We start from the raw sequence: 57,671 nt of genomic DNA, 5'->3' as shown, positions 1-57,671 counted from the left end.
CGGATCGCGGGCGTCTCGCACCAGACCGTCTCACGGGTCCTCAACGACCATCCGAACGTGCGGTCCGCCACCCGGGACCGTGTGCTCGCGGCGGTCCGTGAACTCGGCTACCGCCCCAACGCCGCCGCCCGCACCCTGGCGACCCGGCGCACCCGCACCCTGGGTGTGATCAGCTTCAACACCACGTTGTACGGCCCGGCCTGCATGCTCTACGGCATCGAACAGGCGGCCAGACAGCACGAGTACTTCGTCACCGTGGCTGCGATCGGCACGCTGGATCGGCGTTCGCTGCTGGACGCCGTCGACCGGCTTCGGGACCAGGGTGTCGAGGGGATCATCGTCATCGCCCCGCAGACCTCCGCGGTCGGCGCGCTGGCGAACGTGCCGTCGGACGTGCCCCTGGTCGCGGTCGGCTGCGGCACCCACACCACACTGGCCTCGGTCGCCGTGGACAACGAGGCGGGTGCCGAGTTCGCCACCTCCTACCTGCTCGACCTCGGCCATCACACGGTGCACCACCTGGTCGGGCCGCGCTCCTGGCTCGACGCCCAGGAGCGCGAGGCCGGATGGCGCAACGCCCTGGGAAAGCGGGGCGCCGCGGTGGCCGAGCCGTTGGTCGGCGGTGACTGGACGGCCCGCACCGGATACGAACACGGTCAACGGATCGCCGCAGACCCCGATGTCACCGCGGTGTTCTGCGCCAACGACCACATGGCGCTCGGCCTGCTGCGAGCCCTGCAACAGGCCGGGCACCGGGTGCCCGAGGACATCAGCGTCGTCGGTTTCGACGACACGCCGGAGGCCGAGTACTTCGGCCCGTCACTGACCAGCGTCCGCCAGGACTTCGACGAACTCGGCCGACGTGCCCTGCGGGCGCTGATCGAGATCGTCGGTGATCCCGACGCCGGGATCCCGGCGGCCGGCGAGACACCCCACATCGTCATCCCGCCCAGTTTGGTGGTGCGAACCTCGGCGACCCGCCCCAGACACTGACCGACGCGCCCCAGACACTGACCGACGCGCACCGGCCGAACCGCCGTCGGAGTCTCACCCGTCGCCCTTCGCACCACCGGCCTGCCCACAGGAAAGGAACCCGAAATGGGCCGCTCCCCATTACCGTGACCGCCAACGCTCCGGCTGCGGGACCACACCACGTCGTCCAGCTCCCCATCGTCAGGGGCCGCCGTCACAAGTGACGTGCCGTACGCCGAACGACCGCGCCGTCCAGGCCGTTTCGGCCGTGGAACCGGCGAAGCGGTGGCCGGCCGCACGCGATCCGCGCCCGCCGCGACAGCTCCACACCGGCCACCGTCCCGCCCGATGGTCCCACCGGTTCTGACCAGCCATCAGGCGACACGGGCATCGCTGACCTGTCGCTCCTGCCACGGTCACCACGGTCGGCCCCCCCGGCGGCATTCCTCCGCCATCTACCGGTCCAGTCCACCCACGCGATCCGCTGGAACCAGGCCGACCACTCGCCCGCCAACGACTCCCGAGTGGCCCCCAACCGCCCTGCCCGCCCCCGAGTACGGGTGTGCCATCGGCCGGGCCCGGCGGACGGGACCGCGATCCAGTCGTCCCGAGGTGCCCACATCCGTCCCCGGCCGTGGGCTCTCCCCCCCCGACACGCCTAGAAGGGCGCTGATCACCAATGATTCGCACCAGACGAGCTCGCACTGTGGCCGCCGCGACCGCCGTGCTCATCTCGCTCACCGCTGCCGGCTGCTCCAAGAACGCGGGCGGCTCCGACTCCTCCAACTCGGCCGGCTCGAGCGCGGCCCCTGTCGCGCTGGCCGGTTCGGTCACCTTCAACCAGACGAACCTCGCCAAGCTCGACGCGGCGCTGAAGTCGGCGCTGGCCGGCAAGGACCTGTCCAAGGCCGACATCGCGATGGTCGTGAACGTGGCCGCCGACTACTGGAAGGCCGGTCAGGTCGGGTTCCTCAAGGGCTGCTCCGACCTCGGCATCGCGAAGAGCAAGTGCACGTACTTCGCCCCGGCCAATGGCAAGTTGACCGAGCAGAACTCGGAGCTGGAGACCCTGCGCTCGCAGGGCGTCACCGGCTACTCGATCTCGGCGATCGACCCGACGTCAGCTGCGGGGACCATCCACTCCGACGTTCAGAAAGGCATCAGCGTCCTGGCGATCGACTCGCCGCTGCCCGGCACCGACGCCGCCTCGCTCTACCTCGGCACCCCGAACTACACCGCCGGATTCCAGGCGGGCACCGCGATGAAGCAGGTGCTCGGAGGCAAGGGCAAGGTGGCGATCCTGGTCGGCTCGCTCACCGCGTCCAACGCCACCCAGCGCATCGCGGGCTTCGAGGCCGCCCTCAAGGGCACCAAGATCACGGTCGCCCAGAAGGTCAACGACAACCTCCAGGCCAGCACCGCGACCTCCGACGCCGAGACCATCCTGGCCAACAACCCCGACGTCAACGGCCTGTACGGCGTCTTCTCCTACGACGGCCCCGCGCTGGCGCAGGCGGTGACCTCGGCCGGCAAGACGGCTTCGGTGCACATCGTGTCGGACGACTCCGACGCCCAGACCCTGAAGTTCATCAAGTCCGGCGTCATCTCCGGCACCGTCGTGCAGATGCCGTACCAGCAGGGCTACACCGGGGCGTACATCCTGGCCGCGGAGAAGGTGCTGGGCAAGGCCAGGACGATGGCGATCGTCAAGCCGTACCTGGAGAAGGACGGCTCGACCCTGAGTTCCGGCGTGGGCCTGGTCACCAAGTCCGACCTGAGCGCGTACCAGTCCCTCGAGTCGAAGCTCGGGATCGGCTGAGCATGACGGCCACGAAGAACGCCCCGGGCCGCGCGATCACCGCGCGGCTGCGGGGAGTGCACAAGTCCTACGGACCGGTGCGCGTCCTCGACCTGCCGGAACTCGACCTCTACGCCGGCCAGGTGGTCGGCGTGGTCGGCGAGAACGGCGCGGGAAAGTCCACGCTGATGGGCACGCTGGCCGGATCGGTTCACCGGGACGGCGGCGAGATCCTGATCGGCGGCGAGCCGCTCGTCGCCGGGTCCACCGAGGCCGCGGGACAGCTCGGTATCGCCATGGTCTCCCAGGAGTTCCCTCTGGTCGGGCAGCTCTCGGTGGCGGAGAACCTGCTGCTGGGCCGCCGCCCGCGGAAGTCGAAGCGGCGGTTCCTGGTGGACGGTGCCGCACAGCGGGCGGAGGCGAAGGCGATGCTCACGGAGATCGGCCTGTCCGCCGAGACGATCCCGGTGAGCCGGGAGGTGCGCACCCTTCCGGTGCCGACGCGGCAGATGATCGAGATCGCCAAGGCCTGGGGCCGCGAGCCCAAGCTGCTGATCCTGGACGAGCCGACCTCCTCGCTGGGCCCGGTCGAGGCCGAGATGGTGCTGGGCCTGGCCCGGCAACTGGCCGAACGCGGCGGCACGGTGCTGTTCATCGGGCACCGTCTCGACGAGGTGCGGGACATCAGCGACCGCGTCCTGGTGTTGCGCAACGGCAGGCTGGTCGCCGACCTCGAACCGGCTCAGGCCACCGAGGAACGGCTGATCCGCGAGATGGTCGGCGGCGAGGTCACGCAGGGCGAGCCGAAGGCGCCGCCGACGACGAGCCCGGTCCTGCTGCAGGTCGAGGGCCTGACCGCGGACGGTCTCGGTCCCGTGGACCTGGAGGTGCGCGAGGGCGAGATCCTGGGCGTGGCCGGACTGATGGGCTCGGGCCGCAGTCGCCTCGTCCACACGATCGCCGGCGCGCAGCCCTCGACGGGCGGCCGGATGCGGGTGGGCGGCGAGTCCTACCAGCCGCGGGGCGCGGGTGACGGTGTGGCGGCCGGGATCGCGCTGATCCCCGAGGACCGCAAGGAGCAGTCGCTGGTGCTGTTCGCGTCCATCCGGTCGAACGTCGTCGTCTCGGTGCTCAGGCGGATCAGCACCCGGGGCCTGCTCGGCCCGGGCCGGGAACGCGCCGAGGCCCGGAAGATCACCGAGAACGTCAACGTGCGGATGCAGTCGGTGGAGCAGCCGATCGGCTCGCTGTCCGGCGGCAACCAGCAGCGCGCCATCTTCGGCCGCGCCTTCGCCGCCGAACCGCGCCTGCTCCTGCTCGACGAGCCGACGCGCGGCGTGGACGTGGGCGCGAAGGCGGAGATCTACAAGCTGATCGACCGTGCGGCCGAGCAGGGCATGGCGCTGCTGGTGGCCTCCTCCGAACTGGAGGAGCTGCTGTGGATCTGCCATCGCATCGCCGTAATGAACCACGGGCGGGTGATCACGGTCCTCGACCGGGCCGATGCCACCAAGGAACGGATCATGACGGCCGCGGCCGGAACGTCCCCCCTCAACCAGCCGACGCCCGACCAGCCGACGCCCGACCAGCCGACGCCCGACCAGCCAACGCCCGACCAGGAACAGCTGACGAACGGAGCCACAGCATGAGCGCGCAGAGCACGCTCGCACCCGACGAGGTCGCGCCGCGTTCCCGCCCGGCCGTATCGAGCCTCGCCCGCAGACTCGCGGCCTCCCCGGAGGCCGGCGTGATCATCGCCTGCGTGCTGGTGTTCGCCGGGATCGCGGCCAACGCGGACACGTACACCGCGGTGGGCAACCTGCAGGTGATGGGCCGCGACCTGTCGCAGGTCGGCATCCTGGCGATCGGTGAGTCGCTGGTCATCCTGACCGGTGGCATCGACCTCTCGGTGGGCGCGCTGGCCGGTCTGGCCGGCATCCTGGCCGCCTGGATGAACGTGAACGAGGGCCTGCCCGCGCCCCTCGCCATGCTGCTCACGCTCGTGATCTGCGGCGGGGTCGGCCTCTGGCACGGCGTCATGGTCACCCGCCTGAACGTGCCGCCCTTCGTGATCACCCTGGTCACCTACACCGTCGCCCAGGGCCTGGCACTCGCGATCACCAGCGGCTCGCCCATCAACAACCTGGACCCGATGTTCAGCAACCTGAGTCAGTACTACATCGGCCAAGTGCCGGTTCCCGCACTGTTCTTCGTGGGAGCGGCCGCCATCACCTGGTTCGTGCTGGAGCGCACCTACGTGGGCCGCCAGATCTACGCGGTCGGCGGCAACAAGGAGGCCGCCAGGCTGGCCGGCATCCCGACTGCCCGCCGGATCACCTCCACCTACGTCGCCAGCGCCGCGCTGGCCGGTGTGGTCGGCATCATGGTGATCGGCCGGATGAACGTGGCCGACCCCTCGGTCGGCGCCGGCTGGGAACTGACCGCGATCGCCGCAGCGGTGGTCGGCGGCATGTCACTCTCCGGCGGCGAGGGGCGTATCGCCGGCATCGCGGCCGGCGCGATCCTGCTGGAGTTCATCACCAACGGCCTGCTCGCGCTCAAGGTCAGCCCGTACGACCAGCAGGTGGTGCAGGGAGCGGTTCTCGGCGTCGCCATCCTGCTCGACCGGGTGCGCGCCCGCTACTTCGGCAGGAGCCGCAGCTAGCGCGTCCGTCGACTCCGCCGATCCGGTCATAGATGCCGCCTCGGCGCCTTCAGAAGGTCGAACAGTGATCGATATATCGAATACGTGCATGGAGGAGGCTGATGGTGAACGCCGCAGACGAGACAGCCGGGAACCCGGAACCCTGCGTCGTAGGAGTTGACTTCGGGACGCTGTCCGGCCGGGCCGTGGTGGTCCGCGTACGGGACGGCGCGGAGTTGGGGACCGCCGAGCACGGGTATCGGCACGCGGTCCTGGACCGGGAACTGCCGGACGGTACCCGGCTGCCCCCGGACTGGGCCCTCCAGGTGCCGTCGGACTACGTCGACGTACTGCGCCACGCGGTGCCGGCGGCGCTCGCAACCGCCGGTGTGCGGCCGGAGCAGGTCATCGGCATCGGCACGGACTTCACCGCGTGCACAGTACTGCCCGTGCTCGCGGACGGCACGCCGCTGTGCGAGCTTCCCGGCCTCTCCGGCCGCCCGCACGCCTACGTCAAGCTGTGGCGCCACCACGCGGCCCAGGCGCAGGCCGACCGGATCACGGCGGTGGCCGCGGAGCGGAAGGAGGCGTGGCTGGAGCGGTACGGCGGGAAGATCTCCTCGGAGTGGGAGTTCGCCAAGGCCCTGCAGGTGCTGGAGGAGGACCCTGAGATCTACCACCGCATGGAGCGGTGGGTGGAGGCGGCGGACTGGATCGTCTGGCGGCTGTGCGGCACGTACGTGCGCAATGCCTGCACTGCCGGTTACAAGGGCCAGTTCCAGGACGGCGTCTACCCCTCCCCTGCCTACCTGGAATCACTCAACCCCGGCTTCGCCGACTTCGTGACGGAGAAACTGGAGCATTCGATCGGCGCGTTGGGCGCGCAGGCCGGGCGCCTGACGGCCGAGGCGGCGGCGTGGACAGGTCTGCCGGCGGGCATCGCGGTGTGCGTGGGCAACGTCGACGCCCATGTGACGGCGCCCGCGGCGGCGGCCGTGGAGCCGGGGCAGATGGTCGCCATCATGGGCACCTCGACCTGCCATGTCATGAGCTCCGACCAGCAGGCCGAGGTGCCGGGCATGTGCGGGGTCGTGGACGGCGGCATCCTGCCGGGGCTGTGGGGCTACGAGGCCGGTCAGAGCGGCGTCGGCGACATCTTCGGCTGGTTCGTCCGCACCGGGTTCCCCGCGTCGTACGCCCAGGAAGCGGCCGCGCTGGGCCGCGACGCGCACGAGCACCTGACGGCCCTCGCGGCCGAGCAGAAAGTGGGGGAGCACGGGCTGATCGCCCTGGACTGGCACAGCGGCAACCGTTCCGTCCTGGTCGACCACGACCTCAGCGGCGTGTTGGTCGGACTGACGCTGTCCACCCGCCCGGAAGACGTCTACCGAGCACTGCTGGAAGCCACCGCCTTCGGCACCCGCACCATCATCGAGGCCTTCGAGACAGCCGGCGTGCCGGTGACCGAACTCGTCATCGCGGGCGGCCTGACCAAGAACACCCTGCTCATGCAGATCTACGCCGATGTCACCCGCCGTCCGCTCAGCGTCATCGGCTCCGCCCAGGGACCCGCTCTCGGGGCCGCCATGCACGCCGCGGTCGCCGCCGGCGCGTACGGCGACATCGGGGCCGCGGCCGCCGCGATGGGCAAGGTCCACCGCGGCGTCTACCGGCCCGACCCCGAACGGGCCGGGGACTACGACCGCCTGTACGCCGAGTACCGGCTGCTGCACGACTACTTCGGCCGCGGCGCCAACGACGTCATGCACCGGCTGCGCCGCCTCCGCGCCGAAGCGTCCGCCTGAGCGCCACGCACCACCGCCCCCCAGACCCCCCCGCCAGACATGAAAGACAGGCCCCCGTCATGACCACACCAGCCTCGACCAACGACCACCAGGAGATCTGGTTCCTCACCGGAAGCCAGGCTCTGTACGGCGACGAGACCCTGCAGCAGGTCGCCCACCAGTCCCGCCAGATCGCCGAGCGCCTCGACGAGGCGACCGAGGTCCCCCTGCGCATCGTGTGGAAGCCCGTCCTCACCGACGCCGACTCGATCCGCCGCCTGTGCCTGGAGGCCACCACCTCCGACCGGTGCGCGGGCGTCATCCTGTGGATGCACACCTTCTCCCCGGCGAAGATGTGGATCGCCGGACTCAGCGCCCTGGACCGGCCCGTGCTGCACCTGCACACCCAGTACAACCTGTCGCTGCCCTGGCCGAGCATCGACATGAACTTCATGAACCTGAACCAGGCCGCCCACGGCGACCGCGAGTTCGCACACATCGAGCAACGGCTCGGTATCACCCGTAAGGTCGTCGCCGGTCACGCCACCGATCCCCGCGTCGTGGGGCGCGTCGCCGCCTGGGCCCGGGCCGCCGTCGGCCGGCAAGCGGCGCGCACCCTGCGCCTGGCGCGCTTCGGCGACAACATGCGGGACGTCGCCGTCACCGAAGGCGACAAGGTCGAGGCACAGATGCGGTTCGGCTTCTCCGTGAACACCTACGGCGTGAACGACCTGGTCGCCGTCGTCGACACCGTCGAGGACAAGGCCGCCGCCGAACTCGCCGCCGAGTACGTCGAGTCCTACGACGTGGTGCCGGCCCTGCGCCCCGGTGGCATCCGCCACGACTCCCTGCTGTACGCCGCCCGCCTGGAGCTGGGCCTGCGCGCTTTCCTCACCGAGGGCGGATTCACCGCCTTCACGACCAACTTCGAGGACCTCGGCGGCCTGCGGCAGCTGCCCGGCCTGGCCGTGCAACGCCTGATGGCCGACGGGTACGGCTTCGGCGGCGAAGGCGACTGGAAGACCTCCGCCCTGCTGCGCACCATGAAGGCCATGGGCCTCGGCCGACCCGGCGGGACCAGCTTCATGGAGGACTACACCTACCACCTCGGCCCGGGCACCCCGCGCATCCTCGGCGCGCACATGCTGGAGGTCTGCCCGTCCATCGCCGCCGCACGCCCCCGCTGCGAGATCCACTCCCTCTCCATCGGCGGCCGCGAGGACCCGGTCCGTCTGGTCTTCGACGCCGCCCCCGGCCCGGCGGTGGTCGTCGGCCTGTCCGACCTGGGTGACCGCTTCCGCCTCACCGCCAACACCGTCGACGTCGTCGCCCCCAGCGAACCCCTGCGCCGCCTGCCCGTGGCCCACGCCGTGTGGAAGCCCCGCCCCTCCCTGGCCGAGTCCGCCGAGAGCTGGCTGCTCGCCGGCGCCCCGCACCACACCGTCCTCAGCTCCGCCGTGGACGGCGAGACACTCACCGACTTCGCGGAGATGACCGGCGTCGAACTGCTCACCATCGACGAGAACACCACGACCGGACAATTCGCCAGGGAAATCCGGTGGAACGCCGCCTATCACCGTCTCGCCCAAGCCCTGTGACCGCCGGTCAGGTACAAGGAGAACACCGATGACCACGAGTGTCCGCGACGGTCTGCCGCAAGAGGTACTGGACGCCAACCTCGCCATCCCCCAGGTCGGCCTCGCCACCCTGACGTGGGGCAATGTGAGCGGAGTCGACCGGGACGCGGGGGTCTTCGTCATCAAGCCCTCCGGAGTCGCCTACGAGGACCTCACCCTCGACCACCTGGTGACGGTCCGCCTGTCCGACGGCGAGGTCGTCGCGGGCGACCTGCGCCCTTCCACCGACACCGAGACCCACCGCTGCCTCTACCTCGCCTTCCCCTCCATCGGCGGCGTGACCCACACCCACTCCACCCACGCGGTGGCCTTCGCCCAGGCGCGCCGCGAGATACCGGTGCTGGGCACCACCCACGCCGACACCTTCAACGGCCCCGTCCCCTGCACCCCCGACCTCACCGCCGAGCAGTGCGCCAAGGACTACGAGTACAACACCGGCCGCGTCATCGTGGACCTGCTGAAAGAGGACGACCAGAAGGCGGCCGAGGTCCCCGGCGCCCTCGTCGCGGGCCACGGCCCCTTCACCTGGGGCGCCACCGCCCGCAAGTCCCTCGAACACGCCATCATCTGCGAAGCCGTCGCCGACATCGCCCTCCACACGTTCGCACTGACCCCCACCGCCCCGCCGCCACAGCACCTGCTGAATCGCCATTACACCCGCAAACACGGCCCCGACGCTTACTACGGGAACCCATGAAGCCACGCCATACGCAGACTCACCGGCTCCCAGCTACTACCGGGCGGCTCGCCGGTTGCCCGACACCAAATGGCGACTCGACGGCAAGTGCGGCGAACTCAGGCGCAAGGCCGGGAGGGCTCACGCCGTGACGGGTCCTGGCGAACCGGCCTCTTGACTGGGCTGCGGCCCTCGGACGCGCGCGTCACGGACATGCCCGTGGGGACCTGTTGGGGACCAGGCGGTGTCCGTGCACCTGAGCAGCACGCACGGCACCGCACGCTGTGCACTCCGGTTTCCAGCCGTATGTATAGATAGAAGGGATGATGCCTACTCCTGGGGTCAAGGGGTCACATAGGCAGGCCCGCTGGATGCGTTCGGGTGACATGTGATGGCAGCCGATGACCTCCGGCGACCGGCCTCGGGCCGCGCGGGTTTCTGATGCCGGGCCAGCCTGGTTGCCGTGCTTGCGGTCGGCGCTCGCCAGGGCCTTGTCGTTCGCGGTGACGGCGTCTCGGGCGGCGTAGGGCAGCAGGTGGCCGTAGGTTGACAGTCGTGAACAGCGTCGAATGTCGCAGCGTCCTGGAGACCGCGGCCAGCCGGACCTGTGAGCCGGCGGCGAATGCCCACGAGCCGCGCCGGGAAGGGTCCTTGAGCTCCGGGGAGCTGGCGCCGAGCTGTTGTCCGGGTGCCGTCCGATGCGGCATCTTCTCGTGTAGCAGGGTGAATGCGGCGTTGCCGAGCCTTCTGCGAGCGTCGGCGCTGTTGGGCATCAGGACAACGTTGGGATCAGGGACATGCCATCATGGTGCTCATGGGGGACATGGATCTCACCTTTGACGATGGCTCGGTGGTGCGCTTGCACCTCACGTCGCCAAAGACACTGCCGCATCGACTCGGCCGACGCTTGCCAGCAGACCGGCGCGAAGGCACCACTTGAGCTGCTGCCGGACTTCGGAGGGCGCAGCCCCTCAGTGTTCCGGCACGTGCGGCACAAGCACTCACACGAGGGGGAGAAGCGCTCGTGGAAGCACTTCGCCCGTTGGGTGGTGTGCTGGACGCGATCCACCAGTCGTTCGCGGATCCTGTCCAGCGCCCGGACGAGGTGACCGTGGAGTTCGGGGTGACGCTCGGCAGCGATCTGCGTCCGGGGATCTTCTCGGGCAAGGGGGAGGCGAGTTTCACTGCCTCGGCGAGCTTGGCGCCAGCAGAAGCCGAAGGCCACGTCGACCAGCGTCAGTGGCGTTGGATCGCTTGGTCGGAGTAGGCCTGGAAGTCGGCCCAGCCCAGTTCGCGCTTGACGTGTTGGCAATCTTGCTCGGTCCAGCCGTGCGCAGCCCGTACATCTGACGATCCCGGCCATGTCGGCGGGCGGCAGCGGGCAGTTCTCGGGGGCGCGGCATCGCGGTAGCGGCGGGTGACATGGCGTCGGCCCCGACGGGAGGGGGAGGTGCATCAATGCGGAACACCATCTACCGATCACGGCAAACCACCGCAGGCCGACCGGACGCGGTGGGCGTGTGACCGGCCGGCCGGCGCCCGCGGTGCTGCCGCCATTGCTGCGCGCGTGGCTCGGGCTGATCGCGGCCCTCGCCGCGCTGGTGGTCGTCGTGCTCGGGGTCCTGTACGCCGGCCACAGCGAGCCCGGCAGGGTGGACAGGTGGATCGTCCAGCCGACGGCGGACAGTGTGCGGCCGCCGTGGCGGAACGTCGCTCTGGCCACGGATTTTCTGGGGGAGCCCGCCGGAGCGGCGATGCTGGTCGTGGCCGCCGTGACGGGCTGCCTGCTGCTTCGGCGTCCTCGCGCGGTGCTGCTCATCGTTGCCGGTGCCGGCATGACCGTGGGGACGACGACGCTGCTCAAGTCCCTGGTGGGACGCACCATCCACGGCGACGGCAACCTGTCCTATCCGAGCGGGCACACCGCCTTCGTCACCGCGCTCGCCCTCATGGTGGCGCTGCTCGCGACCGGGCGGCTCGGCCTCGGCAGGACGGCCGGCACGTTGCTCGTGCTCGTCGCGGCGCTGGTTGCCGGCGCCGCCATGGCCTGGGCGCAAGTCGCCCTGGGCGCGCACTACCCGACCGACGTCCTCGGCGGCTGGTGCACCGCGCTGGCGGTGGTACCGGCGACCGCGTGGCTGGTCGACCGGATGGCTGACCGGCTGGTCGATCGGATGGCCGACGCCGGTCGGCGGGAGCGTCGCTGACGTCACGTCATGCCAAGCGGCGGAATACGGGCTTCACAGGTCGCCCGGCCAGCCAGGGGTGGGGGTCGGCGGCGTCCAGTGCCTTCCGGTACACCGCACATGCCTGAGCCACCACGTCGACGGTGCGGTCGATGTCGGCGTCGCTGAGCGCGCTGCTCACCACGAACGACGGGGCCAGCACCCCGCCGACGAGGAGTCGGCGCAGGAACAGGGTGCGATACTGCTGCGACGGCTGCCGGTTCTCGTCGAGGGTGGCGAAGACCAGGTTGCTGGCCCGGCCCCGGACGACGATGTGGTCGCCGACGCCCATGGCGGCCGCCGCGTCGCGGACACCGGCGGCCAGCCGCTCGCCGAGGGCGTGCAGCCGCGCGGTGACGCCCTCCTCGACGTAGGTGGTCTGCACGGCCATCGCTGCTGCCAGGGAATGCGTTTCCGCACCGTGCGTGGTGGACAGCAGGAACACCCGGTCGCCGGAGTGACGCAGCCCGCCCCGCTCCATCAGATCGCGGCGCCCGGCCAGGGCGGAGACGGCGAACCCGTTGCCGAGCGCCTTGCCGAACGTGGAGAGGTCGGGCACGACGCCGTACAGGCCCTGGGCGCCCGCCTCGGACCAGCGGAAACCGGTGATCATCTCATCGAAGATCAGTACGCAGCCGTGCCGGTCGGCCAGTTCGCGCAGGCCGGCGAGGTACCCGGGCGGCGGCTCGGTATGGGTGGCGGGTTCGAGGATCAGGCAGGCGACCTCGTCCTGGTACCGGGTCAGCAGCTCCTCCGTGGCGGCCAGGTCCCCGTAAGGGAACGTCACCGTGAGCTCGTTGGTCGCCGCCGGAATGCCGGCGGACATCGGCGTGGTGCCGATGAACCAGTCGTCGACGGAGAAGAACGGATGGTCGCCGCAGATGGCCACCCGCGGGCGCCCGGTGGCGGCGCGGGCGAGGCGCACCGCGGCGGTGGTGGCGTCGGAGCCGTTCTTCGCGAACTTCACCATCTCGGCGGTAGGCACCGTGGCCAGGAAGCGTTCCGCGGCCTCGACCTCCACGATGGACGGCCGGACGAAGTTGCTGCCGCGGTCGAGTTCCCGCCGCACCGCCTCGATCACACGTGGGTGGGCGTGGCCGAGGCTGACCGACCGCAGGCCGGAGCCGTACTCGATGTAGCGGTTGCCGTCGATGTCCCACACATGGGCACCGCGGCCGTGGCTGATCACCGGGGCCAGGTTCTCGGGGTACTGGTCGTCGCCCTTGGCGTAGGTGTGCGCGCCACCGGGGATCATCGCGTGCAACCGCTCGTTCGCCAGCCGCGACCGGGGCAGGAGGAACTCCTCGGTCTCTTCGGTGTGTTCGGTGTCCACGCCGACCTCACTTCTCTCTGTGCTTCAGGACCTCGGCGAGGTTCGGCGCCTCCCGGTCCCGCTGGGACATCGATGTGACCGGCAGCGGCCAGGGAATGGCGAGCTCCGGGTCGTCGAAGGCGATCGTCACGTCCTCGGCCGGATCGTGCGGGCGGTCGATCCGGTACGAGGTGTCAGCGGTATCGGTCAGAGCCTGGAAGCCGTGCGCGCACCCCGCCGGGATGTACAGGGTCACCTGCGTCTCGTCAGACAGCTCGAAGAAGGCCCGGCCCAGGTACGTCGGCGAGTCCGTCCGCAGGTCCACGACGACGTCGAAGATCCTCCCGTACGAGCACCGCACCAGTTTGGCCTCGCCGGCGCCGGAGCGCAGGTGCAGGCCGCGCAGCACGCCCCGGACCGAGCGGGACAGGCTGTCCTGGACGAAGGCGTCCGGGTCGAGGCCCACCGAGCGGACCACGTCGGCGTCGAAGGTGCGGCAGAAGAAGCCGCGCTCGTCGGCGTACGGCGTCGGCTCGAACAGGTACGCGCCGACGATCTCCGGGACTTCGGTCGCTTTCATGGAGCCTTCCGCAGGGTGTGGGTGGGGTCGGTCGCCGGGAACAGGGCCTCGGTCAAGGCGGTGAACTGGTGCTCCAGTTGCCGGGCCGCGGCCAGGTTCCGCCCGGTGAGGGTCTGTCGCAGCTCCGCCGAGCGCTTCTCCAGCTCCCGGAACTGTTCGAGCAGCCGGTCGGCGTCGACCTCGCGCGCCGGGTGGCAGAACGCGCCGAGGCCCATCCTGTCCATGAGCGCGTCGCTCTTCGCCGCATAGCTGAGTGCGAGCACCGGCGTGCCGGTCTTCAGCGCGCAGATCAGGTTGTGGTATCGGATCGCCACCACGGTGTCGGCAGCCGCCATCTCGTTCATCAGGTCGGCCAGTGAGGACGTCTCGGCAGCGGTGACCAGCGATGAGTCCACCGCGTCGAGGATCGCGGCGACCACCGACGCATCGCACTCGTCGCCGGTGAGCAGCCGGACCGCCCTGCCCTCCTCGACCAGCGCGCGGACGAACCGGATCGTCCCGTCGAGGTAGCGCCGGTATATCTCCTCGGCCCGGGCGCGGTCGTCGTTGCCACCGTGGAAGTCCATGACACCGACGCAGACCCGGCCCGGTGAGCCCGAGGGCGCGCTCGCCCGCGGCATCGGCAGGGCGAAAGCGAGGTCCGGGTAGACCTCGTCGCGCGCGGTGTCCACGCCCATCGCCCGCATCGCGTCGCGGGACAGGGTGTCCCGGTACGACCGGTACGTGGCCAGCCGCGCCGACCAGCGCACCAAGGCTCGGGTCGGCCGGTTGCCGATCGCGGCGGCGCCGACGCTGACCAGCGCGACCCGGGTGCCGAACAGCCGGCCGCTCGCGCAGAGCAGGAACAGTGAGTACGGGAAGCCCCACGGCCGCAGCGGCAGCGTGGCCTCCAGGACGCCCATGCCCGGCACGATCACCACGTCGTGCCGGCGCACCCAGGCGGCGGTGCGGACGGCGTCGACGAGTTTGCCCAGACCCTTGCCCGCGATCGCGCCCGCACGTGACGCGGTCCGGTACTCCCCGCGGTACCAGTGCAGCCGCGTCGCGGGGATCCCGTACCGGGACGCGACGACCTCAGGTCCGCCGCACAGCGCGTCCACGACCGCCTCCGGGTGATCGGCGCGGAGGTACCCGAGCACGGCCTCGAGCGACCCGTCGTTGCCGAGGTTGCCGGAGCCGAGCAGGCCGAACACCCCGACGCGCACCGGGGTTTCGTCGGCGGACGTCATGCCTGCCTTCCCTCACGGCCGGCGACGAGGGCGTCGACGGAGACAGTGAGCCGGGCCGGGTCGACCGGGGCGCGGTCCTCGACCCGCTCGCCGGCGCCCGGCCGGACCCGGCTGGTCATCCATGCGGCCAGGTGTCGGTAGCACGCGCGCCGGTCGGTGGGGGACAACGGCGCCCGCCGGATCGCCGTAAAGAAGCCCCAGACGTACTCGGCGAGCAGCCGGGGCGTCGGGTGCAGCGGGCCTGCCCGGCGCGGGTCCAGGTTGACGCACCGGGAGCGCTTGCCCGGGTTCGCCCGCTCGGCGCGGGTGGGGTGGTCGCGGCGGAAGTACAGCAGCTCCGGCACCTGGTGGAAGGGCCCGTGCAGGGCGATCTCGGCGACGAACGTGCGGTCCGCGTGGTGGTAACTGTCGTGCGGCTTCACCCGGCGCAGCACGTCGGCCCGCATCACCCCGTAGAAGTCGTCGCCACCGGGCTCGAACAGCAGACTGCAAAAACGCTCCGGCGGGTGCGGCGAGTCGGTGGCGAGCCCGTACTCGTACGGGACCTTCACCTGGCCGTCGCCGTCGATGACCGCCTGGCCGCTGTGCGCGAGGATCACCTCCGGCCGCTCGTCCAGCGCCTCCACGCAGCGCCGCAGCAGGTCCCGGGCGTACAGGTCGTCGTGCGAGGCCCATTTGAACAACTCGCCGCGGCACTCTGTGAACACGTAGTTGTGGTTCGGTGCGGCGCCGATGTTGCCGGGCAGCCGGAGGTACCGGATGCGTGAGTCCTGCGCGGCGTACTTGCGGCAGATGTCCTCGGTCCCGTCGGTCGAGGCGTTGTCGGAGATGACCAGCTCGAAGTCCTCGTAGGTCTGGCCGAGCAGGGCGTCGAGCGCCTCGGCAAGGTACTCCTCGCCGTTGTACACGGGCAGGCCGATGCTCAGCCTGGGTTGCGCGGTCATGAGGTCCTCACTTCGGGGATGGGATTCTGGTGGCGCTCGCGCAGGGCGGACCGCAGTTGCAGCCACCACACGGCCGAGCCGCAGACGGTCGCGGCGGCGACGCCCCAGGCCGAGCCGACCGTGCCGGCCACGACCGCTCCGCCGAGCCCACCGCTGACATAGCAGGCGGAGGCGAACAGCTGGCAGCGCAGGCTGCGCCGGGCCGCGCCGAGCGCGCGCAGCCCGGCCGCCGCGCCGGTGCCGAGGCCGGCGCCCGCGACGCCGAGGGTGACCGGCACGATGAGCTGTGCGGCGGAGTGCCAGACGTCGCCGAGCACCAACTCGCCGAGCCGGTCCGGCATCAGCAGCAGCGCCCCGCCCCAGAGCAGCGCCGCGGCGGCCTGCCCGCCACCCAGCAGGAGACAGAACGAGCCAAGGCGGTGCGCGGCCCGCCGCAGCACCCGTGCCGCCTCCGGGACGGTGACCAGCGACAGACCCATCAGCACGGCGAGGAACGGGCCGAGCAGGAGCTCGGCGCCCCGCACCGCACCCACCGCGCCGACCCCGACGATCGCGCCGAGCCCGTACGCCCGCAGCTGGCTCGCGCCGCTGAGGCTGACGTTCTCGACCAGGTACCGGTAGCCGAGATCGCGCTGCTCGCGAAGCCACCCGCGCGCCCCGGTCACCCAGGGCAGGATGCCGGACTGGATGTAGCCGTACGCCGCCGCCACCGTGGCGGACGCGCCCCAGGCGAGCACGAAAGCGGCCACGCTGCCCACGCGGGCCGCCACGACCATGGCCGGGATGAGCGCGACGCCCCACACGAGGTCGTTGACGAACGCCTTCCGCCCGGTGCCGGCGGCGAAGAACGAGAACCGCCAGGCGTCCTGCAGCAGCAGCCCCGGCAGCATGACGCCAAGGGCGGCGAACGCGGGCCCCACACGACCACCCAGGGCCAGCCCGATCACCAGACACGCCGCGCCGAGGGCGACGCCGACGCCGAGCGCGGTACCGGACGACCGGGCCACGGCCCCGCGCCAGGACGCGTCCGACACACCGCTGAAGCGCACCACGAGCGGATCGGTCGCCAGCCCGCGGGAGACGTTGAGCACGACGCCGTAGGTCACCCAGGCCAGGCTGAACACGCCGAACGCGGCAAGCCCGAGCGAGCGTGCCACGTAGATCCCCACCGCGAAGTTGGTCATGCTGGAGGCCGCCTGGTCGGCCAGCCCCCAGGACAGCCGGCCGACGAGGGCCCGCCGGGCGGATCCGGCCGGTCGCGCCGTTGTCTGCGGATTCTCCCCCCTGGTGGTCATCGGCGTCATGCCTTGAGCAGCCCGGCGCCGTGCAGGGCGCCGGCCGCGGCGGCGACGGTGCCGAACGGCAGCCCGGACCGCTCGGCGACATCCAGCAGACTGTGCTCGCCGTCGGAGAGGTTGAGCACCCAGAGCATGGCCATCTGAGCCTGCTTGGTGTCGCTGCGGCCGCCGAGCGCGTCGTACAGCCCGCGCCGGCCCAGCTGTGGTTCGCCGTAGGGGCTGAGGTTGAGGTACCGCCGGTTGCGGTCAAGCACGGCGAACGCCTCGCGGCAGACGGCGAGCGTGTCCGCCATCGCCTCTGGGGAGACGAAGTCCAGGTTGTCCGCCGAGGTGTGGTACTCGGGGTAGCCGGCGTACGGGGTCCGGCTGAGCGAGCCCACGCCGAGGTTGAACCCGGGCGAGCAGAACTGCCGCTCGTCGTAGCCGTACGGAGTGAACTCGTTGACGTGGTGCGGGCGTTCGGAGGCGGCCAGCACATGCCGCATCACCCGGTCGATCTCCGCGTCGCCGCGCCTGCTCTGCTTGTACGTCAGCCGGCCCGGGTCGCCGGCGCAGGCCAGCACCAGGCCGTGCTTCACCCGTTCCACCCGCTCCGCGTTGCGGGCCAGCCAGGTGATCGCCCCGATGGTGCCGGGCGCGAACAGGAACCGGTAGGTGTAGTACGGCGTCTGCTGCGCCAGCGCCCGGGCCAGGTACGTCGCCACCGCGATGCCGGCCAGGTTGTCGTTGGCCAGCGACGGGTGGCAGACGTGGCAGGAGACGATCACCTCGTCCTGGACCTGCCCGGGGATCACGTGCTCGGCGTAGGTGAGGTGGCCGTCCGCGAGCGTGGAGTCGATGCGCACCTCGTACTCGCCGTCCGGCATCGCGTCCAAGGTGTCCTGGGCCAGGCAGAACCCCCAGTCCGGCTTGTAGTAGCTGGTGCGGTACGGCACCCAGCTCGGGTGGTCCGGCAGGGTGTGCAGGTGTCCGCGCAGCTCGGCCAGCGGCATCGTCGCCGACACCGGCACGCTGTAGCCGAGCACGTGCAGGCTGGACGCGGCGAAGTCGACGACCCGGTTGCCTGCGGTGTCGGCGATGTACGCGTCCCGGATGTTCCACTCCTGCGGCACCGTCCAGTCGAGCACCTGAGTCCCGGTCGGCACCTCGTGCACCTGCAGCGGGACGTACTCGCCGACGATGTCCAGGGTGGCGCGCACACCGTCGCCGGTGATGCTCCGGCACAGCGGGTACAGCCGCTCCACCAGCGCGTACATCTCTTCGCCGGGCGTGATCATCGGCTGGCCGCCGGCCGCTGTCATCGGCGCCACCGCAGGGTGTCGTCGACGGTGCCGGCGTCGGACGCCGCGCGCAGCACGGCAAGGCGGGTGAAGCGTTGCTCGAAGTCCTCCCGCGTCAGCCCGTGTTTCCGGTAGGCATCGGCGAGTTCGAGCGCACCCTGCTTCACCGTCCAATCGCAGTCGAAGCCGGGTATCGCTGCGCGGAACCGGGAGAAGTCCACCCGGTACGACCGCGGATCGGCACCGGTCTCCCCGGTGATCACCACCTTCGAGCCGGACACCGCCTCGGCGACCTGCTCGGCGATCTCGGCGACCGTGACGTTGTTGATCTCGCTGCCGATGTTGAACGCCCGGTCGTGCACCGCTTCGCGCGGCGCGACCAGCGCGGCCGCGAAGGCCCGTGCGATGTCGGCGGCGTGCACCAGCGGGCGCCAGGGGGTGCCGTCGGAGAGCACCAGCACCTCGCCGGACAGGAGCGCGTGGCCCACCAGGTTGTTCAGCACGATGTCGGCGCGCAGCCGGGGCGAGTAGCCGAAGGCGGTGGCGTTGCGCATGAACACCGGGGTGAAGTCGCCATCGGCCAGCGCGTGCAGGTCGTCCTCCACCCGCACCTTGGACTCCGCGTACGGCGTCACCGGGCGCAGCGGGGCGTCCTCGCCCACCAGGTCGTCACCGCCGGCGGCGCCGTAGACCGAGCAGGTCGACGCGTACAGGAAGCGCCGCACTCCGGCGTCGCGGGCCAGCCGGGCCAGCCGTACGGACGCGTGGTGGTTGATGTCGTAGGTGAGGTCCGGCGCCAGCGATCCCAGCGGGTCGTTGGACAGCGCGGCCAGGTGGATCACGGCGTCCACCCCGGCCGCGTGTTCGGCCCTGACGTCGCGCAGGTCCACCCGATGCCCCTGCGGGTCCGCGGGCGGCGGGCCCAGCACGCAGTCGGCGAAGAGGCCGGCGTCGAGGCCGACGACCTCGTGCCCGGCGGCCGCGAGGACCGGGGCCATCACGGTGCCCAGGTAGCCCTGGTGTCCGGTCAGCAGTACGCGCAAGGTTCAGTCCCCCAGATTGAGCGTGAGTTTGGTGACGGCGAACGCCTCGGCGTAGCGCGCGTGGCATTCGATGCCGCGGATCCGCGCAAGACCGAGGAATGCCTCCCGGTCGAACCAGGGCCGGTGCCGCTGCGAGGGGTAGTGCTCCTGCAGCAGTCGCACCTTTTGTTCGGCGATCTCCGGCGACAGCGGCTGGTACGCCGCCATACGGCCGAGATCGCCGTCCCACTTGACGATCTCGTAGCCGAGCACGAGGTGGTCGCGGAATGCGGTGGTGACCAGCTTCGCCAGGCCGCGGTGATCCTGGTGCGCGTCCTCGGTGCGCGGGGCCAGCACGAGATCCGGCTCGGCCTGCCCGCGCAGTTCCTCGACCGCGGCCTTGGCCTCGTCCCAGTGCGCCGGCAGCCGGCCGTCCGGCAGCTTGTGCACGGTCAGCCGCAGGTCGGCGCCCGGGCAGAAGGCGGCGAGCGCGGCCTGCTCCTCCTGCTCCCGCTCGCTGCCACCGCCGGAGAGCACCAGCGCGTCGACGCGGATACCCGGCTGCGCGAGGCACAGCGTCAGCAGCGTGCCGCCGGCGCCGATGGCGATGTCGTCGCAGTGCGCGCCTACCACGACGAGCCGGTCCAGGCGCCCGGCTCCGAGCCGGATCACGCGGTCCTCGCCCCAACGCCGTCCCTGCTGCCGGTCGCGCTCGCCCCCGCGCCGTCCCGTTCCCACACGGCCCACGGGCGGTCGCCCAGGGCGTAGGCGGCGTCGAGCGCGGCCCGCTCCTTCACGGTGTCGGTCGGCTTCCAGAATCCGCGGTGCTGGTGCGCCACCAGTCGGCCACGCTTGGCCAGTTGGGCGCATCCGTCGGCGACCAGGTCCCCGCCCTCCGGTATGTGGTCGAAGACCTCCTGACGGAGCACGAAGTAGCCGCCGTTCTCCCACAGCGGCAGTTCGCTCACCGCGGTGATGCCTCCTACCAGGCCGTCCTCGCCCAGGTCCACGCAGTGGAACGAGGACTGCGGCGGCACCACCATCATCGACGCACCGGCGTCGCGGCAGGCGAACCGGTCGATCATCTCCGGCAGCGGGGCGTCGGTGAGCACGTCGGCGTAGTTGGCGAGGAACATGTCGTCGCCGTCCAGGTGGTGCCGCACCCGGCGCAGCCGCTCCCCGATCGGTGACTCGACGCCGGTCTGCGCGAACGTGATCGTCCAGTCGGCGATGTCGGCGGACAGCAGCTCGGTCCGCCCGTTGCGCAGGACGAAGTCGTTGGACGTCGTCTCCTCGTAATTGAGGAAGAAGCTCTTGATGTGGTGAGCCCCGTACCCGAGACACAGGATGAACTCCGTGTGCCCGAAGTACGCGTAGTAGCGCATGACGTGCCAGATCAGCGGCCGCGGGCCGACCATCGCCATCGGCTTGGGCATGTCGTCGGAGGATCCGCTGCGCATACGCAGCCCATAACCGCCGCAGAACAGAACGACCTTCATGGCTTGACCTCGACAATGCTCAGTTCCGGGATGGGAAAGACCAGTCGGCCGCCCCAGGCGTGCACGAAGGACAGCTGCTCGACCAGCTCGTCCCGCAGGTTCCACGGGAGTACGAGGACGTAGTCCGGTCTGTCGGCGGCTATCTGCTCGGGCGGCAGGATCGGGATGCGGGTGCCCGGGGTGAACCTGCCGTGCTTGTAGGGGTTGCGGTCGACCGTGTACGGGAGCAGGTCGGGCCGGATGCCGCAGTGGTTGAGCAGGGTGTTGCCCTTGCCCGGGGCGCCGTAGCCGACGACCGTCTCGCCGCGCTCGGCCGCCTCGATGAGGAACCGCAGGAGGTCCCGGCGCACCTTGGCCACCCGGGCGGAGAACTCGGTGTACCCGGACAGCTCCTGCAGCCCGGCGGCCTTCTCCCGGTCCAGCACGTCGGCCACCCGCTGCGTCGGCTCGCCGGCCACCTCGGCCGGCCGGGCCCACAGCCGGACGGAGCCGCCGTGCGTGGGCAGCAACTCGACGTCCACGAGCGTGAGTCCGCCGCTCGCAAGGGCCCGGGTCGCGGACGCGACCGTGTAGTACTGGAAGTGCTCGTGGTAGATCGTGTCGTACTGGTTCTCCTCGATCAGGGTCAGCAGGTGCTGCACCTCGATGGAGACCCAGCCGTCGTCGGCGACCAGGGCGCGCAACCCCTGGGTGAACCCGACCACGTCGGGGATGTGCGCGTACACGTTGTTGGCCACGACCAGGTCCGCCGGGCCGTGCTCGGCGCGGACGGCCGAGCCGATGTCCGGGGCCAGGAACTCCGTGAGCGTGGGCACACCCGCGTCCCGCGCCGCTGCGCCGACGTTCACCGACGGCTCGATGCCGAGGCAGCGGATCCCCCGGTCCACCATGTGCCTCAGCAGGTACCCGTCGTTGCTCGCGACCTCGACCACGAAGGCGTCGGTGCCGAGAGCAAGTCGCGCTGTGGCGTCGGCGACGAACGTGCGCGCGTGCTCCACCCAGGAGGTCGAGTAGGAGGAGAAGTACGCGTACTGCGTGAACGTCTCCTCCGGCGTGATCAGCGGAGGGATCTGCGCCAGCCAGCAGTCGGTGCAGACCCGCAGATGCAGCGGGTACGCCGGCTCCGCCTTGTCCAGTTGGTCCGCGGCGAGAAAGCTCTCACATGGCGGAGTCGCCCCGAGATCGACGACGCTCTCCAGCGCCACCGAGCCGCAGAGTCGGCATCGTGTCATTTACTGCCCCCCATTGATTCCCTCCCTACCGGCGGCGGGCTGTCCCCGCCGCCGGACCGACCCGCGACCGCGGTGCGGTACTCCTCCACCAGGCGCTCAAGACCGACGGCCGGGCTGAAATCCTGCTCGTAACGGCGCCGGGCCGCCCGGCCCAGCTCGCGGTTGCGGGCCGGCTCGGCCGTGATCCGGCGTAGGCAGGACGCGAGCGAGGCGGGCTCACCCGGCTGGTGCAGCAGCCCGGTCACCCCGTCCTCGACGAGTTCGACGAAGGCGCCGTGACCGGCGGCGACGGCCGGGACCCCCGCCGCCATCGCCTCCACGACCACCAGGCCGAACGGCTCCAGCCATGTCGAGGGAGCCACCACGGCGACCGACCGCGCGATGGCCTGCCGGGACTCCGCCGGGTCGTACAGGCCGACGTACCGCACGTCGTCGCGGCCCGCCGCCCAGGTGGTCACCTCTCGCTCCAGCGGCCCCGTGCCGGCGATCACGAGCGGCACGCCCACACCGCCGCTCGCTGCGATCTCGTCCCACGCGGCCATGAGCAGCCGCACGCCCTTGGCCTCCGCGAGCCGGCCGAGATAGAGCAGATGCTCGCCGGCGCCCGCTCGGCGGGCGTCCGGGTCGGGCACGAAGTTGTGCTTCACCGCCAGCCGCTCGGCCGGCATGCCGGCCCGCACCAGGACGTCGCGCTGCGCCGCGGAGATGCAGAAGAACCGCTCCACACCGGACCACCACCGCCGCCGGTTGACCGACAGGCTGACCGCGAGCGGCACCGTCGCCAGCCGGGAGCTCCGGTAGCAGCCGTGCCGGACGGCGGGCAGCGGCGCCGACCCGACGCACTCGGTGCACGGCCGGCTGTCCCGCTGCAGCGTGCCGGGCGGGCAGACCTGGGTGTAGTTGTGCAGCGTGGCGACGGCTGGCACGCCGGCGTCGGCGCAGGCGGCCAGCACCGCGGGCGACAGGAGCGGGAAGACGTTGTGGACGTGCACCACGTCCGGCCGCTCGGTGCGGAGCCGGGCGGCGAGCTCCGCGCGGACCGCCGGGTTCCACGGCACAAGGAGCGGCACCGCGGCCTTGGCAAGGAGGGACCGGGCGGCGATGTCGTCGCTGCGCCGCTCGAACACCTCGACCCGGTGGCCGGCCGCGCGCAGCAGCCCCACCTCCTGGTCGACGACCTTGTTCTCCCCGCTCGGCTGCGCCGAGGAATAGCGGTTGTGCACCACGAGGACGTGCATGCTCAGGTCACCTCCGATCTCCGGGCCCATCCCGGGACGCGCCGTCGAGGGGCTGCGGGCGTCGAGAGGGGCGTGGTCGCGGCAGGTGCCGCCAGCAGCGAGGCGGCCAGGGCCAGGTGCAGCAGATACGGCGAGGCGTCGCCCAGACCGGCCTCGGTGTACGACGCGATCGCGCAATAGCTGATCAGGAAGATCGCGCAGGCCCTCTGCAGCGAGGGTGGCCGCAGCAACGCGACGCCGCCCAGCACGATGATGATCGCCGCCACGAGGGCGACGCCGGTCAGACCCTGCTCGTGGTAAACGGCCAGCCAGCTGTTGTCGATCGGCAGCCCGCCGAACGACTTGTCGCCCAGGCCCACGCCGAACAACTTCTCCGCGGTCGTCCTGGGCGCTGCCAGCAGGGCGTCCCAGACCTTGGCCCGGCCGGTGAGGCTGGTGAGGTTCTCCTGGCTCTGTCCGCGCAGGAACCACGCCCGTAGCGCGGAGGCGAACCCCACCGCGGCCACCGCGGCGCACAGCACCGCCCAGGTGAAGAACCGGCGGGCGGCGGCGCTGGTCAGGACGAGCGAGCCGATCGCCAATGCCAACCCGATGAGCAGGCCGAGCGTGGCCGTCCGGGTATGGGTCAACGCGAGCAGGATGAGTGAGGGCACGATGATGACCGCCGCGCTGGCCCTGTCGGTCCGGCGGCCCAGTACGAGCAGCACGGTGAGACCGATGATCACCGCGGCGTACTGTCCGATCTGCGGCGGGGTGAGCGGCCACAACGCACCGACAAGACGTCCGCCGTAGAGCTCGGGCATGGCCGCGCCCGGTGAGATGACCAGGCCGGCGGCCACCGACCCGAGCACCGCGAAGTACACCCGGATGTGGTGCCGGACGAACGTCAGGCCGCCGTCCCACCAGCGGCTGAGCAGCCACAGCGTGCCGATGAAGAGAGCCAGCCGGGCGCAGCGGAACAGCGCGCCGAATCCGGACTCCAGTTGCAGGCTGGAGATGACGCTCGGCACCAGCAGCAGGGTGAGCAGGAGCACGAAGGAGCTGGCTCGGATGCGCAGCCGGAGATTGACTGCGAGCGCCAGTGTGAACGCGGCGACCAGCGCGCCCATGGTGACCAGCTGGATGAGGGAGCGGGGCAGCGGGATGATGGTCTTCGCCCCGGCGGAGCCGAGCGTGTTGAGGACCAGCAACCCCCAGACGATCCCGACGATCTTCGGTGTGCCGGCAGGGCGCGGTTCGGCGCCGGGCTGCGGGTCCGCCGTGTCCGCTCCGCCCGGCAGCCCACCGCGCCGCAGATCCCCGCCCATCTCAACCACCGGCCCGTGCGCGGAAGGTGCTGCCCGCGTCTTGCTGGTACGGCGTGCCCTGCCACTCCCCGAAGGTGAGTACCCGGCTCGGGTCGTAGGCGACGAAATTCCACGGACCGAGGTAGACGTTGTCGTGCCAGCGGTTGTCCTGCTTGCGGGTGATCGCCTCGGCCACCCGCTCGCCCTTGTACGGCGACCAGTCCGGATAGGTGCCGTAGTTGGCAAGGACCGCCATGCGGTCGCACTTCGCCGTGCACTTGACGACGGACTTGTCCAGCTCGAAGCGGTTGTCGTGGATGTCCACCCGCTGGGTCTTCCACCGGCAGTCGGCGTAGAGCGGCGGCTTGGAGATCGCCGGCTTCGCGCAGCGGTCGGTGTCCGGCACCAGCAAGGTGCAGTCACCGGACGAGGTGTTGGCCGGGCTGTTGCAGAACCGGTCGGCGTTTTCCCACAGGGTGATCCCGGACCAGTTGTTCTCCAGCACGTTCCGATAGATCTCGATCTTGTCGGTGCGGGCTTTGATCCGTGGTTCGCCACCGGACTCGGACAGGTAGACGGTCGCGAAGGGGAAGTTGTCGCCGCGGCTCGCTTCCCTGCGGCCCTCGACCCAGTTGTTCCGCCGGATCGTGTTGTTCCGGATGACCGCGTTGTAGCTGGTCTCGTAGATCAGCGCGGCACCGTCGTTGGCCTCGATCACGTTGTTCTCGATGCGGAAGTCGTTGTTGTTCGTGTCCGCCCACAAGCCTGTTCCGCGGTTGTCGTGCACCCAGTTGCCGCGTATGTCGGCGCCGTTGACGGCCCAGAACTTGATGCCTCCGGTGCAGCCGCAGCCCTCCTTCCGCCGCTCCCAGTCGCCGGTGTTGTTGCCCACGATCTCGTTGCCCTCGACCACCAGGCCGCGGATGGAGTCGCCGGCCTTGTACGCGTTCATGCCGTACTGGCCGTTGTCGCGCAGGCAGCTGGCACGGACCTGCTGGCGGGCACCGGCCATCAGCCCGGCGGCGGAGTTGTACTGGATCGTCGCGTGCTCGATCACCCACCCGTCGGCCGAGTCATGGTTGACCACGCCCTCGTCGTGCGGCGCGACGAAACGCTGCACGGTCAGGTAGCGGATGGTGACGTTGCGGGCACTGCCGCCGAACGCGTACTGGTTCTTCTTCCCGCCGTCGAACACCGCGCCTGGCGCACCGAGGTAGCGGTTCCCCTCCTTGGGGATGACCTGGGCGTAGCGGTCCGGCTCGAGCCTGTGCTTGCCCGGTCGAAGCCAGAACGTGGTCTTCGGAGGGTTGCTCTTGGTCTTCGCTGCCAGGTCACCGACCACCGCGGGGTCGACCGTCACCGCGCCCGCCGGCGCCTTCGCCGGCCCGGCCGCGGGCTTGGCGCACACCCGGGCCACGGACCCGGCCACGGACGTGGATGGTGCAGCGGTCGGCTCCGCCCGGGCGCCCGTCGTGCTCTCACAACCGGTCGCCGTCAGCAGGGCCAGCGCCAGCGGTGCCGCCGCCAACGCCCAGTGCCGCCTCTTGATCCCCACGCGCCCCCCTTGGGGGTGTTGTGAAAGCCCCGCACAGCACCCACGGTGTCCGGCACCGCACAGGACTTTCACAACACCCCCAAGCCGCGGAACCTGAGTACGGTGGTGAACCCCTCCACGCCGTCGGCGAAGCCGGTGCCGACCAGCGTTGTGGTGGGTTCCTTGCGCCCGAATCCGGCGGAGTACCAGCCCAGCGGCGGGTCGCTCTCGCCGCGGTGCGCCCGCCAGCTCAGCTGCCCGGGCAGGTCGAGCACCGCGGAGCGGTCCTCGCCGTCCCGGGTCCAGGTGAGCAGTGCCCAGTTCCCCACCAGGTCCGCGGCGATGGCCGGGCCGAGGTGGAACGCCAGGCGCACGGCGCGGCGCGGGCTGTGTTGGTCGCGGACCTCGTCAACCACCCTCAGCTCCTGGCTCGCGGCCGTCAGCTCCACCCGGCGGCGGTGCACGGAGCGCTGGTAACCGTCGTGCTCGGCGCACCAGCGGGCCGTCCCCCCTTCCAAGGCGCCGGATGTGTCCGCGACCAGGACGCGGCTGCGGGCATGCCGGGTCCACAGGAACGGGCCGCCGGAGACGGACTGGTCACCGCCATCGAGCTGCAGGGTGTTGTGGCCGAGGGTCGACCGGAAGTACTGCCGCCACTCGGGCTGCCCGTGGTAGCAGAACGTCCCCGGGTCGGCGAGCACGTCGACCCCGTCGTGCCGGACCTCCACGGACAGCGCGTCCGCGTGGGCATGCGCGGCGATGGACAGGAAGCCGTGCGGACCTCCGTCGCAGCGGCACCAGATCTCCTCCGGACCGCGCAGGATGGTCATGCCCGCGTCGGCGAAGTGGGCCGGTCGGCTTGCCGGGCGGGTCACGGCCGGTGCGGTTCCATTTTTCGCGTACGGCCGGATGAGCGCGGCCAGTAGCGGGGTGCGCACATCGGTGCCGGTCACTACCGGCCACCAGGCGAGCCGGCCGAACACGGCGTCCCCGGTGGCCAGCAGCGAGGCCCAGCGGTCGGTGCCCGCGCCGTCCACGACCAGACCGTGCCCGTCGTCCGCGTCCCCCTGGCGCGGCGGCCGTAGCCGGCTGTCCACGATGGCCGCGAGCGCGTCGGTCATGCGCAGCAGCACCAGCCGGATGGACCCGGGGACCGGCACGTCGGCGGCATCCGCCTCGGCCACCGCGGCCAGGCCGAGTTCCAGCACGAGGCCGTGATACTCGGTGGCCAGCTCGCGGTTGAGGCCGGAGTCGTAGGTGTTGCTTCGCAGGTGCCGCTCCAGCGACCGCAGCGCGCCGGCTCGCCAACGCGCCGAGGAGGGGAACCACCCGAACGCGCAGGCTGCGGCGAACTGCCCGGCGGCCTCGGCGATGACGTGGTTGTTCGCCGAAGACCCCCGGCTGGGGAAGGCGGCCAGCCAGCGCTGGTGGTGCCAGATCTGGTTCAGCGCCACCGGGTTGCCCTCGAACAGCCCGGCCACGCCCGGCCAGCCGTCGAGCAGCCGGCGGATCCACACCCAGGACAGCAGCCGGATGCCCAGCTCGATGCCGCTGATCCAGTGCACGCCGCGCAGCGGTGGGTTGGCCGCCCACCACGACCGCAGGTGCTCGGCCACTCGCTCGGCGTACCGCTCGTTCCCGGTGATCGCGTAGGCGGCGGCGAGCACGGTGAGGTACTGATGCCGGGACGGCTCCCAGATCTGCTTGATGTCCCCGACCGCGTCCTCGTTCCGGTAGGGCACGTCGAAGGCGTATCCCCACGGAGCCCGGCGCCCGGTCTTCGGGTCGCACCACCAGTCCGGGTCGGCCAGGTCGTCGCGGACCACCCCGAAATACTCGACGTGCCCGTACATCAGCCGGTCCGCCTCGGCGATGAGACGTTTCGCGGCGTCCGGAGGTATTGCGGCGATCGTCCCGGCGGGCAGTACCGCGGTGAACCGGGCGCCGGTCACCCTCGGGCAGTCCGGCCGCGCCGACCGCCACCGCCGCCTGCGCACGGCGTCGCCCACCCGGCCGCCGACCTCCCGCGGTCCCATCCGGGACAGCCGCCGCAGGTACCAGCCCGGGCTCCCCGAGTTCACAGTCATCGCGCCCTCGCCAACGTCACCGGCGCGCCGCCGGCCAGGCCGGCCTGCACGGCGAGGGTGGCCGCCGTGGTGGCGACCAGCGACTCCAGCGGCACCGGCATCGGCCCGCCGGTCCGCACGGCCTTGATGAACGCGGCCAGCTCGGCGGACTGGCCCTTGTCCCGGGCCTTGGGCAGCCGCGAACTGACCCACCGCTTGCGGCCGCCATCGTAAACAGCGGCACGGACGAAGTCGTCGAGCCGCAGCGCACGGCCGTCCGCGACCAGGTCCAGCGTCTCCTTGGGGAAGGCGGCTGGGCCGGTGGTGACATAGCTGATGGTGGCGGTGGACCCGTCCGGGTATCGCAGCACCACCTGAATGTCACTGCCGCCCTCGTTGCCGGACGTGGCGACCGCGTACACCGATACCGGGTCGGCCGCGAGCAGCCAGCTCGCCGTGTCGATGAAGTGTCCGCCTTCGCCGGCGAACCGCGAGCCCTCGGTGCCTTGTTGGAGGTACCAGCTGCCGTGCGCCAGCCGGCCCGCGTTGACCAGGTAGCGGAGGCTCGCTGGACCGGTCCGGGCGCCGAACCGCTTCCTGGCCTCCTGCAGCAGCGGCGCGAACCGGCGGTTGAAGCCCACCTGCAGCCGGTCGTTGCCGGACTCCTCCACCGCCGTGAGCACTCCGGCCAGCTCGTCCTCGGTGAGGGCCAGGGGCTTCTCCACGAACACCGTCTTGCCGGCCAGCAGTGCCTTTTGAGTCAGTTCGGCGTGCGAGCTGTGCCGGGTGACCACGAACACCGCGTCGATGGACTTGTCACCGAGCACGGCGTCGAGATCGGTGGTCGCCTCGGCGAAGCCGAACTTCCGCTTGGCGTTGGCCGCGGACAGCGCCGTCGTGGTGACGACTGTCGACAACTCGACGCCTTCGCGCTGTGCCAGGTGCGGCAGCAGCATCGACGTCGCGTAGTTTCCCGCGCCGACGAACGCAAGGCGCACCGGCGCATTGGCGGCCCGGGCCGGCGTGGACACTCCGCCGCTGGGTCGCTTCACCGCGGGCACGGACACCGCCGGGGCCTCCGCTTCCGCTGCGTGTTCACCGGGGCCGGGGTACCGGAACAGCACGGCCACGGCCTTCAGGTCGCCGTCCTTCAGGCTCTGGTACGTCTCGACGGCATCATCGAAGTCGGCGACGTGGGAGACCAGGGGCTCCACGTCGACGCGGCCGAGGGCGAGGAGATCGAGGAAGCACGCCAGGTTGCGGCGCTCGGTCCAGCGCACGTAGCCGATCGGGTAGTCCCGCCCCTCGAGCTCGTACTCCGGGTCGTAGCGTCCGGGGCCGTAACTGCGGGAGAACCGGACGTCGAGCTCTTTCTCGTAGTACGCGTTCCACGGCAGGTCCAGGCGGCACTTGCCGATGTCGACGACCCGGCCGCGGTCCCGGCTCAGCCGGGCGGCCAGCTCGACGGGCTGGTTGCTGCCGCCCCCGGCGGCCAGGTACACCTGGTCCACGCCGTGACCGCCGGTGAGTTCGGCGACGGTGGCTTCCACGGCCGCGGACGCGGGATCGCCGCAGGCCGCGGCGCCCAGGCGCTCGGCGAGCTCGCAGCGCACCGGGTCGGGGTCGACCCCGACGACGCGGACCCCCGAGGCGGCCAGCAACTGCACCACCAGCTGCCCGATCAGCCCGAGGCCGATGACCAGCGCCACGTCGCCGAGCTGCGGCTCACCGCGGCGGACGCCCTGCAACGCGATCGACCCGACGGTGCCGAAGGCCGCGTGCCGTGGCGCGAGGCCGTCCGGCACCGGGGCGTAGAGGTTCTTCGGCACCCAGTTCAGCTCGGCGTGCAACGCGTGCTCGTTGCCGGCGCAGGCCACGAGGTCGCCGACCTTCACGTCGTCGATGCCGGCGCCGACCTGCTCGACCACCCCGCACAGCGAGTAGCCCAGCGGCGTGTAGGAGTCCAGCTTGCCCATCACCTTGCGGTAGGTGGCGGGCAGCCCATTGGTGGCCACGCTCTGCACGACCTTGGCCACCTGGTCAGGGCGGGAGCGGGCCTTGCCCAGCATCGACATGCCGGCCTCGGACACCTTCATGAGCTCGGTCCCGGTGGATATCAGCGAGTAGGCGCTGCGGACCAGCACACCGCCCGGCTTGCACCCCGGCACCGGCACGTCGAGCACCGCCAGCTCGCCGCTCTTGTAGTTCTGCACAACTTGTTTCACCCGAACTCCTCTGATTCCTAAGCCGTTAACCGAGTGCTCTGGCCGGACCCAGAGGTCGCGCCGCGATACCAGTACTCGAGGGTCAGCACATGCCACAGATGCTTGGAGAAGTCCCGCTGCCCGGCGGCGTCCTCGGCGACCATCCGCGCCAGCGCGTCGCGGCGCAGGATCCCGGAATTGACGAGCACGCCGTCGTGCACCACCTCGCGCACCAGCGGTGCCAGATCCCGGCTCATCCAGGCGCGCAGCGGGGCGCTGAACAGGCCCTTGGGCCGGTACACGATCTCCCGGGGCAGGATCGAGGTGGCCGCCTCCTTGAGGACGACCTTGCCCTGTCGTCCGACGATCTTGCGATCGCCGGGCACTGCGAACGCCGCCTTGACCACTTCGACGTCCACGTACGGCACCCGCACCTCGGTCGACGCTGCCATGCTCGACCGGTCCGTGTAAGCGAGGTTCAGGCCCGGCAGGAACATCCGGGCGTCGCCCAGGCACATGCGGTTGACGAAGTCGTCGAGGTCGTTGTCCTGGTAGATGTCCGCGTGCTCGGTCAGCACGTCCTCGACCGTCCCGGCCAAGTCCGGATCGATCAGGGCGAGCAGCTCGTCCTGGTCGTACATGGTGTAGCTGCGCCGGAACGCGGTCTCCTCCGGCAGATCGGCGAAGGAGAGGAACCGCTTCGCGAAGCGCACCGACCGGTACCCCCGGCGGCTCGTTGCGACCGGCAGCCGGTCCACGGCCCTGGACACTCCGCGCCGCAGAGGCCGCGGGACGCGCTGGTAGCGCAGCGCGAGCAGGTTGGCCAGGTGCTTGCGGTACCCGGCGAACAGCTCGTCGGCGCCCATCCCCGAGAGCATCACCTTGACCCCGGCCTCCCGGGCGGCCGAGCAGATCAGGAACGTGTTGATCGCGGCGGGGTCGCCGATCGGCTCGTCCAGGTGGTAGGTCATCTGCGGCAGCAGGTCGAGCACATTCGGAGCGATCTCGATCTCGTGCAGGTCGATGCCGAACCGCTCGGCCACCTGCCGGGCATAGCGCAGGTCGTCCGGCATCGCCTCGAACTTGGCGTCCTCGGCGCGGAACCCGATCGTGTAGGCGGAGATCCCGGGTCGGTCGCGGGCCGCAAGGGCGGTCAGGTAGCTGGAGTCAAGACCGCCGGAGAGGAAGGTCGCCACGGGTACGTCGGAGAGCAGGTGGCGCCGAGTCGACTCCTCGACGATGGCAGCGACATCAGGCTGCTCGCCGTCCCGGGCCCGCTCCTGGCCCTCGGCGGCGACGTCCCGGAGGTTCCAGAACCGGCCGCGCTCCACCCGGCCGTCGGGCCGGCACCGGAGCCAGCTCCCCGGCGGCAGCTTCTCCGCTTCGCGGAACGCGCAGCGTGAGTCCGGCACCCAGTAGTACAGCAGCGAGGCCACCAGCGCCGCATGGTCCACCTCCAGCGTCCCGCCGGTCGCGGCGGCGAGTGCCTTGAGCTCGGAGGCGAACACCAGGCCGGCACCGCGCCGGAGCAGGAACAGCGGCTTGATGCCGAGCTGGTCGCGGGCGAGCACCAGTTCACCGGTTCGCTCGTCGAAGATCCCGAACGCGAACATGCCGCGCAGCCGGGGCAGGCAGCCCGTGCCCCAGCGCCGCCAGGCCTCAAGCAGCACCTCGCTGTCGGAGGTACCGCGGAAGCGCACCCCGGCGGCTGCCAGCTCGGCACGCAACTCGGGCGCGTTGTACAACTCGCCGTTGTACGTCAGGGCGAGGCCGCCCGAGACCATCGGCTGGGCGCCGGTCTCGGACAGGTCGATGATGGCCAACCGGCGGTGTCCCAGCTGCACTTCGCCGTCACCGACGGGGTGGCCGTACCGGCCCGCCCCGTCCGGACCGCGGTGGGCGAGGGTATCGGTGAGCCGGTCGGTCACGATCTTCCCGTCCGGCCATCGGTACGTGCCTGCGATGCCACACATGTCCTACCGCGCTTCCTGGTCGTTGTCCGGTACCCGTGCGGCCCGCATCGGCAGCCGCTCCGTCCGCCGCTGGCCCGTCCCGTTCTGCGGGGCCGGCCGCTCGTTCTGGCCGCGCAGCGCGGTGTGCAGCCCGTCCCACAGCGTGCCGTCGGTCCGGTCACGCGGATCGGGGTCGATCAGCACCACACCGATCACCGGTATGCGCTGGTCCGCGAGCTGCCGCGCCACGGTGTGCAGCCATGCGGCGCTGCCGTGCCCGGCACGCACGACGAGCACGGTCTGGGTGCCGAGGTACTGGAGGTCGGTCCACGCCGTGCCGGGTGCCACCGAGCCGACGCCGAGCCGACGCTCCTGATGCGACTCGGCCGCGGCGCCCTCGCCGCTGACCACGGTTGGGTCTCCTGGCTTCGGGCGGCGGCCTGCGAGCTGCGGGCCGGGCAGACCATCGACGATGACCACTGGCCCCTCCGCCGCCAGTGCCCTCGCGACGTTCAGGGCGATCACGCTCGTGCTGCGCGCACAGCCCAGTTCCAGCAGCGACAGCGGTTCCGCGGAGCCGCGTACGGTGCGGGCAAGGGTCGCGGTGAGCCGTTCGCGTGCCGCCCGGGTCCGTCGGCGCTGCCACAGCCTGCCCGACCGGCGGGGCAGCTCGGCGATGACCGAGGCGCCCAGGTTCGCCGAGATGTCCCGGCGCAACACGGGGCGGTCCGCCACCACCGTGCCGACCGCGGCCAGCGCGAGCCCGAGGACGAGCCCGAGGACGAGCCCGATCGCGGCGTTGGTGACAGCGGCCCTGGGCAGGGAGTGCCGCACCGCGCGGGGGGCGTCCACGATCTGCGTGCCGGCGATGATCTTGGGTGTGCCGGTGCGCGCCTCCGCTGCGCGCTGGTCGAAATCGGCGATCCGCGAGTTGAGCTCGGCCCGGCGGGCGAAGAGCGACTCGATGCTCGCCGACGCCTTGGAGTCGCTCTCCGGCGATCGGTCTCCGATCGCCTCGTTGACCTGGGCGAGCTCGCCCCGCATGCGGTCACGCTGGTCGAGCAGGGCCTTGGCCTCGGCCTTCGCGGTCTCCCGCATCCGCCGCACATGGTCCGCGACGAACGCATCGGCCAGCGCCTTGGCCCGGGCCACCGCTTCCGCGTCGCTGTCACCTGTCACATCGATCTGCAGCAGATTGTTGGTCAAGCCGGTACCCCGGTAGTCCTGCATGAAGTCTTCGGTTTTTTCCGGGGAGCTGAGGGACTGCAGGGCCTTGTCGGCGATCCGCGTGGTCCCCAGCAGCGCGACGTCGGTGCGGATCAGCGTTCCGGTGTCGTTGGGCTGGTCCTCCCGATGCGTGACCAGCACCTTGGTCACCGCGGCCGGCGGGGGCGGCAGCAGGATTGCCACCGCCGCGCCGACCAGCAGCCCCAGTAGCGCCATGGAGTACCAGAGGCGGCGGCGCCTGCGCACCGCCACCACCAGCGCCTGCAGGTCAAGGAGCGGAGCGGCTGCCGACGCCTGAGAAGTCGTGCTCGTCGTCACACTGAACCTCCCGTCGCGTGGCCGCGAACCGCGAGTGCCGGAGCGGCGTTGTCCGGAGGATGGCCGGCAGACCGCGTCGGGCGGGCCCGGACCGTGCCGGCCACGACGACGCCGACGACCTCGTGCCTGGCGTCCGCACACGCCTCGGCGATGCCGGCGAGTTCCTCCGCGGTCCAGCTGCCCGCGCTGAGGACGACCAGGGCACCGGACTCGGTGTCGCGGTCCGGCACCATCGGCCGGTCCACCGAAACCTCCACCACCCGCAGCAGCGGATCGCTCTTGGCCTCGGCGACGAGTTGCCCGGCGGCCCGGCGGGCGATCTCGTCGCCGTCCGGTACGACCACCAGCAGCCGCCGGGGGGCCGTCAGTTGGTCCCGGAGGCGAGCGCACACCCGCCGGTAGCGGATCCGCCTGCCGGCCTCGTCGCCGGACCACTGCGGGATCGGTATGTCCCACCGGGTGTCGACGCCAAGGAGCCGACGGATCCGAGCCCGTGGGCCACGGCCTTCTGGCTGGTGCGTGCGCCGGTCAGCAGGCACGTCGACCGTGCCAAGGAGCGCCGAGCCCAGCGCCGCGGCGATCTCCGGTTCGGTGCGCAGTCGGCGGTTCACCCGTGCGGCGGCGAGATGGCCGATGACCGCGAGCAGGAAGAACAGCAGCGCCCCGGCGACGATGAACTGCATCCTCGTAGGCGGCGCCTCGCCGGTAGGCCGGGCCGCCGGCCCCATGACGACCATGCCGGCCTTGTTCGTCGCCGGGTCGGCCTCGTCCAGCTTCTTCATGGCCTCATCCAGCGCGGTGCGCAGCTTCTCCAGCGAGGTACGGGCCTCCACGCTCTCCACGCTCTGCCCGGGATCGGCCGCCTTGACCAGGTCGGTGATGTGGCGGTTGGTCTCCGCCACCTTCTTCCGCAGTGCCTCGGGCTCCGTCGCCGCTTCGGAGTCGGTGCTGCCGCCTGCGATCCGCGCGGCGAATGCGACGAACTGCTGGGCCATCCGGTCGGAGAGCTGCTGCGCCCGCTCCGGGGTGTCGGCCGTACCCGAGATCTTGACGATGTTCCCGTCGGCGGCCTTGGCGCTCACTCGATCCCGCAGCTCGGTGCCGCTGACCCCGCTCCAGCCGAGTGCGGCAGCCGCGCGATCGACCACCGCCGAACTGGTCGCGATGTCCACCTGAGTCAGCAGCTCGCGCTCCTCCCACTGCCCCGGCAGCAGTACCGATGCCGACGCCGTGTACCGCGGCGGAAACAGCACCGAGGTGCCGTAGCCGACGAGCGCGCCCACCACGGCGAGGACGGCGAGAAGCCGCCGGCGCCGGCGGAGAATCCGCCCGATCGTGACCAGGCGTATCGTGTCATCGCTCAACGGCGCGGCCTCTTCCGTGCCCGGACCGGGTCGCCCGCCGACACCGGAGTGTGGTCACGGCAGGCAACGGCGTAGGCGGCGAGCAGCGACGCTTGCGAGTTCCGCCAGGAAAGCTCCCCGCTGATCCGCTCCTGTCCGATCTTGCCCATCTGGGCCCGTTTCTCCGGATCGTCCAGGAGCAGCGCGATGAGCTTGGCGAATTCGGCCTCGTCGTTCGCGGGCGCGTAGACAGCGGCGTCACCGGCGGAGACTCGCGCCTCCCGGAGGTCGAACGAGACGATCGGTCGGCCCATCGCCATGTACTCCAGGACCTTGTTCATGGTCGACACGTCGTTGAGCGGATTGCGCGGGTCGGGGGAGAGGCACACGTCCGCGGTGGACAGGTAGCGCACCAGGTCGGCGTCCGGAATGCGCCCGGTGAACTGCACCTGCTCGGAGAGACCGAGCCGCCGGGACAGCTCCACCATCGCGTCGTAGGCGTCGCCGGCGCCGACGAACACCGCATGCCAGTCGGTCCGCCCGAACTCGTCGCGCAGCTTCGCGAGGGCCCGCAAGGCGTAGTCGACGCCGTCCTGCGGGCCCATGACACCGAGATAACACAGCAGATGAGGCTTGCCGCGCTTCAACTCCGGCTCGGGCGGCACCGGTTGGAACCGGTCGATCTGGGGCGCGCTGCGCACCACGAAAACGTCCGCCGGCCGCCGGCCGCCACGGCGCATCGCGACGTCCCGGTAGCTCTCGTTCGTGGCGAGCACGACGTCCGCGGCCCGGTAGGTCAGCCGTTCCAGCGCGCACACGGCGCGGTAGAGCAGATCCTCGCCGCGGTCGAACCGGGAGAGGTACAGCTCCGGTACCAGGTCGTGCTGGTCGAAGACGAACCGCGCGCCGCGCCGCTTCAGCCACAGCGCCGGCAGGAACAGCAGGTCGGGCGGGTTGCAGGCGTGGACCACGTCGACCGGGCCGACCTTGCGGGCCAGCCGGGCCGTGTGCCACAACGCCGATCCGTACTCCCGCAGGTAGCCGGCCGGTCCTCCGGTGGCCGCGCGCAACGGGTAGCGGTGGATCCGCACCCCGTCGATCTCTGCCTCCGGTTCCGAGTCCCGCTTCTCCCCCCGGGGACAGATGACGTGCACCGTCCAGCCCGCGTCGCGCAGCGTCGTGCACTCCTGCCACACCCGTCGGTCGAACGGCACCGACAGGTTCTCTACGAGGATCAGCGCGCGTCGGTTCGACCCGTCGCCGCTGGCTGTGTCATCAAACGATGTGTTACCAAGCAAGGCCCATGTACCCCGGTTCGGTCCGGCGCGTCTCGGCGTCGGGAAGGTGGATGAGGTCGACGATCATCGGGCCGTCGCCATGGGGCAGCGCCGACAGCACGGCCGGATCTCCGGTCCCGACCAGGCACACCTCGGCGTGCTCGAGCACCTCGTCGACGGAATCCGCGAGCAGCTGCGCGAGGTGCGGCAGCCGGGTCTCGATGTACTCGCGGTTCGCGCCGATCAGCCGGGAGAGGCTCACGTTGGCGTCGTAGATCTTCAGGTCGTAACCCTTGCCGAAGAGCCTTTCCGCCAGCTCGACGAGCGGGCTCTCGCGGAGGTCGTCGGTGCCGGGTTTGAAGGACAACCCGAACAGGCCCACCCGGCGCTTGCCGGTGCGCTCGACCAGCTCCACCGCGCGCTGCAGATGTGCGGAGTTGGAGGGCAGCACGTGGGCGAGGATGGGCACCGAGATGTCGGCCCGCTGCGCCGCGTGGACCAGGCTGCGCAGGTCCTTGGGCAGGCAGGAGCCACCGAAGGCGAAGCCGGGCCGCAGGTAGGCGGGGCTGACGTTCAGCTTGCGGTCGGCCAGGAACACGTCCATCACCTGGTGCGAATCCACCCCGAGCGCCTGGCACACCGCGCCCAGCTCGTTCGCGAAGCCGATCTTGAGGCCGTGGAACGCGTTGTCCGCATACTTGATCGCCTCGGCCGTCGGGACCGGCACCCGGAACACCTCGCCGGGCAAGCCGTCGTACAGCGCCATCACCGCGTCGCCGCTTGCCGGGTCGAGCTCGCCGATGACGGTCTTGGGCGGGTCGAAGAAGTCCTGCACGCTGGTGCCCTCGCGCAGGAACTCCGGGTTGACCGCGACCCCGATGTCCACCCCGGCCATGCCGCCGACGTACTTCTCCAGGATCGGTACCAGTAGGTTCAGGCAGGTGCCCGGGAGCATGGTGCTGCGGAACACGACGGTGTGCCGGTCCCCCTGCTTGGCCCCCTCGGCCAGCGCGGCGCCGATCTGCTCGGTGACCCGCTCCAAGTACGTGGTGCACAGGCTGCCGTTGGGCTCCGACGGCGTGCCCACGCAGACCAGCGACACCTCGCTGCTCATGATCGCCTCGCGGACGTCGCCGGTGGCCCGCAACGCTCCGGTCCGCACGACCTCGGCGATGAGCTCGCCGATCCGCTCCTCGACCACCGGGGCCTTGCCGTCGTTGACCAGGTCGACCTTCACCTGGTTCACGTCCACCCCGATGACCTCGTGACCCATGCTGGCCAGGCACGCGGCCGACACGCAGCCCACGTAGCCGAGCCCGAAAACGCTGACTCTCATGACTCGTTCCTCCCCCCAGGCAGGCCCTCTCGGCCTGCGGTCCGCGCGCCGGCCGGAAGACGATCCCCGCGCATCAGTAGGCCCCTCGCCCATAGAGCACCGCACGCAGCGTCTTCCACAAGATCACTGCGTCCAGGGCGAGCGACCAGTCCTCCACGTACCGCAGGTCAAGCCGGACCGCTTCCTCCCACGACAGGTCGCTGCGTCCGCTGATCTGCCACAGGCCGGTGAGCCCGGGCTTGACCAGCAGCCGCCGCCGGATGTCCGGGCCGTACGCAGCGGACTCCTCCGGTAGCGGAGGCCGCGGACCGACGAGCGACATCGATCCGGTGAGCACGTTGAAAAGCTGCGGGAGCTCGTCGATCGAGTACCGGCGCAGCACTGCCCCCACCCGGGTCACCCGCGGATCCCGGCGGAGCTTGAACAGCAGGCCGGCGCCCTCGTTGCGGTCGGCCAGCTCGGCACGTGCCCCGTCAGCCCCGGCGGCCATGGTGCGGAACTTGAAAATGGTGAACTCGCGGCCGTCCTTGCCCACCCTGCGCTGGCGGTAGACCGCCCCGCCCCGACTGTCCAGCAGCACGAGCAACCCGACGAGCACCATCAGCGGCGCGAACAGCACCAGCAGGACCGCCGCGGCCATCCGGTCGACGACCCCTTTGATCGCCCGGCGGCCTCCGCTGAAGGTCGGCATGCTGACCCGCAGCAGCGGGATCCCGAGCACCGCGTCGACGTGCAGCCGCGGGCCGGCCACCTCCATCAGCACGGGGGCCACGACCATCTCGGCATCGCTGCCTTCGAGGTTCCAGGCCAGCCGCTGCAGCCGGTCCGGTGACCAGTGCGGGTCCGATGTGACCGCGACGACACGGTAGCCGTCGCGGTGGACGTGGGTGGCGACGTCCGCCAGTCGGCCGACGACCGGCACTCCGTCCAGTTGGTCACCATCGCGTCCGAGACCGTCCGGCGTGCACACCGCCTCCACCCGCCAGCCGAGGTGCGGGAGCTTGCGGGTTCGGGTGATCAGGTCGTTCACGGTGGCCGGGCTCCCGGCAGCGAGCACCGGTCGCAGGCAGCGTCCTTCCTTCCGCTGTTTGTGCAGCCAGAGGCGCAGCAGATACCGCTCGGTCATGGTGACGAGCGCGATCGCCGGGATCGCGACGAAGATCCAGAGCTTGATGTTGCGCGAGGTGAGGGCGATCCCGCCGAGCGCCAGTACGACGGCCGCTGTGAACAGTGAGCGTCCGAGCCGGCGGAATTCCTCGGCGCCCTGGCCGAGCACGGCCGGAGCCCATGACCGGCTCACCGCAAGCGCTCCCAGCACCAGCAACTCGGTGCCGAAGGCGAGTATTCTCCATTTCTCGTGCCAGTTGGCCGCGTCCCGGGCCCCGAAGAAGCCGCCGATCGCCGCCACCACGAAGGCGGTGGCCACGGTGTCGCTAATGATCACGGCACGGCGGTACCGCTGCTCCCAGTCGATCGCGGGCCGGCTGATTGTCCCGTTCGCCAGACGCCCGCGCGCCGACGGAAACGGGCTGACTAATCCCCCTTGCCGCACAGAACCCCCCAGGTCCCAGTGGCTGGACGTGTTCGCCTAACACTGTTCCTCCCCCGGGAAGCCCCCGCTCCCCGCCCTGTCCCTCCCCCTGGGAGGCCCCCGCCCCCGTGCCGTGTGCATGACATCTCGGCTGTTTCGGAGCTACTTGAACAACCCACCCTGGCGGCAGCAGACTCGCATGTCCTGCCGGACTCTCGAGGTGCGCGGGGACCGTCGAAACCTCGGGGCTCCCCGCACCCAAGGCTCCCTCTCGGGCTCCAAGAATTGATCATCCCCACGTCTGGCGCCGGGGACGCGACTACTGGCTTTCCATGGCGCCGGACTTATGGATCATTGTTGGTCGCCTTGTGTCCGAACAGCTGAAGCACGGTCAATCTAGACCATCGGGGCCAGATTGAAGCCGGGGATGTGTGTAATTTGTGTTCAAGCTTTGAGGCTGGATCCACCGATCGGTGACCGCCTACGGGTGCCTTGACCCCACCGCGCGCTCCAGCAGCTCGCCCGGCCCCCGGGCGCGCGGCTTCTACGCGGTAGCGATCGGCGAGCTGCAACGGGCCTTCTGCGGCGCCCGGTTCGGCAACAACTTCCCGCTGTTCGTGCACTACGCGGCGGGCCGCTGTGGGTGCCCGAGGTGGGCGGGGCGAACGACCCGGACAACGAGGCGCACGACTTGATCGTGTGGGTGTTCGGCGGCATGTCCAAGGGCGAGCGGAACGGCCTCAAGGTCCGGGTGCATGCTGCGGTGTCGGCCCAGGCGCTGATGGAGGGGTCGCGGACAAGAACAGCCGGTGCTCGAAGTGCGGGGGAAGGTACCCGAGACCGGATCCGGCGCCTGGCTGTACTTGAGGCTTCCTCAGTGTTCCGCCAGGCCGCGGCCCGCTCCTTGGCGAGACAGGGCCATGGCCTGGGCGAGATCGTGCAGCACGTGCCACGGGGCCAGCTGCAGCGACTGCCCGGCCTCCGTGCTCGGCAGGGCCCGCAAGTCGCACTTCCGGCGCAGCCAGTCGCCCTTCCTCTCCCGCTTCTTGTCGTCCTTCGCCGCTGCCCTCTCTACGCTTCTACGCTGCCGGCCGGCATCGAATTGGAGTGAACAGCTACGTTCGACGGCTGCACGAGATCCTGTAAAACCTCTTCGGTCGTCTTCCTGGCCGGTTTCCATGCGCCCCCTGTCGCTCGCGCGATCTGTACACGTCAATTCCCGAAACTACGTGGCGGGGACAGGGCGCACACAAGGTCGCACGCATGCCCAATTGGGGCATGGGTGGTCGAATCCTGGCGCTGGCTCGGTAGGAGTCGGGTCGATCGAGGATCCCGATTGTCGGGCGCATCTTGAACGTGCTCAGGGCCTGAACAAGTTGCCAGCAGGTTGCCCAAACGGCCCCGAACTCTGGCCTTTTGGGGTGTCTACGCACCGCATGGAGGAGGGGGTGACAAGACGGCATCGTCGGGACCGGGCCTTCGCAGGCTGGCGCGTGCCCAGCCTGCTCGCGCCGTTCGCCCCACCGTGCAGCGCCGGAATTGGTACTTGTCGGCGCCGTGTCAGGTACTGGTATCCTCAGCGGCTCGCGTCAGTCTGGTCGGTTGCCCAACGGGGCCACCCGGATGTACGGACGATCGAGGACCGGCCGTTGGTCGCCATCCTCGTGATCGCTGCCACCTACACCCGGGCAGGCCATTGCGTGTTCGCCCACGAGCGGCGGCGGTTCTGCGGCCTTGGCGGCAGCACCGCAAGCTCAGCTGCCGCCAAGGCCGCGCACCGCAACAGATCCTGTGGCTCCGGCACGACACTGCTTGGCCTCCCCGTCCCCCGGGAAGGAGCGTTCGTCAGCGCGCGGGTCGTACCGGCTGTGCCTGGGGCCGGACGGCAAGACTGTCGCGGAGATGGGCGTCCGACGGTGGTCTCTGGCCTCCCCGGAAGACCCTGCGCACCGCGCGCCGGTGCTTCCTTCACATTCGCATTCGGCAGCAAGCAGTGGGTGCCGACCTGGGCGGCGCAATCCGTCCGGCAGCCCTGAACAGCACGCTCGGGGACGCACGTCCTGCCCCCTACCAGCCGGTCTGCCGACAGTGGCAGACCCGCTGGTTGCGTTGGTGCGGCAGGCGATGGCGGCGTCATCCGCCACCGTCCAGGTCGGCGCGTCGGCGGAGCACCCGCAGCTCGTCGCCGAGGAGCTGCATCTCGTACAGCTTTCCCCGCGTTGGCGAAGGGACGGTGCAGGACCATCATCAGCCGGCCGTCGAAGGTTTCGAACAGCATGCCGTGACCGCTGTCGTCGCGGACCAACGGCCGCTGCTGCTGCCAGGGTCCTGTGAGATCGCCGGTCTTCGAGACGGCGTAGGTCTGCACATAGCCGCCGCTCACGGTGCCGTCCTGGCCGGCCGTGTTCTTCTCGTACGTCGACCACAGCATGAGCAGGGAGCCGTCAGGGGTGCGGTACAGCTGCGGGCCGTCGGTGATGTAGGGCGGGAGCTGATGCGGTACGCCGCCGGGTATCTGTTCGCTGATCCAGGACGCGTCCGAGGCCTTGAACAGGAAGATCGGCTCCCCGATCGACCGGGACAGGTCCGGGGCGAGCCGGATCGCCTCCATGGTTCCGTCGATGGTCTGCAGCCACTCGTGCGCGTACACCATCCAGGGCTGCCCGGACGGGTCGACGTAAAGCGTGCCGTCGAGGGTCATGAGGTGCTCGGGCGGGGTGGGGCGCGAGGGGTCGACGGCGGTGAAGGGACCCAGCAGCGAGTCCGAGACGGCCGTGATCGTGCCGCGCATGTAGTTCGGGATCTGGAACGGCGCGCCCCACTGGTTCGGCGGTGGTACCGGGAGCGGCTTGTCCTGGTCGTGCAGCGTGGTGAACAGGTAGTACCTGTCGCCCCATGCGTGCACCTCGGGCGCCCATCCGCCGTCGGTCGCCCAGATCCCCTGTTGCTCGGCGGCCAGGAACACCACGACGGGGCGCGTCCAGTCGCGCAGGTCGTGGCTGCGGTAGACCATCGTGCCGGTGCCGTCCACGCCCGACACGGAAGGGTCGTTGGACGTGTAGAGGTAGTAGGCGCGGGTCTTCTCGTCGGCGACGATGAACGGATCGTGCAGCGGCATGTCGGGAAGCCGCATCAGGTCGGTCTCAGCCACGGCCGAAGAATACGTTGATGTGGTGTCGGCGGAAGCGTTTCTTCTTGTGATGGTGGAGCCTGGCATGCGGGTGGTGACCTGGAACGTCTGGGGCCGTTTCGGGCCCTGGCGCGAACGAGCGCCACGGATCCTGGAGACCTTGGACGAGCTGCGAGCGGACATCGTCTGCCTGCAGGAGGCCTGGAGCACGCACGGCACGACCCAGGCCGACGAGCTGGCCGCGCGGCTCGGTCTGCATGCGGTCTTCGGCCGAAGCCGGATGCCGAGACCGGAGCCGAGACCGGAGCCGAGACCGGAGCCGGGGCCGGATCCGGGCCCGCAGCCGGCCGCCGACGCCCCCGCTCTCGGTCTGGCGGTCCTCGGCCGGTGGCCCGTTCTGGAGTACCGGTTGCACCGGCTGCCGGACGGCCCGGACAGCCCGGACGGCCCCTTGCGCGACCGCGACCCCTCGATGGCTCTCGTCGTCACCTTCGAGCATCCGGCGGGTCCTCTGCAATCGCGACGGCCTGCCCGGACTGGCAGGCGGACCGTGGTGGCGCCCGGCTCGCCCAGACCCGCGGGCTGGCGGCCCTGCTCACCGACCCCGCTCTCGACGGCCCGCTGCCGGTCGTCCTCGCCGCCGATCTCAACGCGCGCCCCGACACACCGGAGCTCCGGCCGCTGGCCCGGGCCTTCGTCGACGCCTGGGCTGCGGCGCGTCCCGGAGAGCCCGGTTTCACCTTCACCACCGGCAACGGCTTCGTCGGGTCCCACGAGTGGCTCGCCGACGGACGGATCGACCACGTCCTCGCCCGCCCGGGCACGCCCGGCCGTGCGGTCACCGTTCAGGCCGCTGCCCTGGCCGGCACCGCTGATCCGGCGCCGTCGGACCACTACGCCGTGGTGGCCGATCTGGGCTGGTGAAGCCGCGGGAGGGCCGGTCGCACCGATCGGGAAAAGAAGAGTTCTGGTGTTCGGGAATGATTCCGGTGGCGGCCCCGTTGTACGAGGCGGTCGCAGTTTTACTTGTGTGTTTGTGTCAGTCGCATGCTCGCAGAGAACGATGTTGCGGGCGCGAAGCTTACCTTCAGGTTGCTGGAGGAGCCGCGTCGTTAACCGGCCGGGGTCTCGCATGGTGCGAGTCCCTCACCCAGCCCCTGTAAGGGAGCAGCAATGACTCAGGGAACCGTCAAGTGGTTCAACGCCGAGAAGGGCTTCGGCTTCATCGCCCAGGCCGAGGGCGGACCGGACGTCTTCGTGCACTACTCGGAGATCGACAGCTCCGGCTTCCGTAGCCTCGAGGAGAACCAGCAGGTCGAGTTCGAGATCGTGCAGGGCCCCAAGGGCCCGCAGGCCTCGCGCGTCCGCCCGCTGTAATCACGCGTCTCCCGGCAGGCCGGACCTGCCGCAGTTGATCGCATGAGGAGGGCCGGCACCAACAGGTGCCGGCCCTCTTTTTTGCGCCGGTTCGGTAATGGAGAGTGCGACCCCGGGGAGGCTGGCTTCTGGTTGACTCTGATCGATTCTGATCAATCAAGAGGATCAATCCAGAGGGGGGATGGGCATGGAGCACACACGAAGACTGTTCATGGGCGGAGCCGCGGCGGGGGTCGTCGCCGTTGCCTCGGGGGCCGGGAGCGCGACGGCGGCGGAGGCGGCCGAACCCGGACCGAACGAGCTCGGCTGGCATGATGTGCGCGCCTACGGGGCCACGGGCGACGGCACCACCGATGACACGGCCGCCATCCAGGCGGCCCTGGACGCCTGCGAGCCGGGCAACACCGTCTATCTGCCCGCGGGCCAGTACCGTACGAGCGAACCGATACGGATACCGCCGTCCGTCACCTTGCAGGGCACCCACGGCTCCGGCGAGAACGAATGGGACGTGAAGAACCCCGAGTTCGGACTGAAGCCGCTGCCGGGGTTCACCGGAGTGGCCGTGGTGCTGATCCTCGACCAGCTGCGGGGCGGCTATCCGCGCCAGGCGCTGGAGCCGAGGATCTTTCAACTGACCATCGACGGCAGCGCGTTGCCCCGCGACGGGGCGGAGGTCGACGGCATCCGGGCCGTCGGTCAGATCCAGCACTTCCAGCTGCGGGACGTCCAGGTGCGCAAGGTCACCGGCGTCGGCATCAACAACACCTTCAACACGGACGTCCCCAAGGGGCCGCAGGCTCCGTTCTGCCTTCACTTCGAACGCGTCTCCGTCCTGTGGTCGGGAAGCTTCGGCATCGCACTCAACAACTGCACGGACTCCGTCCTTCATGACGTGTACGTCCTCGGAGGCGACGGCCCCGGCTGGTGGATCGCAGGCTCGGGCAACTCCAACTTCGTCAGCTGCCGGGCCGAATGGACGGCCAAGGAGGGCTTCCTGCTGCAGGGCTGGACGGGAGTCATCCAGTTCACCGGCTGCTCCACCGACCGCAACGGGTACGACGGCATCAAGGTGGAGAACAAGGACGGCCGGGGCATCCTCCAGCTCAGCGGTTGCCGACTGACCCGCGACGGCCGCAACGGCGGCGTCGGCGGCGGTGGTTACGCCGGGCTGAAGGTGGTCGGCACAACGGCCAAGGTGCTGGCCGACGGGCTGCTCGTCACCGCCGGAAACGACGACGACGGCGCACTGCAGGCCTCCCCGGCGCGCGGGGTCTCCGTGACCAACTCGGCCTACACGGTGGTCAGTTCGGGTTTCCTGGACGGCGTCGAGATCGACTGGCACGACGGTGGCGGCAACGCGCACCTGGTGAAGGGCGCCACGGTCTGACGCACCTCGCGCAGCTGTCGCAGTTGTCCCAGCTGCCGTGAGATCTGCGGTGATGCCATCCCGCGGGGCGCCGGTTCCGGGCGGTCCGCCTCCCGGAACCGCGTGACCGGAACCGGGCGCAGGTCCCGCCCCTGGAGCCTCAGCGGCCGGGATCCACCCACGTGAGCCCGTCCTCCGAGGCCACGAGACCACCGGGGCGTTGCGGGGTCTCGTCCTCCAACGGGCCGCCGAAGACGCCCCGTTCCTGCAGGACCGCACCCTCCTGGAACACCTGGCGGATCGTGGCGGCCTCGAAGAGCGGATTGCGCAGGCCGTCGGAGTCCGGGAGCCGCCCCACGGCCTCGTCGAGTTCCGAGGAGGCGGCCGCGAGCCGGGCGCCCGCCTGCCCGGACTGCCCGGGCCCGCCGAGGGACGCGTCGCCGGAGGCCAGACCGCCCACCAGCTCGACGAACGCCTCCAGTTCGGTGGTGTCGACGTGGGTGACCTTGCGGGCCTTCCAGAAGTACGACCGCTCGTCCTGGTGCATGTCGTAGAAGGAGACCAGGAACTCGTGGAACAGGCCGTACTCGTGCCGGTAGCGGGCCTCGAACTCGTCGAAGAGGCGGCTCTCGTCCGGCGCCCCGGCGAGGCCGCTGTTGATGGAGCGGGCCGCGAGCAGGGCGCCGTACGTGGCGAGGTGCACTCCGGAGGACAGGACCGGGTCCACGAAGCAGGCCGCGTCGCCGACCAGCACCATGCCGGGCCGCCACAGCCGGGTCTTCCAGTACGACCAGTCCTTGCGGACGCGCACCTGGTCGTAGGGCGCCTCGGTGGCCTGCGGAACGCCGGGGAGGAGGTCGCGGACCTCGGGGCACGAGTCGATCAGCCGGTGCCAGGCCGTCACCGGGTCCCGCTGGATCGCGGCGGCGCTCTCCCGGCTCACCACCGCTCCGACGCTCGTGAGGTCGTCCCGGAGCGGGATGTACCAGAGCCAGCCCTCGTCGAAGGCGGCGCAGAAGATGTTGCCGTCGTTCGGTTCCGGGAGCCGCGCGCCTCCGGCGAAGTAGCCGAACACCGCGATGTTCCGGAAGAAGTCGGAGTACGTCCGGCTGCCGCCGACCTCGCCGTGGATCCTGCTGCCGTTGCCGGAGGCGTCCACGACGTAACGGGCCCGGGCCTCGCGGATCTCTCCTGAAGGGCCGGTCCAGTTGACGCCCCGGACGCGTTCCTCGTCGGCGAGCACGCACTTGACGCGGCAGCCCTCCCGTACGTCCACGCCGACCCGGCGGGCGTTGTCCAGGAGGATCTTGTCGAACCGGGACCGCTCGACCTGGTAGGCGAAGGAGGTCGGGTCGGCCAGCCGGGGAGACAGCGCGAAGGAGAACTGCCACGGCTCCGGGTTCCGGCCCCAGCGGAAGGTTCCGCCGCGCTTCGTCTTGAAGCCCGCCCGCGCCACCTCCTCCTCGACGCCCAGGATCCGGCACACCCCGTGCACGGTGGACGGGAGCAGCGACTCGCCGATCTGGTAGCGGGGGAACGTCTGCTGCTCCAGCAGCAGGACACGGTGGCCCCGCAGGGCGACGGCCGTGGCGGCGGTCGACCCGGCCGGGCCGCCGCCCACGACGACGACGTCGAACTCCTCGACCGCCGTCCGCTCATCGGTGGGGTTCACTGTTCTCCTTCTGCGGTCGGCGCCGGCGTCGGCGTCGCCGGCGGCGGAGCGTCCGGAGCGTCCGTGCGGCCGAGAGAGTCGATCCAGGTGCGGACGGCCGCCGCCGTGGTCAGGGTGTGGTCCTGCATGAACGAGAAGTGGTCGCCGGGAACGTCGACGTGGGCGTGCGGCAGCGGCCAGGACGTCCGCCACTCGTCGGGGTCCGCGCTCGCCACCATCTCGGGCGTCGGCTGCGTGGCCCGTACCAGCAGGGTCGGAGTGCCGACCGGTTCCGGATCCCAGTCGAGGAACATGCGGGTGTACGCGCCCAGCGCCGCCACCCCGGTGTCCTCGTCCCCGGTGAACTGGTTGCCGCCCAGGCGCGGCGCGATGACGGCCGGCAGGGACAGCAGCCAGTCCTTGTCGCTGTTGCCCTCGTTGATGAGGTACGTGTCGAGCAGCACCTGGCCGACGGGAGCCCTCCCCATGGCTTCGAGCCGCCGGGTCACGGTGTGAGCGACGGCGCCCCCGGTGCTCACGCCCACGACCGCGAAGGGCCGGTCGCCGACGTGCCGCAGCACCGTCTCCGCGTGGGTCCTGGCGAGCGTGTCCCGGTCGGCCGGTACGGCAGGGCCCGCCCCGATGCCCGGGTGCGGGAGTTCGAGGACGTCCCGCTCGCCCTGGAAGTGAGCGTGGAACCGGGCGAATTCACCACCCGGGGCCGCGAAGGGCGGGTGGTATCCGGTGAAGAAGACCAGCACCGGACGCTCCCCGGAGCCCTCGGCGCGCTGCAGCGGAGGCAGGGCGTGCTTCCGGCTGTCGGCCTGGTCGAAGGTCGGCACCGCCCAGGACGCCGTGACCAGCATGTGCATCGCGGCTACCACCTGACCGGCCTCGCAGACCCGCCGGTAGAGAGAGGACAGGGTCTGCGCGGGTCGGTCGTCCGCCGATGCGCGGTCCGGGCCCTGGCCGGGGTCCGGTGCGGCCTCGGGCAGGTCGTCGAGCAGACCGAGGACGTGGCGGGCCAGTCCCTGGGCCGTCGGGTGCTCGAACACCACGGCGGCGGACAGCCGTAGCCGCAGGGCCATGCTCAGCCGGTTGCGGACCTGGACCGCCATCAGCGAGTCGAAGCCCAGCTCGGCGAAGGACTTGCCGGCCGGAAGCGCGTCCGTGCTCGGGTATCCGAGCACCGCCGCCACGTCGGCGCTCATCAACTCCGCGAGTTTCTCCTCCCGTTGGGCGGCGGGCAGCTCGGACAGCACCTTGCGCCAGGCTCCCGGCTCCCAGGTCTGTTCCGTACCGGGCGCGGAACCGGTACTGGCATCCCCGGTGCCGGCGGCAGGCCTGCGCGGGCGCAGCAGTCCGTGCAGGAGCGGCGGCAGGGGCCCTCGGGCGGACCGGAGGGCGTCCCGGTCCAGCAGGATCGGCGCCAGCACGGGCTCGCCCGCGCCGAGCGCAGCGTCGAACAGTGCCAGGCCCTGTTGCACGGAGACCGCCCGGAGCACGTCACCGGTACGTCGGCTCGTGGCGCCCGCACCGGCCATGCCGCCCCCGTGCTCCCACGGCCCCCACGCCAAGGACACGGCAGGCAGGCCCAGTTGGGTGCGGTGGCGGGCCAGGGCGTCCAGGAAGGAGTTCGCCGCCGCGTAGTTGCCCTGACCGGCGCGACCGAGCAGGCCGGACACCGAGGAGAACAGGACGAACGCCGACAGATCCAGATCCCGGGTCAGCTCGTGCAGATGCCAGGCCGCGTCCGCCTTGGGCCGGAGCACCGCGGCCATCCGCTCGGGAGTCAGCGCCGCCAGCACGCCGTCGTCCAGTACCCCGGCGGCATGCACCACGGCGGTCAGCGCGGGCGCGCAGCCCTTGACCACCTCGGCCAGCGCGGCGCGATCACCCGCGTCACAGGCCACGATCCGCACCTCGGCGCCCAACTCCTCCAAGCTGCGGCGCAGTTCCTCGGCGTTCGGCGCCTGGGGCCCCTGACGCCCGGTGAGCAGCAGGTGCCGTACGCCGTGTGAGGCGACGAGATGGCGGGCGAGTTCCGCGCCCAGCGCACCGGTACCGCCGGTGATCAGGACCGTGCCGTCGGGGCCGAAGGCATCGCTTGAGGTGGGGAGTTCATCGAGGCCGACGAGACGCGGCACCGACAACTGCCCACTCCTTACCGCGAGTTGAGTCTCTCCGGTGGCCACCGCCGCCGGAAGCAGCCGCAGCGACTCGGGCCGACCGTCCACGTCGACGAGCACGACGCGTCCGGGCAGCTCCGCCTGTGCGGCACGCACCAGCCCCCATACGGCCGCCCCGGCCGGATCCGGGTCCGGCGCGGTGGCGTCTCGCGTCACGACCACCATGCGGGAGCCCGCCGTCCGTGGGTCGTCCTGCCAGTCCTGGAGGGTACGGAGCACCCTGCCGGTCAGCAGGTGGACGGCGGCCAGCGGATCGGCATCCGTCACCGGGCCGCCGACAGCCGTGACGACGACGGTGTCCGGCTCGGGAGCCCCGGCACCCAAGGTGTCGGGCAGCAGCCCGCCGAGATCCAGGTCGTCCGGGCCCGCGAGCTCCCAGCACCCGGTGTCCACCCGATGCCGCTCACCGCCGGGCGGCTCGACGGTGGTCCACTCGGGGCGCAGCAGGGCGCGTCGGACCACCTCGGCCGCCGGCAGGGCCGTATCGGCCGGGAGTTCCCGGGTGGTCAGGGAGTCCACCCGCGCCACCGGGCGCCCGGTCGGGTCGGCGAGGATCACGGAGACCGTGTCCGTCCCGCCCGGGACGACCCGTACGCGTACCTCCGACGCGCCGGCCGCGTACAGGCGTACGCCGTTCCACGCGAACGGCACCCGGAGCGCGTCGGACTCGGGTGCGGAGCCCGCGAGCAGCGGGGCGTGCAGTGCCGCGTCCACCAGCGCCGGGTGGAGGCCGAACCGGTCGGCGGACGCCAACTCCGCTTGAGACAGGCGGACTTCGGCGAACAGCTCGTCGCCGCGCCGCCAGACCGCCCGTACGCCCCGGAAGGCCGGTCCGTAGGCGAGGCCGCCGTCCGCGAGACTGTCGTACGCGCCGTCGAGATCGACCTCGGTCGCGCCCTGCGGCGGCCACACCGCGAGCTCCGGCTCCGGCGGAGCGGTCTCCGTCCCGCCGAGTACCCCGGTGGCGTGCCGGGTCCAGGCGGGTTCGGCGTCGTCCGCGGCGGGCCGGGCGTAGATGTCGACCGGGCGCCGGCCTTCGTCGGCCGCGCCCACGACGACCTGGACGCGTACGCCCGTGGCCGCGGGAAGGATCAGCGGCGTCAGGACGACGAGTTCGTCGAGCACGCCGCAGCCGACCTCGTCGCCCGCCCGTACGGCCATCTCCACGAACGCGGTCGCCGGGACCAGGCCGGTACCGCCGATCACATGGTCGGCGAGCCACGGGTGGGTCGCGGCGGAGAGCAGACCGGGGAACACCGTCCGGTCGGTGTCCGGCACGGCGAACGCCGGGCCCAGCAGCGGGTGTTCGCCGGGGTTCGCGGCGGGGCCGGGGGTGCGCGGCGCGTCCAGCCAGTACCGCCGGCGCTGGAAGGCGTACGTCGGCAGGTCCACCCGCCGCGCACCGGTGCCCGCGAACACCGCGGGCCAGTCGACGCGCGCCCCGCGCACCTGCAGCCGGGCCACGGCGGACAGCAGCGTCTTGGGCTCGTGCTCGCCGCCACGCGTCGCCGCGGCGCACAGGGGCGCCGGGCCCTCGGCGTCCGACCCGGTCAGACAGTCCTCGGCCGCGGCGGTGAGCGCGGGACCGGGGCCGACCTCCAGGAACGCCGACACCCCGTGGTCCCCGAGCCATCGCACGGCGTCGCCGAACCGCACCGGCAGGCGGGCGTGCCGTACCCAGTACTCCGGCGAACACAGCTCCCCGGGCTCGGCCAGGCGGCCCGACACGGCCGAGACCACCGGGATCCGCGGCGGCCGGAAGGACAGCCCCTCGGCGACACGGCGGAAGTCGTCGAGCATCGGTTCCACCAGCGGCGAGTGGAAGGCATGGCCGACCCGCAGACGTACGGTCCTTCGACCACGCGCCTCGAACCCGGCCGCGACGGCGAGTACCGCGTCCCGGACGCCCGAGATCACCACGGAACGCGGCCCGTTGACGGAGGCGATCGCCACCCGGTCGCTCGGGCCGCCGAACTCCGGTAGCGCGGCGAGCACCTCCTCCTCCGTCGCGTGCAGCGCCACCATCGCCCCGCCCTCGGGCAGGGCGTGCATCAACCGGCCCCGGGCCGCGACGAGTTCCGCCGCGTCGGCCAGGTCCAGCACTCCGGCGACATGGGCCGCCGCCAGCTCCCCCACGGAGTGGCCGGCCAGGAAGTCGGCGCGCACGTCCCAGGACTCCAGCAGCCGGAACAGGGCCACCTCGAAGGCGAACAGACCGGCCTGGGTGAAGTCGGTACGGTCGAGCAGGGCGGCCTCCGGCGAACCGGGCCCGGCGGACAGCACCGTGTCCAGCGGTCGCTGGAGACGCCCGTCCAATTCGCTGCAGACCTCGTCGAAGGCCGAGCCGAAAGCGGGGAACGCGGCGCGCAACTCCGCGCCCATCTGCACCCGTTGAGCACCCTGACCGGTGAACAGGAAGGCCGTACGGACACCGGGATCCGCGACGGCCCGCCCCGCGCCCGTGCCGTCGGCGAGCGCCTCCAGCGCGGCGAGCATCCTCGCCCGGTCGCCGGACGGCACCATTGCCCGGTGGGGGAGCGGCGACCTCGACACGGCGAGGGTGAAGCCGACGTCGGTCGCGGACAGGTCGGGGTGTTTCGCCAAGTGGGCTGCCAGACGGTCGGCTTGGGCCCGTAGGGCGCCCTCGTCGGCGCCGGAGAGCAGCCAGGGCAGGGGCAGCTCTTCGGCGGTCGATCCTGTGTGGGGTGGCCGTGGAACCTTGCGCGCGTGGGGTGGCCGTGGAGCCTCGCCTGTACTGGGCGGGCGCGGAATCTCCCTCGTACGGGGTGGCCGTGGGGCCTCGCTCGTACGGGGTGGCCGTGGGGCCTCGCTCGTACGGGGTGGCCGTGGGGCCTCGCTCGTACGGGGCGGCCGTGGAGCCTCCTCCAGGATCACGTGCGCGTTGGTCCCGCCGATACCGAAGGCCGAGACGCCGGCCCGGCGCGGCCCGGTGTCCGTGGCGGGCCACGGGCGGGCCTCGGTCAGCAGTTCCACCCGGCCCGCCGACCAGTCGACGTGCGGGGTGGGTGTCTGTGCGTGCAGCGTGCGCGGGAGCTCCTCGTGCCGCATGGCCTGCACCATCTTGATGACCCCGGCGACACCGGCGGCCGCCTGGGTGTGCCCGAGGTTGGACTTGACCGAGCCCAGCCACAGCGGAGGCCGGTCCGCGGCCCGTTCCTTGCCGTAGGCGGCGAGCAGGGCCCGCGCCTCGACGGGGTCGCCGAGCGTGGTGCCCGTGCCGTGCGCCTCCACCGCGTCCAGGTCGTCCGCGCGGAGCCCGGCGTCGGCCAACGCCAGGGTGATCAGCCGCTGTTGGGCCTGGCCGTTGGGGGCCGTGAGGCCGTTGGACGCGCCGTCCGAGTTGACGGCGGAGCCGCGCAGCACGGCGAGCACCGGGTGGCCGTTGCGCCGGGCGTCGGACAGCCGCTCCAGCAGGACCAGTCCCGCGCCCTCGCCCCAGGCGGTGCCGTCCGCCGAGGCCGAGAACGACTTGCAGCGGCCGTCGGGGGAGAGGCCGCGCTGGCGGCTGAACGCGGTGAACGGCTTGGGCGTCGCCATCACCGTGACCCCGCCGGCCAGGGCCAGGGAGCACTCCCCGGAGCGCAGGGCCTTCGCCGCCCAGTGCAGCGCCACCAGCGAGGAGGAGCACGCGGTGTCGACCGTGATCGACGGCCCGCGCAGGCCGTACACGTACGAGATCCGGCCCGAGGCCACGCTGCCGGCCGAGCCCAGCGCCAGATGGGCCTCCAGCTCGCTCCGGGTCAGGCGGGCGGAGTAGTCGCCGTGCATCACACCGACGAACACGCCCGTGTCGCTCTCACGCATCGCCGCCGGGGCAATGCCTGCCCGCTCCCAGACCTCCCACGAGGTTTCCAGCAGCAGCCGCTGCTGCGGGTCCATCGCCAGCGCCTCGCGCGGCGAGATCCCGAACAGGCCCGCGTCGAACTCCGCGGCCCGGTGCAGGAATCCGCCGCTGCGGGTGTACGAGGTACCGATGCGGTCCGGGTCGGGGTCGTACAGAGCGGCCAGGTCCCAGCCCCGGTCGGTGGGGAAGCCGGAGATCGCGTCCCGGCCCTCCGACACCAGCCGCCAGAGGTCCTCGGGGGAGTGCACGTCACCGGGATAGCGGCAGCCCATGGCGACGATCACCACGGGATCGTCCGTGCGCGCTTCCGCGGCCGAGGGCGCCGGGACGGTGGGCACCGGCGTGAAGAGGGTGCTGTGCACGTGCTCGGCCAGGGCCGCCGGGGTGGGGTGGTCGAAGACCAGCGTCGAGGGGAGCCGCAGGCCAGTCGCCCCGCCGAGCCGTTCGATCAGCGTGACAGCGCCGGCGGAGGTCAGCCCGAGATCACTGAAGGGGCTGTTGGCGTCGAGCTGTTCGTACGTTCCGCTGCCGACCCGTTCGTACGGTCCGCCGCAGACCGCGGCCGTCTCCGCGAGCACCGCCTCGCGCAGCGCGCGTTCCAGGCCCTCGGGCGGCAGGGACAGCAGCCGCCGGCGCAGGGCTCCGTCGGCGGCTGTCGCTGTCGCTGCTGCCGGGGAGAGCGGGGCCGGCCGGGCCAGATCCGGCAGGACCGCGTGGCGGGCGATCTTGCCGGACGCCGTCCGCGGAACGGCCGCGATCTCGCGGATCTCGACGGGCAGCTTGTAGTCGGCCAACCGGGCGCGGCACGCGGCCAGCACCCGCCGCGGCTCGAACCCGTCCGGTCCCGGTACGACGTAGGCCACCGGGACCTCGCCGAGGACGTCGTGCGGCATGCCCACCACCACCGCGTCCCGCACACCGGGACAGTCCAGCAGGGCTTGCTCGACCTCCGTCGGGTGGATGTTCTCCCCGCCGCGGATGATCAGCTCGCTGACCCGGCCGGTCAGCGTGAGATGGCCGTGTTCGACGCGTCGGCCGAGGTCACCGGTGCGGTACCAGCCGCCCCGCAGCGCGGCCTCCGTCGCCTCGGCCTGGTTGTGGTACCCGGTCATCAGGCTCGGCCCGCGCGCCCAGATCTCGCCCTCGTCGCCGTCCGCGACATCGTTGCCAGAGCCGGGATCGACGAGCCGTACGTCCATGCCCGGGACCGGCGGACCGCAGGACCCGTCGACCCGCGGCCCGTCCGGCCGGTTCACCGCGATCATGCCGCAGGTCTCGGTGCTGCCGTACGCGTCGAGCAGCGGCGCCCCCAGCAGGTCACCCACGGCCCGTCGCAGGTCCGGCGAGCTCGGGGCGCCCGCCACGACACACGTCCGCAGAGGAGGTAGGGCCGGCAGGGGCGAGGGGTCCTCGGCCGCAGACGCCACCAGCTGGTGGTAGACGGCGGGCACACCCGCCAGCACGGTGTAGGAGCCGCCGAGGGCTTCGTGAGGTGTCCGCAGCTCTCGCAACAGGCCGCCGGGCGGCAGGAGTTCGCCGGTGATCCGGGCGCTCGCGCCGACGGCGGTGACCCCCAGGATCGCCAGCGAGTGCCCGAAGCTGTGGAACAGCGGGAGCGGCCACAGCAGCCGGTCCTCGGGCGAGAGCCCGAAGATCGGGGCGTAACAGGCCGCCACCGACCACAGGGCCGCGCGCTGCGTGGACAGCACGCCCTTGGGGCGGTGGGTGGTCCCGGAGGTGTAGAGCATCCAGGCCGGCTCGTCGAGCCCGAGGTCGTCCCGGGGCGGTTCGGAGTGCTCGGTCTCGGCCTCGGTCTCGGCCGCGTCCGCGAAGAGGACCGTGCCCTCGGGAGCGTCCTCCGGGACCGGTCCCGTGCCGGTGAGCAGGACACGCGTACGGCGATGACCGGGGGCCACGCGGTCCAGTCGGGCGAGGTGCGCGGGGTCGGTGACGACCACCGAAGCATCGCTGTCCGCCAGGAAATGGCCGAGCTCGGCGTCGGAGGACCGAGGATTGAGCGGCACACCGACCGCCCCGGCCCGGACGGTGGCGAGCACGCTCTCCACCATCTCCACGCAGTTGCCCAGACAGATCGCGACCCGGTCCCCGCGCCGCACTCCCGCCCGGGCGAGATGGGCGGCCAGCCGGCCGGTGCGCCGCTCCAGCTCGGCATAGGTGACACCGCGTACGTCGTCGACGTACGCCACACGTAACGGCCACTTCTCGGCGTGGTCCTTCAGCAGCTCCGGCAGCGGCCGGATCAGCTCGTCGCGCGTCATGTACCCACCCCTCCGGCACGTGTCGCAGCACGGCCGACGTCAAACCCCTTGCAGAACAACGTGGTTGAGCCTACGGGCAGGCCAGGCGGATGATCGAGGATTCCGGCGACCGGCGTTGCGGAACGTCCTGGCGGTGCCGGATGGTAAAAGCAGGCATGACCAACTTGCACTCTCCCTCCTCCTCGGCGGGTGTCCGATGACCGCCGGAATCGACACCCCCGACCGCCGGGGCCGCACCGGACTCGACCGCACCGGCAGGGACCTCACCGGCAACCCGCGGGTCAGGGTGCGGGACGTGACCCTCCTGTCCAGCTATTGGTACGTCGAGCGCACCACGACGTTCGACTTCCAACACGCCGACGGCACCTGGAGCACCCAGGAGCGCGAGACGCACGACCGCGGCAACGGGGCCACCATGCTGCTGTACGACGCCGAACGCGAAACCGTGCTGCTCACACGCCAGTTCCGCTTCCCGGTCTACGTCAACGGCCACCCCGACGGCCTGCTGGTCGAGACCCCGGGCGGACTGCTCGACGACGAGGACGAGCACCCCGAGATCGCCGTACGCCGCGAGGTCGTCGAGGAGACCGGCCACACCATCGGCGACGTCCAGCACGTCTTCGACGTCTACATGAGCCCGGGCTCGGTCACCGAACGCGTCAGCTTCTACGCCGCCACCTACGGCCCCTCGACCCACACCCACGAGGGTGGCGGCCTGGACGAGGAGGGCGAGGACATCGAGATCCTCGAACTGCCCTTCCGCCGGGCCCTGGAGATGATCCGCACCGGAGAGATCGCCGACGCGAAGACGATCATGCTGCTGCAGTGGGCGGCACTGGAGGGCCCGTTCAGCAAGTAGGACCGGTAGGACAGGTACGACCGGTAGGACCCGGCAGGACCGACCCCTTGACTTGAAGTGCGCTTCAAGCTGAAGACTCCCGTTCGTGCCCGAGCACCTGGCCGGGCCCGAACGGGAGGACACCATGAAGTACCGCACCATCGGCAGCGCCCCGAACAACCGCCGCAAGGTGAGCGTGCTCGCCCTCGGCGCGATGCTCTTCGGCTCCCGGACCGACGAGGAGACCTCCTTCGCCGTGCTCGACCGCTACGTCGAGGCCGGCGGGAACTTCATCGACACGTCCGACAACTACGCCTTCTGGGCCGACGGCAGCCAGGGCGGCCAGAGCGAGGAACTCCTCGGCCGCTGGCGGCGCAGCCGCGGCATCGGCGACGACATCGTCATCGCCACCAAGCTCGGCGCCCGCCCCCTCGCCCCCGGCACGAGCTACGTAGACAACGCGGAGGGCCTGTCGGCGAAGGTGATCCGCGAGTCGGCCGAACGCAGCCGCGAGCGCCTCGGCGTCGAGAAGCTGGACCTGCTCTACGCCCACATCGAGGACCACACCGTCCCCCTGGAGGAGACCGTCGAAGGCTTCGCCTCCCTGGTCGCGGAGGACACGGTCGGCCTGCTCGGCGTCAGCAACCACGCCGTCTGGCGAGTGGAACGGGCCCGCGCGCTGGCGGCCGCCGCCGGCCTGCCGGGCTACGAGGTGCTCCAGTACGAGCACAGTTACCTCCGGCCCCGGACCGATATACCGGGCGATCTCTTCCCCGACGGCACGCTGGGCGCGGCGGGACCGGACCTGCTCAGCTACTTGAGGGCCGAGCCCGGCATGGCCCTGGTCGCCTACTCACCCCTCCTGAAGGGCACATACGTGCGCCCCGACCGACCGCTTCTGCCGGGTTACGACCACCCGGGTACCCCGGCCCGCCTCGCGGTCCTGCGCGAGGTGGCCAGGGCAACCGGCGCGACCGTCAACCAGGTTGTCCTGGCCTGGCAGATGGGCGGGGAACTGCCGATCATTCCCTTGGTCGGGGTGTCGTCGGTGGCACAACTGGAGGAGAACCTGGCAGCGGTGGAGCTGGAGCTGACAGGGGAGCAGCGGGGGCGGTTGGACGGGGTGCGCTGAGGGCGGCCCTGCATCCTTCACCGGGGCCCGCCGGTCACCCGCCAGGGTGACCGCCGGGCCTGCCGCCGGCTGCCACCGCACCGACGCGCGCTGGTCGGCCTGGTGTACCTGTGCAAGCACGACACCCTCGCGCACCACGCAGCAGTATCTCGATCGGCACCACCCACGCCGCTGCAGTGGTGGATCTGCTCGGCGCTCGCGCGCCTGGCCTCCTCAAAGCGGTGGGTGAGACGATCCCGGCCACGTCCCGTTGGGCGGCACGCCGGCCCCTGGGTGACGACGGGGCTCGAACGCAACCGGCCCGGAACTTTCCCCGAGGTGTTCAGCTAGTGTCTCGTGATTCTGTTTGTGGAACCTGAGGCGTCCGTGACCGTTGAGTCAGGTATGAATCTCTCCTCTG

The 57,671-nt window shown here is 71.2% G+C and carries 37 protein-coding genes and 3 pseudogenes (1 of these 40 running past the window's edge); 16 read left to right on the top strand and 24 right to left on the bottom strand.

What is annotated here, in order from left to right; translation table 11 throughout:
* The 9 genes from AC5P09_RS34880 to AC5P09_RS34840 form a co-directional block, all read left to right on the top strand.
* A protein-coding gene (locus tag AC5P09_RS34880; RefSeq protein ID WP_493877715.1) for a LacI family DNA-binding transcriptional regulator crosses the window boundary here: on the top strand, positions 1-993 show its 3' portion. Its footprint begins 39 nt before the window's first position; the window shows 993 of its 1,032 coding nt (coding positions 40-1,032); the start codon falls outside the window, past its left edge; the stop codon is at positions 991-993.
* 685 nt (positions 994-1,678) lie between these two features.
* Complete coding sequence (locus AC5P09_RS34875; RefSeq protein ID WP_493877714.1) at positions 1,679-2,791, top strand: substrate-binding domain-containing protein; 1,113 nt, start codon at positions 1,679-1,681, stop codon at positions 2,789-2,791.
* 2 nt (positions 2,792-2,793) lie between these two features.
* A complete protein-coding gene (locus AC5P09_RS34870; RefSeq protein WP_493877713.1) occupies positions 2,794-4,419 on the top strand; it encodes a sugar ABC transporter ATP-binding protein in 1,626 nt (541 codons plus the stop codon).
* Complete coding sequence (locus AC5P09_RS34865; protein WP_493877712.1) at positions 4,416-5,435, top strand: ABC transporter permease; 1,020 nt, start codon at positions 4,416-4,418, stop codon at positions 5,433-5,435. Before AC5P09_RS34870 ends, AC5P09_RS34865 begins: the two co-directional genes overlap by 4 nt.
* 101 nt (positions 5,436-5,536) lie before the next feature.
* Complete coding sequence (gene araB, locus AC5P09_RS34860) at positions 5,537-7,219, top strand: ribulokinase (protein ID WP_493877711.1); 1,683 nt, start codon at positions 5,537-5,539, stop codon at positions 7,217-7,219.
* A 59-nt stretch (positions 7,220-7,278) separates the two neighbouring features.
* Entirely contained in the window at positions 7,279-8,796 is a 1,518-nt protein-coding gene (araA, locus tag AC5P09_RS34855) for an L-arabinose isomerase (RefSeq protein WP_493877710.1), read from the top strand.
* A 28-nt stretch (positions 8,797-8,824) separates the two neighbouring features.
* Positions 8,825-9,532 carry an L-ribulose-5-phosphate 4-epimerase AraD gene (gene araD / locus AC5P09_RS34850; protein WP_493877709.1) on the top strand — a complete coding sequence of 236 codons (708 nt, stop codon included), beginning with the start codon at positions 8,825-8,827 and terminating at the stop codon, positions 9,530-9,532.
* A gap of 1,003 nt (positions 9,533-10,535) precedes the next feature.
* Entirely contained in the window at positions 10,536-10,778 is a 243-nt protein-coding gene (locus AC5P09_RS34845; protein WP_493877708.1) for a CU044_2847 family protein, read from the top strand.
* A 253-nt stretch (positions 10,779-11,031) separates the two neighbouring features.
* Positions 11,032-11,718 carry a phosphatase PAP2 family protein gene (locus AC5P09_RS34840; protein ID WP_493877707.1) on the top strand — a complete coding sequence of 229 codons (687 nt, stop codon included), beginning with the start codon at positions 11,032-11,034 and terminating at the stop codon, positions 11,716-11,718.
* Positions 11,719-11,725: 7 nt separating this feature from the next.
* On the opposite strand, the gene AC5P09_RS34835 is transcribed toward AC5P09_RS34840, so the two are convergent.
* From AC5P09_RS34835 to AC5P09_RS34730, 22 genes and pseudogenes are all read right to left on the bottom strand, one after another.
* Entirely contained in the window at positions 11,726-13,069 is a 1,344-nt protein-coding gene (locus AC5P09_RS34835; protein ID WP_493877706.1) for a glutamate-1-semialdehyde 2,1-aminomutase, read from the bottom strand.
* A 7-nt stretch (positions 13,070-13,076) separates the two neighbouring features.
* Entirely contained in the window at positions 13,077-13,628 is a 552-nt protein-coding gene (gene rfbC, locus AC5P09_RS34830; protein ID WP_493877705.1) for a dTDP-4-dehydrorhamnose 3,5-epimerase, read from the bottom strand.
* Positions 13,625-14,857, bottom strand: coding sequence for a polysaccharide pyruvyl transferase family protein (locus tag AC5P09_RS34825; RefSeq protein ID WP_493877704.1), 1,233 nt, complete (start codon positions 14,855-14,857; stop codon positions 13,625-13,627). The genes rfbC and AC5P09_RS34825 overlap by 4 nt, the downstream gene beginning before the upstream one ends.
* Positions 14,854-15,801 carry a glycosyltransferase family 2 protein gene (locus tag AC5P09_RS34820; RefSeq protein ID WP_493877703.1) on the bottom strand — a complete coding sequence of 316 codons (948 nt, stop codon included), beginning with the start codon at positions 15,799-15,801 and terminating at the stop codon, positions 14,854-14,856. Before AC5P09_RS34820 ends, AC5P09_RS34825 begins: the two co-directional genes overlap by 4 nt.
* On the bottom strand, positions 15,798-17,105 hold the full coding sequence (locus AC5P09_RS34815) for a hypothetical protein (RefSeq protein ID WP_493877702.1): 1,308 nt from the start codon (positions 17,103-17,105) through the stop codon (positions 15,798-15,800). Before AC5P09_RS34815 ends, AC5P09_RS34820 begins: the two co-directional genes overlap by 4 nt.
* Positions 17,102-18,376 (bottom strand): DUF4910 domain-containing protein, encoded by a 1,275-nt coding sequence (locus AC5P09_RS34810; RefSeq protein ID WP_493877719.1) that lies wholly within the window; start codon positions 18,374-18,376, stop codon positions 17,102-17,104. The genes AC5P09_RS34815 and AC5P09_RS34810 overlap by 4 nt, the downstream gene beginning before the upstream one ends.
* Before the next feature lie 20 nt (positions 18,377-18,396).
* Positions 18,397-19,422, bottom strand: coding sequence for an NAD-dependent epimerase/dehydratase family protein (locus AC5P09_RS34805; protein ID WP_493877701.1), 1,026 nt, complete (start codon positions 19,420-19,422; stop codon positions 18,397-18,399).
* 3 nt (positions 19,423-19,425) lie between these two features.
* On the bottom strand, positions 19,426-20,073 hold the full coding sequence (locus tag AC5P09_RS34800; protein ID WP_493877700.1) for a PIG-L deacetylase family protein: 648 nt from the start codon (positions 20,071-20,073) through the stop codon (positions 19,426-19,428).
* The gene (locus AC5P09_RS34795; RefSeq protein WP_493877699.1) at positions 20,070-20,900 is read right to left on the bottom strand and encodes a glycosyltransferase family protein; all 831 of its coding nucleotides are present in this window, start codon (positions 20,898-20,900) and stop codon (positions 20,070-20,072) included. Before AC5P09_RS34795 ends, AC5P09_RS34800 begins: the two co-directional genes overlap by 4 nt.
* Positions 20,897-22,132: a class I SAM-dependent methyltransferase gene (locus AC5P09_RS34790; RefSeq protein WP_493877698.1), complete on the bottom strand. Its 1,236-nt coding sequence runs from the start codon at positions 22,130-22,132 to the stop codon at positions 20,897-20,899. Before AC5P09_RS34790 ends, AC5P09_RS34795 begins: the two co-directional genes overlap by 4 nt.
* Entirely contained in the window at positions 22,129-23,370 is a 1,242-nt protein-coding gene (locus AC5P09_RS34785) for a glycosyltransferase (protein ID WP_493877697.1), read from the bottom strand. The genes AC5P09_RS34790 and AC5P09_RS34785 overlap by 4 nt, the downstream gene beginning before the upstream one ends.
* Positions 23,371-23,372: 2 nt before the next feature.
* Entirely contained in the window at positions 23,373-24,677 is a 1,305-nt protein-coding gene (locus tag AC5P09_RS34780; protein ID WP_493877696.1) for an O-antigen ligase domain-containing protein, read from the bottom strand.
* Position 24,678: 1 nt separating this feature from the next.
* On the bottom strand, positions 24,679-26,211 hold the full coding sequence (locus AC5P09_RS34775; protein WP_493877695.1) for a right-handed parallel beta-helix repeat-containing protein: 1,533 nt from the start codon (positions 26,209-26,211) through the stop codon (positions 24,679-24,681).
* Between the two features lie 68 nt (positions 26,212-26,279).
* Positions 26,280-28,277 carry an alginate lyase family protein gene (locus AC5P09_RS34770; protein ID WP_493877694.1) on the bottom strand — a complete coding sequence of 666 codons (1,998 nt, stop codon included), beginning with the start codon at positions 28,275-28,277 and terminating at the stop codon, positions 26,280-26,282.
* On the bottom strand, positions 28,274-30,481 hold the full coding sequence (locus AC5P09_RS34765) for a bi-domain-containing oxidoreductase (RefSeq protein WP_493877693.1): 2,208 nt from the start codon (positions 30,479-30,481) through the stop codon (positions 28,274-28,276). Before AC5P09_RS34765 ends, AC5P09_RS34770 begins: the two co-directional genes overlap by 4 nt.
* A 17-nt stretch (positions 30,482-30,498) precedes the next feature.
* Positions 30,499-32,433: an asparagine synthase (glutamine-hydrolyzing) gene (gene asnB / locus AC5P09_RS34760; protein ID WP_493877692.1), complete on the bottom strand. Its 1,935-nt coding sequence runs from the start codon at positions 32,431-32,433 to the stop codon at positions 30,499-30,501.
* 3 nt (positions 32,434-32,436) lie between these two features.
* Positions 32,437-33,957 carry a Wzz/FepE/Etk N-terminal domain-containing protein gene (locus tag AC5P09_RS34755; protein ID WP_493877691.1) on the bottom strand — a complete coding sequence of 507 codons (1,521 nt, stop codon included), beginning with the start codon at positions 33,955-33,957 and terminating at the stop codon, positions 32,437-32,439.
* Positions 33,954-35,321, bottom strand: coding sequence for a Wzz/FepE/Etk N-terminal domain-containing protein (locus AC5P09_RS34750; protein ID WP_493877690.1), 1,368 nt, complete (start codon positions 35,319-35,321; stop codon positions 33,954-33,956). The genes AC5P09_RS34755 and AC5P09_RS34750 overlap by 4 nt, the downstream gene beginning before the upstream one ends.
* The gene (locus tag AC5P09_RS34745; RefSeq protein ID WP_493877689.1) at positions 35,318-36,598 is read right to left on the bottom strand and encodes a glycosyltransferase family 4 protein; all 1,281 of its coding nucleotides are present in this window, start codon (positions 36,596-36,598) and stop codon (positions 35,318-35,320) included. Before AC5P09_RS34745 ends, AC5P09_RS34750 begins: the two co-directional genes overlap by 4 nt.
* Entirely contained in the window at positions 36,588-37,913 is a 1,326-nt protein-coding gene (locus tag AC5P09_RS34740; protein WP_493877688.1) for a nucleotide sugar dehydrogenase, read from the bottom strand. The genes AC5P09_RS34745 and AC5P09_RS34740 overlap by 11 nt, the downstream gene beginning before the upstream one ends.
* 73 nt (positions 37,914-37,986) lie before the next feature.
* A complete protein-coding gene (locus AC5P09_RS34735) occupies positions 37,987-39,465 on the bottom strand; it encodes a sugar transferase (protein ID WP_493877687.1) in 1,479 nt (492 codons plus the stop codon).
* Between the two features lie 2,112 nt (positions 39,466-41,577).
* Positions 41,578-42,577, bottom strand: a pseudogene (locus tag AC5P09_RS34730) (glycoside hydrolase family 43 protein).
* On the opposite strand from AC5P09_RS34730, the pseudogene AC5P09_RS34725 reads away from it, so the two are divergent.
* From AC5P09_RS34725 to AC5P09_RS34710, 4 genes and pseudogenes are all read left to right on the top strand, one after another.
* A pseudogene (locus tag AC5P09_RS34725) lies at positions 42,540-43,028 on the top strand (endonuclease/exonuclease/phosphatase family protein); the annotation flags it as partial. The pseudogenes AC5P09_RS34730 and AC5P09_RS34725 sit on opposite strands and share 38 nt — an antisense overlap.
* Positions 42,962-43,498 (top strand): endonuclease/exonuclease/phosphatase family protein, encoded by a 537-nt coding sequence (locus AC5P09_RS34720; RefSeq protein ID WP_493877686.1) that lies wholly within the window; start codon positions 42,962-42,964, stop codon positions 43,496-43,498. The pseudogene AC5P09_RS34725 and the gene AC5P09_RS34720, both read left to right, overlap by 67 nt.
* Before the next feature lie 249 nt (positions 43,499-43,747).
* The gene (locus AC5P09_RS34715) at positions 43,748-43,951 is read left to right on the top strand and encodes a cold-shock protein (RefSeq protein ID WP_266450516.1); all 204 of its coding nucleotides are present in this window, start codon (positions 43,748-43,750) and stop codon (positions 43,949-43,951) included.
* A 187-nt stretch (positions 43,952-44,138) separates the two neighbouring features.
* Positions 44,139-45,338, top strand: coding sequence for a right-handed parallel beta-helix repeat-containing protein (locus AC5P09_RS34710; protein WP_493877685.1), 1,200 nt, complete (start codon positions 44,139-44,141; stop codon positions 45,336-45,338).
* Positions 45,339-45,477: 139 nt separating this feature from the next.
* On the opposite strand, the gene AC5P09_RS34705 is transcribed toward AC5P09_RS34710, so the two are convergent.
* Positions 45,478-46,989: a tryptophan 7-halogenase gene (locus AC5P09_RS34705; RefSeq protein WP_493877684.1), complete on the bottom strand. Its 1,512-nt coding sequence runs from the start codon at positions 46,987-46,989 to the stop codon at positions 45,478-45,480.
* Positions 46,986-55,301: a type I polyketide synthase gene (locus AC5P09_RS34700; RefSeq protein ID WP_493877683.1), complete on the bottom strand. Its 8,316-nt coding sequence runs from the start codon at positions 55,299-55,301 to the stop codon at positions 46,986-46,988. The genes AC5P09_RS34705 and AC5P09_RS34700 overlap by 4 nt, the downstream gene beginning before the upstream one ends.
* A gap of 196 nt (positions 55,302-55,497) precedes the next feature.
* On the opposite strand from AC5P09_RS34700, the gene AC5P09_RS34695 reads away from it, so the two are divergent.
* From AC5P09_RS34695 to AC5P09_RS34685, 3 genes and pseudogenes are all read left to right on the top strand, one after another.
* The gene (locus AC5P09_RS34695) at positions 55,498-56,160 is read left to right on the top strand and encodes an NUDIX domain-containing protein (RefSeq protein ID WP_266450522.1); all 663 of its coding nucleotides are present in this window, start codon (positions 55,498-55,500) and stop codon (positions 56,158-56,160) included.
* Positions 56,161-56,284: 124 nt separating this feature from the next.
* Positions 56,285-57,271 (top strand): aldo/keto reductase, encoded by a 987-nt coding sequence (locus tag AC5P09_RS34690; protein ID WP_493877718.1) that lies wholly within the window; start codon positions 56,285-56,287, stop codon positions 57,269-57,271.
* A gap of 33 nt (positions 57,272-57,304) precedes the next feature.
* Positions 57,305-57,510, top strand: a pseudogene (locus AC5P09_RS34685) (IS5/IS1182 family transposase); the annotation flags it as partial.
* Positions 57,511-57,671 lie beyond the last annotated feature (161 nt).

The organism is Streptomyces sp. a15 (assembly GCF_059026085.1).
This window is presented reverse-complemented; position numbering and strand designations above follow the sequence as displayed.

Bases quoted from the DNA above. Each gene is read 5' to 3' on its own strand.
- AC5P09_RS34870 (WP_493877713.1), top strand. From the start codon at position 2,794: ATGACGGCCACGAAGAACGCCCCGGGCCGCGCGATCACCGCGCGGCTG.
- AC5P09_RS34865 (WP_493877712.1), top strand. From the start codon at position 4,416: ATGAGCGCGCAGAGCACGCTCGCACCCGACGAGGTCGCGCCGCGTTCC.
- araB (WP_493877711.1), top strand. From the start codon at position 5,537: ATGGTGAACGCCGCAGACGAGACAGCCGGGAACCCGGAACCCTGCGTC.
- araA (WP_493877710.1), top strand. From the start codon at position 7,279: ATGACCACACCAGCCTCGACCAACGACCACCAGGAGATCTGGTTCCTC.
- araD (WP_493877709.1), top strand. From the start codon at position 8,825: ATGACCACGAGTGTCCGCGACGGTCTGCCGCAAGAGGTACTGGACGCC.
- rfbC (WP_493877705.1), bottom strand. From the start codon at position 13,628: ATGAAAGCGACCGAAGTCCCGGAGATCGTCGGCGCGTACCTGTTCGAG.
- AC5P09_RS34825 (WP_493877704.1), bottom strand. From the start codon at position 14,857: ATGACGTCCGCCGACGAAACCCCGGTGCGCGTCGGGGTGTTCGGCCTG.
- AC5P09_RS34820 (WP_493877703.1), bottom strand. From the start codon at position 15,801: ATGACCGCGCAACCCAGGCTGAGCATCGGCCTGCCCGTGTACAACGGC.
- AC5P09_RS34815 (WP_493877702.1), bottom strand. From the start codon at position 17,105: ATGACGCCGATGACCACCAGGGGGGAGAATCCGCAGACAACGGCGCGA.
- AC5P09_RS34810 (WP_493877719.1), bottom strand. From the start codon at position 18,376: ATGATCACGCCCGGCGAAGAGATGTACGCGCTGGTGGAGCGGCTGTAC.
- AC5P09_RS34795 (WP_493877699.1), bottom strand. From the start codon at position 20,900: ATGAAGGTCGTTCTGTTCTGCGGCGGTTATGGGCTGCGTATGCGCAGC.
- AC5P09_RS34790 (WP_493877698.1), bottom strand. From the start codon at position 22,132: ATGACACGATGCCGACTCTGCGGCTCGGTGGCGCTGGAGAGCGTCGTC.
- AC5P09_RS34785 (WP_493877697.1), bottom strand. From the start codon at position 23,370: ATGCACGTCCTCGTGGTGCACAACCGCTATTCCTCGGCGCAGCCGAGC.
- AC5P09_RS34780 (WP_493877696.1), bottom strand. From the start codon at position 24,677: ATGGGCGGGGATCTGCGGCGCGGTGGGCTGCCGGGCGGAGCGGACACG.
- AC5P09_RS34770 (WP_493877694.1), bottom strand. From the start codon at position 28,277: ATGACTGTGAACTCGGGGAGCCCGGGCTGGTACCTGCGGCGGCTGTCC.
- asnB (WP_493877692.1), bottom strand. From the start codon at position 32,433: ATGTGTGGCATCGCAGGCACGTACCGATGGCCGGACGGGAAGATCGTG.
- AC5P09_RS34740 (WP_493877688.1), bottom strand. From the start codon at position 37,913: ATGAGAGTCAGCGTTTTCGGGCTCGGCTACGTGGGCTGCGTGTCGGCC.
- AC5P09_RS34715 (WP_266450516.1), top strand. From the start codon at position 43,748: ATGACTCAGGGAACCGTCAAGTGGTTCAACGCCGAGAAGGGCTTCGGC.
- AC5P09_RS34710 (WP_493877685.1), top strand. From the start codon at position 44,139: ATGGAGCACACACGAAGACTGTTCATGGGCGGAGCCGCGGCGGGGGTC.
- AC5P09_RS34700 (WP_493877683.1), bottom strand. From the start codon at position 55,301: ATGACGCGCGACGAGCTGATCCGGCCGCTGCCGGAGCTGCTGAAGGAC.
- AC5P09_RS34695 (WP_266450522.1), top strand. From the start codon at position 55,498: ATGACCGCCGGAATCGACACCCCCGACCGCCGGGGCCGCACCGGACTC.
- AC5P09_RS34690 (WP_493877718.1), top strand. From the start codon at position 56,285: ATGAAGTACCGCACCATCGGCAGCGCCCCGAACAACCGCCGCAAGGTG.